Annotated in this window: 50 protein-coding genes, 2 tRNA genes and 1 pseudogene (1 of these 53 cut by a window edge); 25 read left to right on the top strand and 28 right to left on the bottom strand. The window is 70.1% G+C overall.

Annotation, left to right across the window (positions count from 1 at the left end):
- The first annotated feature begins 180 nt into the window (after positions 1-180).
- The 11 genes from ABZT49_RS26735 to ABZT49_RS26785 all read left to right on the top strand — a co-directional run bounded on the left by ABZT49_RS26735 (position 181) and on the right by ABZT49_RS26785 (position 13627).
- Positions 181-1506, top strand: a complete 1326-nt coding sequence (locus ABZT49_RS26735; RefSeq protein ID WP_355290613.1) for an MFS transporter — start codon at positions 181-183, stop codon at positions 1504-1506.
- A 10-nt stretch (positions 1507-1516) separates the two neighbouring features.
- On the top strand, positions 1517-2605 hold the full coding sequence (locus ABZT49_RS26740; RefSeq protein WP_355290615.1) for a metallophosphoesterase: 1089 nt from the start codon (positions 1517-1519) through the stop codon (positions 2603-2605).
- Between the two features lie 297 nt (positions 2606-2902).
- Positions 2903-4174, top strand: a complete 1272-nt coding sequence (locus tag ABZT49_RS26745; RefSeq protein ID WP_355290617.1) for an arsenic transporter — start codon at positions 2903-2905, stop codon at positions 4172-4174.
- Between the two features lie 42 nt (positions 4175-4216).
- Positions 4217-5143 (top strand): DMT family transporter, encoded by a 927-nt coding sequence (locus ABZT49_RS26750; protein WP_355290619.1) that lies wholly within the window; start codon positions 4217-4219, stop codon positions 5141-5143.
- 20 nt (positions 5144-5163) lie between these two features.
- Positions 5164-6549 (top strand): TAXI family TRAP transporter solute-binding subunit, encoded by a 1386-nt coding sequence (locus ABZT49_RS26755; protein WP_355290621.1) that lies wholly within the window; start codon positions 5164-5166, stop codon positions 6547-6549.
- A gap of 348 nt (positions 6550-6897) precedes the next feature.
- Positions 6898-7905: a hypothetical protein gene (locus ABZT49_RS26760; protein ID WP_355290622.1), complete on the top strand. Its 1008-nt coding sequence runs from the start codon at positions 6898-6900 to the stop codon at positions 7903-7905.
- Between the two features lie 403 nt (positions 7906-8308).
- Positions 8309-9523: an ABC transporter substrate-binding protein gene (locus ABZT49_RS26765; protein WP_355290624.1), complete on the top strand. Its 1215-nt coding sequence runs from the start codon at positions 8309-8311 to the stop codon at positions 9521-9523.
- A gap of 63 nt (positions 9524-9586) precedes the next feature.
- The gene (locus tag ABZT49_RS26770) at positions 9587-10459 is read left to right on the top strand and encodes a branched-chain amino acid ABC transporter permease (protein ID WP_355290626.1); all 873 of its coding nucleotides are present in this window, start codon (positions 9587-9589) and stop codon (positions 10457-10459) included.
- A gap of 76 nt (positions 10460-10535) precedes the next feature.
- Complete coding sequence (locus ABZT49_RS26775; protein ID WP_355290628.1) at positions 10536-12590, top strand: branched-chain amino acid ABC transporter ATP-binding protein/permease; 2055 nt, start codon at positions 10536-10538, stop codon at positions 12588-12590.
- A gap of 4 nt (positions 12591-12594) precedes the next feature.
- Positions 12595-13317 (top strand): ABC transporter ATP-binding protein, encoded by a 723-nt coding sequence (locus ABZT49_RS26780; protein WP_093569400.1) that lies wholly within the window; start codon positions 12595-12597, stop codon positions 13315-13317.
- 91 nt (positions 13318-13408) lie between these two features.
- Positions 13409-13627, top strand: a complete 219-nt coding sequence (locus ABZT49_RS26785) for a DUF333 domain-containing protein (protein ID WP_355290630.1) — start codon at positions 13409-13411, stop codon at positions 13625-13627.
- A gap of 286 nt (positions 13628-13913) precedes the next feature.
- Here the strand turns inward: ABZT49_RS26785 and ABZT49_RS26790 are convergent, their stop codons facing one another.
- Complete coding sequence (locus ABZT49_RS26790) at positions 13914-15275, bottom strand: esterase-like activity of phytase family protein (RefSeq protein WP_355290632.1); 1362 nt, start codon at positions 15273-15275, stop codon at positions 13914-13916.
- A 101-nt stretch (positions 15276-15376) separates the two neighbouring features.
- Positions 15377-17050 carry a histidine kinase famiy protein gene (locus ABZT49_RS26795; RefSeq protein WP_355290634.1) on the bottom strand — a complete coding sequence of 558 codons (1674 nt, stop codon included), beginning with the start codon at positions 17048-17050 and terminating at the stop codon, positions 15377-15379.
- Between the two features lie 235 nt (positions 17051-17285).
- On the opposite strand from ABZT49_RS26795, the gene ABZT49_RS26800 reads away from it, so the two are divergent.
- Positions 17286-17362, top strand: a tRNA-Pro gene (locus ABZT49_RS26800).
- 88 nt (positions 17363-17450) lie between these two features.
- Positions 17451-17527 (top strand) — tRNA-Pro (locus ABZT49_RS26805).
- A 90-nt stretch (positions 17528-17617) separates the two neighbouring features.
- On the opposite strand, the gene ABZT49_RS26810 is transcribed toward ABZT49_RS26805, so the two are convergent.
- The 7 genes from ABZT49_RS26810 to ABZT49_RS26840 all read right to left on the bottom strand — a co-directional run bounded on the left by ABZT49_RS26810 (position 17618) and on the right by ABZT49_RS26840 (position 22487).
- Positions 17618-19081, bottom strand: coding sequence for a hypothetical protein (locus tag ABZT49_RS26810; RefSeq protein ID WP_331297018.1), 1464 nt, complete (start codon positions 19079-19081; stop codon positions 17618-17620).
- A 360-nt stretch (positions 19082-19441) separates the two neighbouring features.
- Positions 19442-20290, bottom strand: a complete 849-nt coding sequence (locus ABZT49_RS26815) for an HIRAN domain-containing protein (protein ID WP_355290636.1) — start codon at positions 20288-20290, stop codon at positions 19442-19444.
- A 4-nt stretch (positions 20291-20294) separates the two neighbouring features.
- The gene (locus tag ABZT49_RS26820; protein WP_331297020.1) at positions 20295-20567 is read right to left on the bottom strand and encodes a hypothetical protein; all 273 of its coding nucleotides are present in this window, start codon (positions 20565-20567) and stop codon (positions 20295-20297) included.
- Complete coding sequence (locus ABZT49_RS26825; protein ID WP_331297021.1) at positions 20564-20839, bottom strand: hypothetical protein; 276 nt, start codon at positions 20837-20839, stop codon at positions 20564-20566. Before ABZT49_RS26825 ends, ABZT49_RS26820 begins: the two co-directional genes overlap by 4 nt.
- Positions 20832-22001 carry a hypothetical protein gene (locus tag ABZT49_RS26830; protein ID WP_355290638.1) on the bottom strand — a complete coding sequence of 390 codons (1170 nt, stop codon included), beginning with the start codon at positions 21999-22001 and terminating at the stop codon, positions 20832-20834. The genes ABZT49_RS26825 and ABZT49_RS26830 overlap by 8 nt, the downstream gene beginning before the upstream one ends.
- Positions 21998-22273 (bottom strand): hypothetical protein, encoded by a 276-nt coding sequence (locus tag ABZT49_RS26835; RefSeq protein WP_331297023.1) that lies wholly within the window; start codon positions 22271-22273, stop codon positions 21998-22000. Before ABZT49_RS26835 ends, ABZT49_RS26830 begins: the two co-directional genes overlap by 4 nt.
- Entirely contained in the window at positions 22266-22487 is a 222-nt protein-coding gene (locus ABZT49_RS26840; RefSeq protein WP_331297024.1) for a hypothetical protein, read from the bottom strand. The genes ABZT49_RS26835 and ABZT49_RS26840 overlap by 8 nt, the downstream gene beginning before the upstream one ends.
- A 245-nt stretch (positions 22488-22732) precedes the next feature.
- Here ABZT49_RS26840 and ABZT49_RS26845 point away from each other — a divergent pair, with 245 nt between their 5' ends.
- Together ABZT49_RS26845 and ABZT49_RS26850 are read left to right on the top strand one after the other, a co-directional pair.
- Positions 22733-23701 carry a hypothetical protein gene (locus ABZT49_RS26845; protein ID WP_355290641.1) on the top strand — a complete coding sequence of 323 codons (969 nt, stop codon included), beginning with the start codon at positions 22733-22735 and terminating at the stop codon, positions 23699-23701.
- On the top strand, positions 23701-24789 hold the full coding sequence (locus ABZT49_RS26850; RefSeq protein ID WP_331297026.1) for a hypothetical protein: 1089 nt from the start codon (positions 23701-23703) through the stop codon (positions 24787-24789). The genes ABZT49_RS26845 and ABZT49_RS26850 overlap by 1 nt, the downstream gene beginning before the upstream one ends.
- 607 nt (positions 24790-25396) lie before the next feature.
- On the opposite strand, the gene ABZT49_RS26855 is transcribed toward ABZT49_RS26850, so the two are convergent.
- The 4 genes from ABZT49_RS26855 to ABZT49_RS26870 form a co-directional block, all read right to left on the bottom strand.
- Positions 25397-26269 (bottom strand): hypothetical protein, encoded by an 873-nt coding sequence (locus ABZT49_RS26855; RefSeq protein WP_331297027.1) that lies wholly within the window; start codon positions 26267-26269, stop codon positions 25397-25399.
- Between the two features lie 4 nt (positions 26270-26273).
- A complete protein-coding gene (locus tag ABZT49_RS26860) occupies positions 26274-26786 on the bottom strand; it encodes a hypothetical protein (RefSeq protein WP_331297028.1) in 513 nt (170 codons plus the stop codon).
- A 240-nt stretch (positions 26787-27026) separates the two neighbouring features.
- Positions 27027-27776: a DUF4396 domain-containing protein gene (locus ABZT49_RS26865; RefSeq protein ID WP_331297129.1), complete on the bottom strand. Its 750-nt coding sequence runs from the start codon at positions 27774-27776 to the stop codon at positions 27027-27029.
- Positions 27773-28483, bottom strand: a complete 711-nt coding sequence (locus ABZT49_RS26870; protein ID WP_407943578.1) for a MauE/DoxX family redox-associated membrane protein — start codon at positions 28481-28483, stop codon at positions 27773-27775. The genes ABZT49_RS26865 and ABZT49_RS26870 overlap by 4 nt, the downstream gene beginning before the upstream one ends.
- A gap of 101 nt (positions 28484-28584) precedes the next feature.
- On the opposite strand from ABZT49_RS26870, the gene ABZT49_RS26875 reads away from it, so the two are divergent.
- Complete coding sequence (locus ABZT49_RS26875; protein WP_331297030.1) at positions 28585-29004, top strand: MerR family transcriptional regulator; 420 nt, start codon at positions 28585-28587, stop codon at positions 29002-29004.
- A 21-nt stretch (positions 29005-29025) separates the two neighbouring features.
- Here the strand turns inward: ABZT49_RS26875 and ABZT49_RS26880 are convergent, their stop codons facing one another.
- The 7 genes from ABZT49_RS26880 to ABZT49_RS26910 all read right to left on the bottom strand — a co-directional run bounded on the left by ABZT49_RS26880 (position 29026) and on the right by ABZT49_RS26910 (position 36061).
- On the bottom strand, positions 29026-29427 hold the full coding sequence (locus ABZT49_RS26880; protein WP_331297031.1) for a DUF305 domain-containing protein: 402 nt from the start codon (positions 29425-29427) through the stop codon (positions 29026-29028).
- An 88-nt stretch (positions 29428-29515) separates the two neighbouring features.
- Positions 29516-29764 (bottom strand): hypothetical protein, encoded by a 249-nt coding sequence (locus tag ABZT49_RS26885; RefSeq protein WP_331297032.1) that lies wholly within the window; start codon positions 29762-29764, stop codon positions 29516-29518.
- 151 nt (positions 29765-29915) lie between these two features.
- Positions 29916-30281 (bottom strand): hypothetical protein, encoded by a 366-nt coding sequence (locus ABZT49_RS26890; RefSeq protein ID WP_331297033.1) that lies wholly within the window; start codon positions 30279-30281, stop codon positions 29916-29918.
- Positions 30282-30302: 21 nt separating this feature from the next.
- Complete coding sequence (locus ABZT49_RS26895) at positions 30303-33452, bottom strand: efflux RND transporter permease subunit (protein ID WP_331297034.1); 3150 nt, start codon at positions 33450-33452, stop codon at positions 30303-30305.
- A 13-nt stretch (positions 33453-33465) separates the two neighbouring features.
- The gene (locus ABZT49_RS26900; RefSeq protein WP_331297035.1) at positions 33466-35205 is read right to left on the bottom strand and encodes an efflux RND transporter periplasmic adaptor subunit; all 1740 of its coding nucleotides are present in this window, start codon (positions 35203-35205) and stop codon (positions 33466-33468) included.
- 89 nt (positions 35206-35294) lie between these two features.
- Positions 35295-35756: a hypothetical protein gene (locus ABZT49_RS26905; RefSeq protein ID WP_331297036.1), complete on the bottom strand. Its 462-nt coding sequence runs from the start codon at positions 35754-35756 to the stop codon at positions 35295-35297.
- 92 nt (positions 35757-35848) lie between these two features.
- Positions 35849-36061 (bottom strand): heavy-metal-associated domain-containing protein, encoded by a 213-nt coding sequence (locus ABZT49_RS26910; RefSeq protein WP_331297037.1) that lies wholly within the window; start codon positions 36059-36061, stop codon positions 35849-35851.
- Between the two features lie 256 nt (positions 36062-36317).
- Between ABZT49_RS26910 and ABZT49_RS26915 the strand changes: the two are divergent.
- Positions 36318-36965: pseudogene (locus ABZT49_RS26915) on the top strand (sulfite exporter TauE/SafE family protein); the annotation flags it as partial.
- A gap of 16 nt (positions 36966-36981) precedes the next feature.
- Here the strand turns inward: ABZT49_RS26915 and ABZT49_RS26920 are convergent.
- The 5 genes from ABZT49_RS26920 to ABZT49_RS26940 all read right to left on the bottom strand — a co-directional run bounded on the left by ABZT49_RS26920 (position 36982) and on the right by ABZT49_RS26940 (position 43038).
- On the bottom strand, positions 36982-37458 hold the full coding sequence (locus ABZT49_RS26920; protein ID WP_331297038.1) for a DUF411 domain-containing protein: 477 nt from the start codon (positions 37456-37458) through the stop codon (positions 36982-36984).
- A gap of 20 nt (positions 37459-37478) precedes the next feature.
- Positions 37479-40640: a CusA/CzcA family heavy metal efflux RND transporter gene (locus ABZT49_RS26925; protein WP_331297039.1), complete on the bottom strand. Its 3162-nt coding sequence runs from the start codon at positions 40638-40640 to the stop codon at positions 37479-37481.
- Positions 40637-42160, bottom strand: coding sequence for an efflux RND transporter periplasmic adaptor subunit (locus ABZT49_RS26930; protein ID WP_331297040.1), 1524 nt, complete (start codon positions 42158-42160; stop codon positions 40637-40639). Before ABZT49_RS26930 ends, ABZT49_RS26925 begins: the two co-directional genes overlap by 4 nt.
- Entirely contained in the window at positions 42157-42561 is a 405-nt protein-coding gene (locus ABZT49_RS26935) for a FixH family protein (protein ID WP_331297041.1), read from the bottom strand. The genes ABZT49_RS26930 and ABZT49_RS26935 overlap by 4 nt, the downstream gene beginning before the upstream one ends.
- 81 nt (positions 42562-42642) lie before the next feature.
- Positions 42643-43038, bottom strand: coding sequence for a hypothetical protein (locus ABZT49_RS26940; protein ID WP_331297042.1), 396 nt, complete (start codon positions 43036-43038; stop codon positions 42643-42645).
- A 566-nt stretch (positions 43039-43604) separates the two neighbouring features.
- On the opposite strand from ABZT49_RS26940, the gene ABZT49_RS26945 reads away from it, so the two are divergent.
- The gene (locus ABZT49_RS26945) at positions 43605-44378 is read left to right on the top strand and encodes a hypothetical protein (protein WP_331297043.1); all 774 of its coding nucleotides are present in this window, start codon (positions 43605-43607) and stop codon (positions 44376-44378) included.
- 180 nt (positions 44379-44558) lie between these two features.
- On the opposite strand, the gene ABZT49_RS26950 is transcribed toward ABZT49_RS26945, so the two are convergent.
- Positions 44559-46691, bottom strand: coding sequence for a heavy metal translocating P-type ATPase (locus ABZT49_RS26950; RefSeq protein ID WP_331297044.1), 2133 nt, complete (start codon positions 46689-46691; stop codon positions 44559-44561).
- Between the two features lie 64 nt (positions 46692-46755).
- Between ABZT49_RS26950 and ABZT49_RS26955 the strand changes: the two genes are divergently transcribed.
- The 4 genes from ABZT49_RS26955 to ABZT49_RS26970 all read left to right on the top strand — a co-directional run bounded on the left by ABZT49_RS26955 (position 46756) and on the right by ABZT49_RS26970 (position 49593).
- Positions 46756-47178 (top strand): helix-turn-helix domain-containing protein, encoded by a 423-nt coding sequence (locus ABZT49_RS26955; RefSeq protein WP_331297045.1) that lies wholly within the window; start codon positions 46756-46758, stop codon positions 47176-47178.
- Positions 47165-47917 carry a response regulator transcription factor gene (locus ABZT49_RS26960; RefSeq protein ID WP_331297046.1) on the top strand — a complete coding sequence of 251 codons (753 nt, stop codon included), beginning with the start codon at positions 47165-47167 and terminating at the stop codon, positions 47915-47917. The genes ABZT49_RS26955 and ABZT49_RS26960 overlap by 14 nt, the downstream gene beginning before the upstream one ends.
- On the top strand, positions 47914-49242 hold the full coding sequence (locus tag ABZT49_RS26965) for an ATP-binding protein (RefSeq protein ID WP_331297047.1): 1329 nt from the start codon (positions 47914-47916) through the stop codon (positions 49240-49242). The genes ABZT49_RS26960 and ABZT49_RS26965 overlap by 4 nt, the downstream gene beginning before the upstream one ends.
- Before the next feature lie 96 nt (positions 49243-49338).
- Positions 49339-49593: a hypothetical protein gene (locus ABZT49_RS26970; protein WP_331297048.1), complete on the top strand. Its 255-nt coding sequence runs from the start codon at positions 49339-49341 to the stop codon at positions 49591-49593.
- 203 nt (positions 49594-49796) lie between these two features.
- Here ABZT49_RS26970 and ABZT49_RS26975 read toward each other — a convergent pair whose 3' ends face one another.
- Positions 49797-50033 (bottom strand): hypothetical protein, encoded by a 237-nt coding sequence (locus ABZT49_RS26975; protein WP_331297049.1) that lies wholly within the window; start codon positions 50031-50033, stop codon positions 49797-49799.
- A gap of 162 nt (positions 50034-50195) precedes the next feature.
- Positions 50196-50435 carry a hypothetical protein gene (locus tag ABZT49_RS26980; RefSeq protein ID WP_355290648.1) on the bottom strand — a complete coding sequence of 80 codons (240 nt, stop codon included), beginning with the start codon at positions 50433-50435 and terminating at the stop codon, positions 50196-50198.
- A gap of 805 nt (positions 50436-51240) precedes the next feature.
- Here ABZT49_RS26980 and ABZT49_RS26985 point away from each other — a divergent pair.
- The 3 genes in view from ABZT49_RS26985 to ABZT49_RS26995 are tightly spaced (at most 11 nt apart) and all read left to right on the top strand, a layout consistent with a single transcriptional unit that may run on beyond the window.
- Positions 51241-52599, top strand: coding sequence for an efflux RND transporter periplasmic adaptor subunit (locus ABZT49_RS26985; protein ID WP_331297051.1), 1359 nt, complete (start codon positions 51241-51243; stop codon positions 52597-52599).
- 11 nt (positions 52600-52610) lie between these two features.
- A complete protein-coding gene (locus ABZT49_RS26990; protein WP_331297052.1) occupies positions 52611-55856 on the top strand; it encodes a CusA/CzcA family heavy metal efflux RND transporter in 3246 nt (1081 codons plus the stop codon).
- A gap of 5 nt (positions 55857-55861) precedes the next feature.
- Positions 55862-56200 carry the 5' portion of a hypothetical protein gene (locus tag ABZT49_RS26995; RefSeq protein ID WP_331297053.1) on the top strand. It continues 15 nt past the right edge of the window, so 339 of the gene's 354 nt are visible here — the first part of the coding sequence; it begins with the start codon at positions 55862-55864; its stop codon lies beyond the right edge, outside the window.

Genomic DNA, 56200 nt, shown 5'->3' on the forward strand with positions numbered 1-56200 from the left:
CGCCCCCGCCGCCTCCCGGTGGCGCGCCGCCCCGCCGGTCCTGAGCCCGGACGCTCGTCGAAGACCCGCGTGGCGCTACGGCGCCACGTGGCAGACTAATCCCTCTTGGGTAGCAACTTTTCGCGATCTCGCCGGTTCTCGGCTCCGGATCGGCCGGTCCTTCCTCAAGGAGACATCACGGTGAGCACCGCACCCTCCGCCCCTGTCTCTGCGTCCGGTGCCCCCGATCGGCAGCCCTCGAAGCGCGCCCTGCGCGGGCTCGACGCGCTCAACTTCACCCTGGCGGACGTGCGCGACGGCCTCGGCCCCTACCTCGCGATCTACCTCATCGCCGTGCGCGGCCCCGACCAGGGCTGGAACGAGGCGACGACCGGCATGATCATGACGATCGCCGGCATCGCCGGCCTGATCGCCCAGACCCCCGCCGGCGCCCTCATCGACCGCTCGCGGCACAAGCGCGTCATCGTGATCGCGGCGGCGCTCGCCGTCACCCTGAGCTGCCTGGCGCTCCCCTTCATCTCGAACTTCTACGCCGTCGCCGCGACGCAATCGCTCGCCGGCATCGCGGGCGCGATCTTCCCGCCGGCGCTCGCGGCGATCACGCTGGGGGTGGTCGGGCCAAAGCTGTTCTCGAAGCGCATCGGCCGCAACGAGGGTTTCAACCACGCCGGCAACGCCGTCTCGGCGGCTCTGGCCGGGGGGCTGGCCTACCTGTTCGGGCCGATCGTGGTGTTCTGGCTGATGGGCGTGCTCGCTGCCCTGTCGATCGGCGCGATGCTGATGGTGCCGGACGAGGCCATCGACAACGACCTCGCCCGCGGCCTCGACTGCGCCGAGGACGAATCTTGCGAGCAGCCCTCGGGCCTCACCGCTCTGTTGCAGAACAAGTACCTGATGCTGTTCGCGCTGCTCGCGGCGATCTTCCACCTCTCCAACGCCGCGATGCTGACCTCGGTCGGCCAGCTCCTCACCCACCTGTCGGGCAAGGACAACGCCACCTCGCTCATCGCGATCTGCATCGTGGCGGCGCAATGCGTGATGGTGCCGGTGGCGATGTTCGTCGGCCACAAGGCCGATGCGATCGGCCGGAAGCCGATCTTCCTCGCCGCCTTCGGCGTGCTGGCCCTGCGCGGCGTGCTCTACACCTTCTCCAACAACCCGTTCTACCTCGTGGCGGTGCAGCTCCTCGACGGCATCGGCGCCGGCGTCTACGGCGCGCTGTTCCCGATCGTGGTGGCGGACCTGACCCGGGGCACCGGCCGGTTCAACGTCAGCCAGGGCGCGGTGGCGACCGCGCAAGGGCTCGGCGCCTCGTTGAGCGCGACGCTCGCCGGCCTCATCATCGTCTCGGCCGGGTACTCGGCGGCGTTCCTGACGCTCGCCGGCATCGCGGGCCTCGGCTTCGCCCTCTACCTGACGATGATGCCCGAGACCCGAGGCTTCGAGCCCGCCCAGGCCGGCACGCCCTCGGACCCGACCGGCCGCCCGGCCCTGGCAACGGCCTGAGGACCGGACCATGACCGCCCCGCTCGCCTTCGCGCATATCGGCGATCTTCACCTGACCGGGGCGGAGGCGGAGAACGCCCACGACTTCCGGGCGATCGTCGCGCAGCTCGGCGAGGTCGACGGGCTCGACTTCGTCTTCGTCCCCGGGGACAACGCCGATAACGGTGCGCCTGAGCAATACGCCCTGGTGCGAGCGGGCCTCGACCGGCTGTCCCTGCCGGTCCACGTCATCACCGGCGACCACGACATGGAGGGCGGCAGCCTCGACGCCTTCTATGCCGGGCTGAACGTCCCCCGGCTGCCCTACGCGGTCGACGTGCGGGGCGTGCGCTGCCTGTTCCTCGACATGTGCGGGCCGGGCGGCGGCGGGCCGGATTTCCGCCTCGGGCCCGACCAGGTCGCCTGGCTCGCGGACGAGCTGGAGCGGGCGGACAGGGACTGCATCCTGTTCATGCACTCCTACCCCGCCGACCTGAAGGGCGAGGGCGAGGCGGCACGCGTCGCCGACCTTGTCCATCGCGGGCCGGTGCGCCTCGTCGAGATGGGCCACACCCATTACAACGAGCTCGCCAATGATGGCCGCACCGTCTACGCGGCGACCCGCTCGACCGGCCAGATCGAGGAGGGCCCGGTCGGCTACGCGATCGCGGTCCTCGATCGCGGCGTGGTGAGCTGGCGCTTCAAGGAACTGGCTCAGCCCTGGCCCTTCGTGCTGATCACCTCCCCCGCCGACCGGCGTCTCGCCTTCGACGCCGGCCACGCGGTCGGCGAGCGCTTCACCCTGCGCACCCTGGTGCTCGGACCGGCGGAGCGCGTCGAGTTCCGCATCGACGAGGGCCCCTGGCAGGCGATGGCGCGGGAGGACGGCGCGCGCTGCCACGCGGCCGAGGTGACCTGGCCGGCGGGCGCTCAGGTGATCACGGTGCGGGCGGCGGGCCGTGAGTCCGAGGATGCCGACGCGATCGAGCCGGCCACCGACCCGAACGGGCTGCCGACCTCCCGCGGCATCGGCAGCGACGCGGACGCGCTCGGGGCCTGGCCGGGGCGGGGTCTGCTCGGGACCCAGCTCGGGCCGAACCGCAACGGGCGGCAGTGGTGAGGATAAGGCCGACGATACGCGGAAGACCGGATAACGCTCAGGACGGCTTTACATCCTCCGGGTCATCCCGGGGCGAGCCTTGGCGAGAACCCGGGATCCATAACCGCTGACGATGCAGGATCAGGCGGCACGCAAACCGCTTCATCCTCGAGCGCCGGCGGTTATGGATCCCGGGTTCCGCTTCGCGGCCCCGGGATGACGTGGAGGGTTGGATGACCCGTGTGCCAAGGGCCCGCCGGACCGGCGGAACGACCAACCCACCTCTCCCTCGACAATGACGACAGGACTTCTCCCCCCATGGCCGCGCTGACGCTCAGCCCCAACCTCGCGACCTGGGCGATCGCCGCCCTCGCCACGCTCGGCGTGATCGTGCGCCCGTTCTCCTGGCCGGAGGCGATCTGGGCGGTGACGGGGGCGCTCGCCCTGGTGCTGCTCGGCCTGCTCCCGGCCGGCACCGCCTGGGAGGGCGTGCTCAAGGGCACCGACGTCTACCTCTTCCTCGTCGGCATGATGCTGATGTCCGAGGTCGCCCGGAAGGAGGGCCTGTTCGATTGGCTCGCCGGCATCGCGGTGCGCACCGCCAAGGGCTCGGCGACGCGGCTGTTCACCCTGGTCTACCTCGTCGGCACGGTGGTCACGGTCTTCCTCTCGAACGATGCCTGCGCGGTGGTGCTGACGCCGGCAGTCTACGCCGCGACCCGCGCCGCCAAGGTCGAGAACCCCCTGCCCTACCTGTTCATCTGCGCCTTCATCGCCAACGCCGCCTCGTTCGTGCTGCCGATCTCGAACCCGGCGAACCTGGTGGTGTTCGCGGAAGCCATGCCGCCGCTGACGCGTTGGCTCGGCCTGTTCGCCCTGCCGTCGGTGCTCGCGATCCTGGCGACCTACCTCGTCCTGCGCCTGACCCAGAACGGGACGCTGCGCCGGCAGCAGGTCGCCACCGAGGTCGAGACCGCGTCCCTGTCCCGCACCGGCATCGTGGCGGGCCTCGGCATCGTGGCGACCGGCGCGGTGCTGATCGGCGCCTCGGCGCTGGGGCGCGATCTCGGTCTGCCGACCTTCGTCGCGGGGCTGGCCACCACCCTGATCGTGCTCGCGCTGAAGCGCGGCAGCGGCGCGGTCGAGGTGGTCAAGGACGTCTCCTGGAGCGTGCTGCCGCTCGTCGCCGGCCTGTTCGTGCTGGTCGAGGCGCTGGAGAAGACCGGCGTGCTCGCGCTGATCGCCGCCGAGCTGCAACGCGCCGCTACCGCCGCGCCCTCCGAGACCGCCTGGGGCGCCGGGGCGCTGATCGCCTTCGTCTGCAACCTCGTCAACAACCTGCCAGCCGGCCTGATCGCCGGCGCCGCGGTGCAGGCCGCCCACGTGCCCGAGAAGGTCGCGGGCGCGGTGCTGATCGGCGTCGATCTCGGGCCGAACCTCTCGGTCACCGGCTCGCTCGCCACCATCCTGTGGCTCACCGCGATCCGCCGCGAAGGACAGGACGTGAGCTTCTGGAGCTTCCTCAAGCTCGGCGCCCTGGTGATGCCGCCGGCCCTCGCGCTGGCGCTCGCCGGCCTCCTCCTCGTCTGATCTCCCTCCTCGTCCGATCCCCGCAACAGGAAGGTTTTTTCGGTGTCGATCGCCGCGCTCCTCTATCCCTTCATCCTGGTCGCCGGTGCGTTGCAGGCGCTCGGCAACGCGATGAACGCGCAGCTGCGCGGCCGGATGGTCAATCCGTGGCTCGCCGCCACGGTGTCGTTCCTGCCGATCGTGTTCGTCTTCGTCACCCTGTTCCTGGTGATGCCGACGCCGCTGCCGAGCCTCGAGACCTTGGGGAAGATGCCCTGGTACGCCCCGCTGGGGGGCTTGGCCGGGGCGGTCGCGGTGTTCGGCGGCCTCGCCTTCATCGACAAGGTCGGGGCCGGACCGTTCAACGGCCTGACGTTGACGGCCAACATCATCACGTCGCTCGCCCTCGACGCGTTCGGGCTGTTCGGGCTCCAGGCCTCCGGCTTCAAGCCGCTGCCCTGGCTCGGCGGCCTCATGATGGCGGCCGGCGTGGTGTTCATCGCCCGCACTGCCGGCAAGAAGGACGACGGGGAGAGCCACGGCGTCGGCGGCAAGCTGCTCTACCCGTTCATCCTCGTCGCCGGCGCGCTGATGGCGATCGGCGTGGTGTGGAACGCGCAGCTGCGCGGGGCGCTGGTCAATCCGTGGCTCGCCGCCACCGTGTCGTTCGTGCCGGTCGTCTTCGCCTTCGCGCTGATGGTCCTGCTCAAGCCCACCCCGCTACCGACCCGGGAGGACCTCGCCGGCGTGCGCTGGTGGATGCCCCTCGCCGGCATCACCGGGGCGGTGGCGGTGTTCGCCGGCCTGCTCTTCGTCGATAAGGTCGGGGCCGGCGCCCTCAACGGGCTTCTCATCACGGCGAACCTCCTGACATCGGTAGCGCTCGACCATTTCGGCTGGCTCGGCATGCGCCAAGTGAAGGCCGGTCCGCCGCGCCTCATCGGCGCCGCCCTGATGGTCGCCGGGATCGTGATGATCTCGGTGTTCTGATCGCTCCCGGCGGAGATCCCATGCCCACCCTTCCGGCCTGGGTCCTGCGCCGCGAGACCTTCGCGGCCGTGATCGTCGTCGCACTCGCGGCGGCCATCGCGGCCGCCCTGTATCTCAGTCAGGCGACGACGCTCACTATCGCGGTCGCGCCGCGCGACGGGACCGAGCCGGCCCTAATCCGGGCCTATGCCGACGCGCTGAAGGCGGACAGCGCCAACATCCGGCTCAAGATCCTGTCCTTCGACGACGTGCGCGAGAGCGCGGCGGCGCTCCAGGACGGCCGGGCCGACCTCGCGGTGGTGCGGCCGGACGTGCTGCTGCCGAAGAACGGCCTGACGCTCGCGATCCTGCGCGACCAGGCGATGCTGATCGTCTCGCCGGAGGGATCCGGCATCACAAGCTTTCCGAAGCTCGCGGGGCGGCGCCTCGGCATCGCGGCCCATCGCAGCGCCGATTTCTGGCTGCTCAAGAACATCCTCGCCTACTACGCCCTGATACTGGAGGGGCCGGACGGTACGACCGCCGCCGCGCCGGTGCCGGGCAGCACGGTCCGCCTCGTCGCCATCGAGGGCGAGGCGGCGGCGGCCGCGATCCGCGACAAGCGGATCGACGCCTTCGTCAGCATCATTGCCGCCTCGGCCCCCAAGGCGCGCCAGCTCGTCGAATCGGTGCGGGGCATCGGCCGAACCGGCAAGGTCGACCTCGTCGACGTGCCCGACAGCGATGCGGTGATCGAGCGCTTCCCCCGTCTCCAGGCGGTCACGGTGCCGGCCGGCCTGTTCGGCGGCCGGCCGAAGCTGCCGGCGGAGGACGTGAAGACGGTAGGCGCCTCCTACCGGCTGATGGCGCGCACGTCCCTCAGCCGCGCCGTCGCCGCGGACGTGACCCAGCACCTGTTCGAGATGCGCACCGCCGCTGCCGAAGAGACCGACGCGGCGGAATACGTCCAGGCCCCGGCCTACGAGACCACGGTGGCAGCGACGAGCGCCCGCATCCCGATCCATCCCGGCGCGATCGACTATTTCGAGCGCGAGCAGCACGGCTTCGTCGAGCGCTACGGCGACACGCTCTACCTTCTCGCCGCGCTCGCCGGCGGCCTCGCCTCGGCGGTGGCCTGGCTGCGCCAGCGCCTGGCAAGCCTGCGCCGCGAGCGCATCGATGAGGTGACCGACCGGCTGCTCGAGATCACCGACCAGGCCCGCTCCTTACGGGATCCGGATGCCATCGCCGCCCTGTCGGTCGAGATCGACAAGCTCGCCATCGAGGTCGTGCGCGACATCCGCCGGCGGGAGCTCGATTCGCGCACGATGGCAGCGGTGTCGATCGCCATCGAGACAGCTCGGGCGACGGTGGCGGATTGCCGGGCGGCGGCGGGGGAGAAGGAGGCGGCTTCGGGGGTGTCGTGAGGGGCTGACGATCACGGCGGCAGGGCTGCCCGTCGCCGGACGAAGTGCGGGTCTCGCCCTCTCCCCGCGGGTGGCACGCCTGTCCGAGACATCGGGCGGAGCCGGGCGGCGTCGCGCGTGAAACGTGCAGGACGAGCCGCAGGTGCGACGCGCGATGTGCGCCTGGCATGGGGGTCCACCGGGATGGGCGATCACTCGCCGGTCGATCTCTACCCGAAAGGCGAGGCCTGCGACGGCCGCGCTCCCGCAATCCCGCCTCAATCCCGGGGTTAACAGAATCTTGTCCGAGCACGAGGGGAATGCGGGTGCACGCCCGGCATGACCCCGGAAACAAGGGAATGCGGGACGATGACTGCAAAGCCGTCGAAGACGGGACCGCGGTCCGTGACGGGCGCGGCCCTGCTGGCTGCGCTCGCCGCCACGCTGCTGGCGGGAGCCGTCGCCCCGGCGCGGGCGCAGGGCTACCGCGTCGTGATCGAGGACGAGGACGACGCGATCCTGCCGCCGCGGGCGGTGGTCTTCCGCCTTGGCCGGGCCGGCTTCACCGGCATGAGCCATCCGCGCTTCGACGGCGAGACCTACCGCGTCGAGGCCGACAGCCCCTGGGGCAACCGGGTCCAGCTCGTCGTCGATGCCCGCACCGGCCGCATCCTCGACCGCGAGCGCCTGGAGGCGCCGCTGATCCCACCCGGCACCATCCCGGGCGGCCGCCGCCCCGGCTACGGCTGGACCGAGACCGAGGCGCGTCCCTCCTGGCCGCGCGAGGAGGCGTTCCGTGACCGCGCGCCCCGCGACGGCGGCTGGCGCGACGGAGGGCACCGGGACGGTGGGGCCTATGCCCCCGTGCCGCTCTCCCGCGGCGAGCCGCTGCCGCCGGTGGGCGAGCGTCCGGAGGAGCGCCGCGTCGCCGCGCGCCCGCTGCCCCAACCCACGCCTCAGCCGGGCGCACCGTCCTACGAGGCGCCCGCCCGCGCCGCGCCGGCTCCCCGCGCCGCGGGACCGAACCCGCTCGGCATGAACCCCGACAGCCCGGCCGCCCGCACCGGCGGCGCCCCCCGCCGCGAGGCGGCGCCCGAGGGCGCGAAGCCCGAGGCGCCGCGGCGCACGGCGGCCCGGACCAAGCCGGCCGAGACAGAGACCCCCGCGGCCCTCGTCCCGCCCCTGGCGCCGAAGGCCGAATCCAAGGCTCCGCCCGCCAAGGTGGCCCCGCCCGCCAAGGCGGCAGAGGTGGCGCCGCCCAAGGCCCCGGAGGCCAAGGACGGCGGCTGGAAGACCCCGCCCGACGGCAACCGCCCGGTGCGGGTGATCGGCGGCATCACGCAGGTGCCGGGCAAGGACGAACCGGCGAAGGATTGAGGCGGCGAAGCGCTTCGGCATTCCCGCTCACGGGTCGACCGATAGATCTTATCCCCTCCGCGTCGTCCCGGTGCTCGCCGACAGGCGAGAACCCGGGATCCATCACCGCCGAGGATGCCAGATCAGGCGGATCGCGTTCCGCTTCGTCCTGAAAACTCAGCGGTTATGGATCCCGGGTTCCGCTTTCGCGGCCCCGGGATGACGCAGCGGGTTGTCGATGTCAGTGCGGATCGATTGTCCCTGCCTTGCAATCCAGTCCCTCAGCACTCCAACCCATCGCCCGCCCCGCTCTCTAGATCGAAAGACGCGCTCGACAAGCGCTGCCAATCTCGGTTCTATCCGGCACCCCGATCCACGGCCGCCAAGGTCGGGACGGCAAGAAACGGTCCCCGGAGGAATCCAGATGCGCTCATCTCTGACCGCGCTCGCGGCGGCCCTCGCCTGCGCGACCGCCTTCGCGGCCCCGGCCCTGGCGGCCGACCCGATTAAGATCGGGGTGACCGGTCCCTATACCGGCGGCTCCTCGTCGATGGGCGTGTCGATGCGCGACGGCGTGCGTCTGGCCGCCGACGAGATCAACAAGAGCGGCGGCGTGCTCGGGCGCCAGATCCAGCTCGTCGAGCGCGACGACGAGGCGAAGAACGAGGTCGGCGCCCAGGTCGCCCAGGAGCTGATCAACAAGGAGAAGGTGGTCGCCACCCTCGGCTTCATCAACACCGGCGTGGCGCTCGCCGCCCAGCGCTTCTACCAGGAAGCCGAGATCCCGGTGATCAACAACGTCGCCACCGGCACGATCATCACTAACCAGTTCAACCCGCCGGACTACGACAACAACTACGTCTTCCGCACCTCGGCCTACGACGTGCTGCAGGCCGGCATGATGGCCGACGAGGCGGTCGCGCAGGGCTTCAAGAAGATCGCGATCCTGGCCGATTCGACCAATTACGGTCAGCTCGGCCGCGAGGACCTGGAAAAGTACCTCAAGGCCAAGGGCGTCAAGCCGGTCGCGGTGGAAAAATTCAACATCAAGGACGTCGACATGACGCCCCAGCTGTTGAAGTCGCAGGCTGCGGGCGCGGACGTGATCCTCGCTTACGGCATCGGCCCGGAGCTGGCCCAGATCGCCAACGGCATGGCCAAGCTCGGCTGGAAGGTGCCGATGATCACCTCGTGGCCGGCCTCGATGCAGAGCTTCATCGACATCGCCGGCGCGAACGGCAACGGCGTGATCATGCCCCAGACCTTCATCGAGGATAAGACGCTGCCGAAGCGCAAGTCCTTCCTCGACGGCTACTACGCCACCTTCAAGGTCAACAAGATCCCGACCCCCGTGGCGGGTGCCCAGGGCTACGATTCGGTCTACCTGCTCGCCGCCGCGATCAAGCAGGCCGGCTCGACCGACGGCGCCAAGGTGCGCGCCGCCCTCGAGAACCTGAACAGCAAGGTCGAGGGCGTCGTCACCACCTACGACAAGCCGTTCACCCCGAAGGACCACAACGCGATCAGCCGCAACATGGTGGTGTTCGGCAAGGTGCAGGACGGCAAGATCGTCTACGCCAAGGACGAGGACGCCAAGAATGCGGGTGTCGTCCGCGTCAAGGAGAAGGCCTCGAACTGAGCGCCAGAGGACTGGGCCCCGCCGCGATGGCGGGGCCTTTTCAAGTCGAGACCGAGCCCCCTCATGCAGATCTTCCTTCAGCTCGTGGCGAGCGGCGTCGCCGTCGGCATGATCTACGCCGCGATCGCGTTCGGCTACCAGCTCACCTTCGCGACCTCGAAGACCCTGAATTTCGGCCAGGGCGAGGCGCTGATGCTGGGTGCCCTGTTCGGCCTGACGCTGGTGCCGTTCACCGGCTACTGGCTGATGCTGCCGCTGGTCCTGGTCTTCGGCTTCGCGCTCGGCGCGGTCGTCGAGCGGCTCGGCGTGCGCCCGGCGGTCAAGATCAAGTCCGAGTACGGGTGGATCATGGCCACCATCGCGCTCGGCATCATCTTCAAGAACGTCGCCGAGAACATCTGGGGCCGCGACGACCTCAAGTTCCCCTCGCCGCTGCCGGAAGAAGCCCTGACCTTCGGCGGCGTCCGGGTGCTGCCGATGGAGCTGATGATCGTCGCCGGCGCGCTGCTGATGATGCTCGCGGTCGAGCTGTTCAACCGCCGCTCGATCTGGGGCAAGGCGGTGGTGGCGACCTCGAACGACATCGACGCCGCCGGCCTGATGGGCATCAACACCCGCAAGGTCATCACCCTGTCCTACTCGATCAGCGCGATGACGGCGGCCTTCGCGGGCGTGCTCGTCGCCCCCGTGACCCTCACCGGTGCCACGATGGGCTCGGTGCTGGCGCTCAAGGCCTTCGCGGTCGCGATCATCGGCGGCCTCGAATCGGGGCTCGGCGTCATCGTCGGCGGGCTGATCCTCGGCGTCGCCGAGACGCTCACCGGCTTCTACATCTCGACCGGCTACAAGGACGTGCCCGGCCTGATCCTGCTGCTCGCCGTGCTGGCGGTGCGCCCGGTCGGCCTGTTCGGCAAGGCCGTGATCAAGAAGGTCTGACTTTTCCCGCCGCGCCGCTCCCGGATCGCGGGAGCGGCTTTCGTCGCTTCCATCTCGTCCAGGGTTCCTCACGATCATGGCGCAGTCCGCCCCCGCGCCGGCGCTGGCCCGGCAAACCGCCCCGCCGGTCCCTCAAGCCGGGCTCGGCCGCTTCGTCGGCCTCCTCGGGGCCGTGTGCCTCGTCGTCTTCCTGGCGGCCTTCCCGCACGTCGTCACCAGCCAGTACTACATCCACCTGCTGATCGTGATCGCCATCTACGCGATCCTGATCCTCGGCCTCGACATCGTCGTCGGCTATACCGGCCAGGTCTCGCTGGGCCATGCCGGATTGTTCGGCATCGGCGCCTACGCGGCGGCCGTGCTGTTCCTCAAGCTGAAGCTCGGACTCTGGTTCGGCCTGCTCGCCGGCATCGGCGTCACCGCGGGTTTCGGGCTGCTGCTGGCGATCCCGGCGCTCCGGGTCAGCGGGCCCTACCTCGCCATGGTGACGCTGGCCTTCGGCACCATCATCCAGATCTTCATCAACGAGATGACGGACCTGACCAACGGCCCGCTCGGCATCACCCTGCCGCCGGCCCGGGTCCTGGACTTCTCGCTGATCGGCCTGCAGGCTCCCTGGGGCGCGGCCGGGCGCAAGCTCGAATTCTACTACCTCGTCTGCGCCTGCCTGCTGCTCACGATCCTGGTGGTCAACCGGGTGGTGCGCTCGCCCTTCGGCCGCGCCTTCGAGGCGCTGCGCGATTCGCCGATCGCCTGCGACTGCATGGGCGTCAGCGTCTACCGCTACAAGGTCTACGCCTTCGTGATCTCGGCCGCGCTCGCGGGCCTCGCCGGGGCGCTGTTCGCCTGGTCCGAGCGCTACGTCGCGCCGAACTCCTACGGCTTCGAGCTGACGGTCCTGTTCCTGCTCGCCGTCACCATGGGCGGGCGCAAGTCGCGCGCCGGGCCGCTGATCGGCGCCGCCATCATCGTGATGATGCCGAACATCCTGGCCGATATCGGCCTGGTGCGGATCATGGCCGGGATCATCGCGGCCATCGCCGTCGTCGTGGTCGGCCTCGCCTTCCTGCGCAAGCGGGATGACCGCATGACCCTGCTGATCCCCGGCGTGCTCTGCCTTCTCTTCTTCCCGGCGACCCTGGCGATGGAATCGGTGACGGATTTCCGTCTCACCGTCTTCGGCCTGATGATCCTGTTCGTGGTCTACTACCTGCCCGAGGGCATCGTCGGCTTCTTGCGCGAAAAGCTGCCCTTCCTGCGCCCGGCCCATACGGGCGCGACGCAGGAGCTGTCGGCCTCCGGCGAGGCGCTCATCCGCCAGGGCGGTCGCTCCGGCGCCGATCCGCTGCTCAAGGTCGAGCGGGCGGTGATGCAGTTCGGCGGCCTCAAGGCCCTGAACGAGGTCGACCTCGCGGTGCGGCCGGGCACGATCCACGGGCTGATCGGCCCGAACGGCTCGGGCAAGAGCACGATGATGAACGTGCTCACCGGCATCTACAAGCCGACCGCCGGCGGGGTCTCGCTCGCCACCGGCGCGGATGCGGTCAAGCGCCTCGACGGGCGCACGCCCTCCGAGATCGCCCTGTCGGGCGTCGCCCGCACCTTCCAGAACGTCCAGCTCTTCCGCGAGATGACGGCTCTGGAGAACGTGCTGGTCGGCCTGCACCACAGCTTCCAGGGCACGCTGTTCGACGCGATCCTCGGCACGCCGCGGCGCCGGCGCGAGGAGCGCGAGGCGCGGGCCCGCGCCATGGCGATCCTCGATTTCGTGGGCCTCGGGCCGCTGGCCCAGGTCGAGGCGCGCAACCTTCCTTATGGCAAGCAGCGCCTCCTCGAGATCGGCCGGGCGCTGGCGCTCGACCCGGTGCTGCTGCTCCTCGACGAGCCGGCCGCCGGCCTCACCGCGCCCGACATCGCCGAACTCACGCTCATCATCCGCAAGATCCGCGACGCCGGCATCACGGTGATCCTGATCGAGCACCACATGGACGTGGTGATGGGCCTGTGCGACCGCGTCAGCGTGCTCGATTTCGGCCACAAGATCGCGGAGGGCGGCGCCCGCGAGGTCCAATCCGACCCCAAGGTCATCGAAGCCTATCTCGGCAGCCCGGTTGCCGACGCCGCGGAGTAGAGAGATGCTCGACGTCAGCGGCCTGTCGGCCGGCTACGGCCAGATCGAGGTTCTGCACGGCCTCACCTTCACGGTGCCGAAGGGCCAGGTCGTCACCCTGATCGGCTCCAACGGCGCCGGCAAGACCACCACCATGCGGGCGCTCTCCGGGATGATCCGGCCGCGCGCCGGCTCGATCAAGCTCAACGGGCGTGAGATCGGCGGCCTCGACAGCCACGACGTCGCCCGCACCGGCCTCGCCCACTCGCCCGAGGGGAGGCGCGTCTTCCCGACCCTCTCGGTCGAGGACAACCTGACCCTCGGCGCCTTCCCGCGCCTCACCGGCTCGCGGCCGAAGGGCGACGTCAATGCCGACCGCGAGCGGGCCTACACCCTCTTCCCGCGGCTGAAGGAGCGCCGGACGCAGCTCGCCGGCACACTGTCGGGCGGCGAGCAGCAGATGCTCGCCATGGGTCGCGCCCTGATGCTGCGACCGGAGATCCTGCTCCTCGACGAGCCGTCGATGGGCCTCGCCCCGAAGCTGGTGGAGGAGGTCTTCCGCATCATCCGCCGGCTGAAGGAGGAGCAGGTGACGATGCTGCTCGTCGAGCAATTCGCCATGGCGGCGCTCGGCGTCGCCGACCACGCCTACGTCTTGGAGAACGGCCGCATCCGCTTCCAGGGCCCGGCGGCGCAGCTGCGCAACGACCCGCAGGTGCGGGCGGCGTATCTGGGTGGCGGTCACTGACGCCTCCGAGCCGGCGGGGCGACGTGGCGTCACCGCCGGTTCATCGCTCAGTGCCTAATCTCCCGCCGGATACGGAATCGGGAGAAGAGCCGTGAAGTCGTTGCTTGCCGCCGCTGTGTTGCTCAGTATCGCAGGCGCGTCGCAGGCCTGGGCCCTGGGCAACCCCGCCTCGGCCTACTGCATCTCCGTCGGCGGGCGCCTGGAGATCCGGAAGGGTCCGCAGGGTGAGGCCGGCTACTGCCACCTGCCCGACGGGCAGGTCGTCGAGGAGTGGCAGCTGTTTCGTGAGGCGAACAAGGCGAAGCCTTGAGAGCCTATGCGTCCTGCCGAAAAGGGTTGGTTTTCCCTCCGCGTCATTCCGGGGCCGCGCAGCGGAGCCCGGAATCCAGAAACTCAGGTCGTCCAAGATAAGGCGGCACGCGCTTCGCTTCGTCCTGCATCTCCGGCGGTTCTGGATTCCGGGCTCCGCTGCGCGGCCCCGGAATGACCCTGTGGATATCGATTCTGCAGCGGTTAATTCGTCAAAGCAGTACGGCAAAGCAAAGTAATGCTCGCCGAGCACCCCGCACCCCTCCCGGGATGCGGGGTACGGCCAGTCACTTCGCCTTCAAAAACTCCCCCACCTCCAGCAGCACGAACTCGTTGTCGTCCACCTTGTGCGGGTCGCGGCTCGCCGAGAACGGCAGGTTGTTGTCGTTGCCGACGATGATGTGGGTGTCGTCGACCTTGTCGACGTTCTCGATCGTGAAGAACGGGAAGGCGAGCGCGCCGTCGGTCAGCGGCTTGCGCGCCGTCTTGCCCGGGTCGGCGATGCGCATCAGGTCGATGGAACCGATCTTGCGCACCGGGCCGCCCTGGTTGGCATCGGTCATCTCGATCTTGAAGACGCGCTTGAACTTGGCCGGCACCGAGAAGCAATCCGGCCCCTTCTGGCTGGCCGGGCAGGCCCGGTCGGCGGTCCCCTCGCCGTCGTCGCGCTCGATGATGAGACCCGTGGTGGCGTCGATCAGGTTGAAGTCGCCGATGGCGTGGCCGGCCTGCTCCAGCGGGTAGAGCCACGAGCGGCCGGTCCAGGTCTCCGCCTTGGTGTCGAATTCGAGGATGCGCAGGACCTCGCGTCCGTCGCGGGTCTCGAACGCCTTCGCCTCGGCGTCCCAGAGCGGGCCTTCGAGCAGGGCGTAGAGCCGGCTGCCGTCGGGCGAGGCGGCCATGCCCTCGAAGCCCTTGGAGCGGCGGGCGTTGAACGCCACCGCGCCGCCGGGTATCGCTGGGGTCGTCACCGCCGGGTTGTCAGGGGAGCGGACGGGCTTGCCCGAGGCCAGTGTCTCGACCACTGCCTCGACCTTGCCGGTGCGGTCGGCCTTGATCAGGAATGGGCCGAACTCGTCGCCGATCCAGATCCGGTCGCCGACGAACTGGAAGCTCTCGGGGTCGAAGTCGCTGCCGGTGAGGTAGCGGCTCTCGGTCGCCTCGTTGGCGATGCGGAACGGTACCTTCCTGTCCGGATCGCGCAGGAAGACCGTCTCCAGCCGCGCGACGCCGCCCGTCGCGAAGTCGATCCGGTAATGGTTGAGATAAAGCATCGCGTCGGGCGAATTCGCCTTGGTGCCGAAGCCGTTGTCGGTCAGCACCCAGTAGGTGCCGTCCGGCATGTGCTTGATGCCGGAATGGCCCTGGAGCGGCTGGCCCTTGAGCGGCAGCTTGAGGCTGGTAGCGCGGCCCATCGACTGCACCTCGACGGTGCCCACCGCCTCGACCCGCCGGCCGGTGGTGAACTTGCCCGGCGTGGCGAGGTCCTTCGGTGCGTCCTCAGGGAGCGGCAGGGTGCTCTCCGCCGGCAGGACGGCGTGGCCGGCGAGCGTTGCCTGGAAGGTCTGGGACGCTTGAGGCGCCTGGGCAAGGGCGGCGGGCGCGGCCGACAGCAGGAGCGTGAGGGCGAGCAGGGAACGGCGCGGCATAGAATCCTCGCGGAGATGAGCGCGGCTGTTCTGGCGCATCACCCATGTCAGCGAAGTGACGACATCGTCGTTTCCGCGGGATCCGTGCCCCGGTGGAGGCCTCAGCCGTGATGCGGCTCGCCCGGGGCCGGCATCTGTCTGGCGCCGCGATCGAGGGCGGTGCGGATCCGGTCGGCGAGCTCCGCCTTGCGGTAGGGCTTGCCGAGCACGTCCATGGTCGGGGTCGCGGGGCCGTCCGCCACCAGGTCCTCGTTGTAGCCGGTGGTCAGCAGCACCGGCAGGTCCGGCCGCATCGTCTTGGCCCGGTCGGCCAGGATCAGGCCGTTGACGCCGCCCGGCATCACGATGTCGGAGAACAGGAGGTCGATCCGCGTCTCCCGCTCCAGGATCTCCAGCGCCTCCTCGCCGTCGCGGGCGGCGAGCACCTGGTAGCCGAGGCTCTCGAGGTATTCGCGGGCGAGCGCCCGCACGTCGTCGCTGTCCTCGACCACCAGCACGGTCTCGTCGCCGCGCCGCAGCACCGCCTTGCGCTCGGTAGGCTCCTCCGTAGCCACCGCGCCCGGGCCGGCCGGAAACAGCATCGTGATGGTGGTGCCCCCCGCCGTCGCCCCGCTCTTCGGCCGGCTGTCGATCTCCAGCCGCCCGCGCGACTGCTGCACGAAGCCATGCGCCATCGCGAGGCCGAGGCCGGTGCCCTTGCCGGGGCCCTTGGTCGAGAAGAACGGCTCGGTCGCCCGCTCGGCGACGTGGGGCGGCATCCCCTCTCCCTCGTCGCGCACCCGGAGCGCCACGTAGTCGCCCGGCGGCAGGGCGCGAGCCTTCCCGTTTCCGTTGAAGTGGACCGAGGCGGTCGAGATCGTCACCGTGCCGCCCGCCGGCATCGCGTCGCGGGCGTTGATGAGCACGTTGAGCAGCGCCATCTCGAGGTTGGTGCGGTCGATCGTGACCGCCGGCAGCCGCGGCGTCAGGTCGAGGCGCACGGAGACGGTGCTGCCGAGCGTGCTCTCCGCCACCTCCGCGAAGGCGAGAACCAGGGCGTTGAGGTTGAGCGAGCGCGGCTCCAGCCGCGCCTTGCGGGCAAAGGACAGGAGCTGCTTCGTCAGCTTCGCCCCCCGCTCCGCCGCGCCGGCGGCGTTGGCGAGCTGGCGCTGGGCCCGCTCGCTCGTCACGGAGTTGCGCGCCAGTTCGAGGTTGCCGGAGACGACCTGGAGCAGGTTGTTAAAGTCGTGGGCGAGGCCGGCGGTGAGCTGGCCGATCGCTTCCATCTTCTGGGCCTGGCGGAAGGCCTGCTCGGACACGCGCCGCCGGGTCACATCGAGCTGCGAGGCGAAGAAGTAGACGATCTCTCCGGCCGCGTCGAAGACCGGGCCGATGAAGATGCCATTCCAGAACGGCGAACCGTCGCGCTTGTAGTTGAGGATCTCGGTCGCGATCGCCCGGCGCTCCTCCACGGCCTGACGCAGTTCGGCCACGGTCTCGCGGCTGGTCTCGGGCCCCTGCAGGAAGCGGCAGTTGCGGCCGATCAGCTCGGCTTGCGTGTAGCCGGTGAGGTCTTGGAACGCCCGGTTGGCGAACACGATCGGGTTGTCGGGCTGCCGCGGATCGGTCAGGATCATCGGCATCCGAGTCATCTCGATCGCCGCGAAGAACACGCTGCCGCGGTCGTCGAGACCGGGCTCGCGGATCGTCGCAGATTTCAGATGCGCCAAGGACGGCGCTTCCGCGGAGTGGCTGGCTTCCGGCTCCGGCACCCCGACCTGATCGTCCTCGCTCACACCGCCACCCGGCTCGCCATACGCCACCCCGCCGGTGTCGATTTTTCTGACGGTGGGACAATGGGGGGCGGGAGCAGATCGCGCAAGGCCCATCCCCCCTCGCCCGCTCCCTCACGCGCGCGGTGCCGCAGCCCGGATCAGGCCGGCTGAAGAAACTCGGCCATCGCGCATGAACGGCCTTGCGGCCCCCGGATGCCCTCGCTATAAGCCCGTTCGTCGGCCACGGCCGGCCGTTCGGAGTGTAGCGCAGTCTGGTAGCGCACCACGTTCGGGACGTGGGGGTCGCAGGTTCAAATCCTGCCACTCCGACCAGCCCTCTCACGAGGCTGAGTCTTCCCGAGATCAACCTGCATCTCTAGGAGATGTCCGGTTTCTACGATACCCGTGCCTTCGGGCGCGTCGGAGTGTAGCGCAGTCTGGTAGCGCACCACGTTCGGGACGTGGGGGTCGCAGGTTCAAATCCTGCCACTCCGACCAGTTTTCCCTTTGCAAAGTGCCTTCCCGGGGCGCAGAGGTTTCGCCCGACCAAACATTCGACCAAACATCGGTCGAAAACCTGGTCGCGGTTCAGGCTGCCTTCCGCTTCCCGCCACGCCGGCCCAACGCCTCGCGCGCGCCTTCCATGTGCTTCGCCGAGTGGTGCCCGTAGCGGCGTTCGATCATCTCAACCGACATGCCGACGTAGCCGGCGAGCTCCCAGATGGGCACGCCGGCCTGCATGCCCCACGTCACCGCCGTGTGCCGGAGGCTGTGCCGCACGACGTCGTCGCCCAGGCCCTCCTCGTAGACGAGGTTCGCGAAACTCTTCTTCGTCGACCCGACCGGCTTGCCCTCGAACTCGACGACGAACCGCTGCCCGAGGGCGTGGTGCCAGCGCCACAAGTGGTTGACGAGCGAATCGGGCATCCGGACCGTCGGGGCACGCTTGTTGTCCCGCTCCTGCGTCCCAAGCGCCTTCCGGTGGAAGATGGCGACGCGCTTGATCGTGGGCACCTGCACCCGGCGCTCGAACACCTCACCGTCGATGACGCGGGTCTCGACCCGTTCCTCGACTGTGGTCTCGGTCGTCAACTCCATCCAAGGCTTGCCGACCTCCTTCACGAAGCTGGCACCGCAGATCGAGCCGCTGCGGGTCCCCGTCCGGAGCGCGACAACGATGAAGCGCGCCAGGTGCCACGCCGGGCGCCGGGGCATCACGTACGTCTCGCCCTTTCGGGGGCCCGACGAGATCGTCTGGACCTCGCGCTTCTTCCAGGCGCGCCAAAGGAGGCGGGCCGCCTCGCCGCGGGTCAGCCATCGGTCCCTTTCCTGCCCCTTCGGCGGCAGCGTTACCGAGACCGTGTCGCGCGTCAGGCTGTCCTTGATGGCCAGGTTCACGGCGGCGCGGAGGTCCTCCAGCTCGCGGCGCGGGCCGCCGGTCGAGACGACGCGCTGCTTCGTAGGCTTGGAGTAGCCCCGGCGCGCGGGCACGCCGTCCTTCCCTGTCCCGAGCCGCGCGTGGGTCCTCCACGGCGTCCCGACGCGCGAGGCCACGTACTGCCCGCACGTCACGCTGTCGACGTCGGCGAGCGTCCGCTCACCCCACCATTCGAGCAGCGCGAACACGCGCTGGGCGAGCTCCTCGTGGCGCGCGACGCCGCCCCGGTACTCGCCCGTCGCCGGATCGAGGGTTCCGCGCTTCGCGTCGAGGTACCGCGACAGCGCCTCGGCCACGGTGACCTCGCGCGCCGGCCGGCCCTTCCTGACTTCGACGTTCGCCGTCGCCGCGATGGCGACGGAATCCTTGTAGTCCCGGAGGCGGTCTAGGACGCGGGCTTCGTTCGCTTTGCGCTCCGCGCCTTCGCCAAGGCTGATGCCAAGGCTAAGGACCTGCCGGCGGTTGTGCATGATGACCCAGACGCCGCCGCGCTCGATGCCGTCGGTTCCGACGCGGCCCTCGCGGTACCAGGCGTAGGGCTCGCCCCTGCCTCCGACGCCGAGCTTGCGCGGGGTCTTGCGCTTCCTTCCTGTTGCGCCTGGTCGTCGTGCCATCCCTCTCCCTTCCTCCAGGCGCCAAGTTGCCGGCGCGTGACTAGAACGAGACGACCGCGCCTCACGCATCCGAGCTCGCCCCGGCCGACGGCGCCCCGGAGCATCGGCACCGTGTAGCCGGGCGCGCCGTAGAGGCCCCGGCACTCCGGCGCCCACAGGGCATCCGCCAGCGCCAGCGGCATGTCCATGTCGGCGCCTTCAAGCGCCCAACTCAGGCCGCCGGAGACGTCGCGCCAGACATCCGTGGAGACGGTAATCTCGTAAGTCGTGGTCATCAAAGGGAGTCTCCCTCAATGTTTGGTCGCAAACAATCGGGTTCGAGTGCCGTGGTTAAGGTCGTGGCCGTGCCGGTCCCGGGCGTCAGACCAGCTCGGCGACGGTCACCCTGCGGCGCGGCCGGGAGGCCCACTCGGCCATGACGGCCCGGAGCTCCTCCGTGACGACGACGTGGGAGCCGGTGGCGTACCAGCCGCGCATCGAGACCGCGACGCGGGCGCCGGCCTGGGCGGCCAGGCGCTTCGCCGTCGACCGCGAGCACCCGATGGCGCGCTCGATTTCGAAGAGCTCGACGCCGGCGCCGACCGGCGGGAGGAGCGCATCGTCGATGGGCTCTGGCGGAAGCCGCGCGGAGAAGGTGTTGACGGCGTGCGCGAGCCTCGCCGCCCGGGCGAGCTTCAGCCGCTTCTCGAACCTCTCGGCGCGGACTCGGCTATCGCCCTCGCGGCGCATCTCGGCGAGACGCTCGCCCCAGCGCCACGCGTCCAGCGCCTGGGCGGTGGCGTGCGCAATGTTCTTCCCGTGGAGCTCCGCGGCCGCGGGGCCGACGAGAAGCGCCCGGGCGGTCCACGCTTCCCCGGTGCCGGGGTCGCTGACGTAAGCCCGGAGAGAGAGACCCGCGTCCATGGCCGGTGCGACCTCGCGCGCCACGCCCCGGGGCAGATGCCCGATGCGCACGTCGTTGCGCCACCACACCTCGACGGCGTTCCCATCGTGCTCGTTGTCCGGCGCCCGGACAACGACGAGGCGGTCCCCGGCGCGGGGGCGGACGGGCTCGCCGTCCAGGCCGATCTGGTCGTAGTCGTAGAACTGAAGGCCGGCGATTTCGCACCCGGCCCAGGGCTCGCCGGCGCGGATGCGGCCGGCCTCGATGGCGGCATCGACGCCCTCCAAGAGGACGGCGCCCGGGAGGTCAAAGGGGGAATCGCTCATCGGCTTATTTCTCGGCGGCGCGTAGGATGCGGGCAGCGTGGAGGCGCGCCGCCTCGCGAGCCCATGCGAGCGTCCGGGGTGAAGGCTCCCCATTGCCGGCGCGCCAGCGACGCAGCTCGCGTTCGTCCTCGCCGATGTCCCCAGCCAGTTTCCCATGCCACCGGGGGCCGTGCATGGCGCGCCCGATCCGCTCCAAGATCTCGTAGGGGCGCTCGTCCAGGGGCGGGGCGCCGTTCCCGCCGATGCCGGGCGGGGGCGTGTCGAGGCCGCTCGTCATGGCGTCTCATCCCCGGCTGCGCGCAGCAGGTTGGCGGCGACCTGCCGGGCCATCCACTGCAGCCACGCGACTTCCTCGGCCGAGGGCGAGCCGTTACCGGCCAGCCATCTCCTTATTCGCTGGTGCGACACGGCCAAATCGAGGGCCGTTTTCCCGATCCACAGTTCGCCATACATGATGCGGCCGATGCGCTCGACGGTGTCGATGGGGCGCTCCGCGAGAGCCGTGATGTCGGGGGCCGGCATGAGCCGGGAGATGCTGGTTTCAGACATGGAAGTCGTCCATTTCGAGTTCGGGCAGGTCGCGACCGTCGGCCAGCGCTTGGAACCAGTCGGCCAGCGCAGGCGACATGCGCGGCGCCGGAAATCCGGCAAGTTTTGGCTCGGGCGCCGCGGGTCGGGTCCGGGCCTGGTCGACGTCGGCGCGGACGAACTCGACGGCCGCCGCCGGCGTGATCCCCTCGCGCCGCGCCAGGTCGACCGCGATGGCGAGGTCCCCGGCGGACAGGCGCCCAGGCGGCGGGACGAGCGCGGCGGAACGGAAGATCGTCTCCGGGCGCGGCGTCGGCGGCGGTTCTGGCGGCGTCGCCTTGAACTGGGCAGCTAGGGCGGTGGCGTCGAGACGGCGCAGCGCGGCGCGGATGGCGGAGGGCTTTACCTCCCAATCGGACGCCATCTGCGCCACGCTGCGGCCCTGGGCACGTTCGGCGAGGAGGACGTCGGAAGTCGGCATGCGGCTACGGCGGCGCATTGGGCGGTTCTCCAGGATGGTGGGCGGTTCGATGACGATGGCGGGGGGCTCGGGCTCGGCCGGGTCCGGCTCCATCATGACAAGGTCGGGGAAGACGGCGACGATGGCGGCCGGGTCCTCGTCCCGGAGCGCCTCGGCCAGCGCGGCGTCGACCGGCGGGAGGGCGTAGCGTCCGGTAGCGGGCTGCGCGGGAACCAGGGCGAGGGCCTTCCGGACGACAGACGCGACGGCGGTCTCGAACGCGAGCCGGGCCTGCCAGGCGACGGACGCCTCGGCGTCGCCGCGCCTTGCGCGAGCCCCGAGCGAGGTCGCGACGCCCCTCTCCGCCGACGAGATCGTCGGCGCCGTCAGGCCGCGGCGCGAATACAGGCCCTGCGCGCCGACGCTGATGCCGGCCGCCCGGGTGCCCCTCTTGGCGCTCCCGAGGACGTAGCCCGTCTCGATGGCGATGGCCGCCTCGACTTCCGTGCACGACATCGAGCGACCCCCGGTGCGGGGCGGGGCGACGCGGCCTGCCTGGGCTCGCCCCTTCTGCGCGAGGGAGGACAGCGTGCGCTCGCCCAGCCAGTGCCAGCGCTCGCACGCCATATCCAGGCCGTGCGAATCGACGATGCGGGCGACGAGCGACGCCGCCGGCGTCTCATGGACCGCAGCGTCGATAGAGGAGAGAGCGCCGCCCTTCATAGTAGCGCCCCCTGCGAGGAGGAGCGGCGGGGATCGGCGTCGGGCATGCGCACGGTTCGCCGCGCCGGGAGCTTGGGCGCCGTCGGCGGGATGACGCGGACCTGCGCGACGGGGCGTGCCGAAGGCGGGGCCGCCGGGGGCATCTCCGACGGGAGGTCGACGACCGGCGCGCGGGGGGCCTTCCAGCTAAGGGCCGGGTTCGACTTCTCGCGCTCCCAGTCCTCGAACATCTGCAAAAAGGGCGGCAGGTCCTCGTAGGGGATCTCAGCCATGGGCCGCGCCCTCCACGGGGACGACGACGGTCTCCAGCCCGAGGCCAGCGAGGATGCGCCGGCCCGGCGGGCGCCGCTTGGCGCGCACGTCAATGAGGTAGGCCGGGGAGACGCCCAGCGAACGTGCGGCCGCGCTGGCCGACCCGGCGGCCTCCACGCGGGCCCGGAGGAGGTCGAGCACCTCCTCGCGGGATACTTTGGCAATCGGTCCCATCGAAGTTATCATTTCCTCAGTAGTTGCCCGCAAGGCGCTATTGCGACTCCCGTTGGCAACGATGGTATGAAAGTCGCGGCCTAGTGCAAGAGGAAATCGACACATGGAGGTTTGTTGCATTTCGCAACAAACCTCTGATGCCAATCCTTCGACTTTCGAAGCAATTTGGCCGTCGACAAAAGCTTGCGAATCCTTGTCAAGCGGTCCACCTTACCCTCATTGCCAACGCGTGAAGGGTCTCCGCCGTGCTCTCCCTCCTCCTCCTCCTTGCTCTCGCCTTCGCCGGGATCGTGCTCCCGGTTCTGGCCGCCGCCGTCGCCGCCTCCCGAGGCGCTTCCGACACCGTCCCGGCGGCTCCCGCGCCCCTCGGGGCCGCCATCCCGCTCGCCGGCCTCGGCCTCTCGTGGTGGCGCCTTCGCACCGTCCGGACAGGCCGGGGCGAGCGCGGCTTTTGGGTCGGCGACGGCGACCCGACGCGGTATTCCCGCGCCTGGAGGCTAGCGAAAACGCCCCTCCATGAGGCCGGCTATTCCTGGGGGACAGCCGAAAGGTCCGGCGGGCAGGTGCAGCCCGTCTGCTGGGAAGACCCCGCGCAGGGCGACGCAGTCTCGCTCGACGCCATCGCCGCGGCCGAGGCCGCCTTGGCCGCCGACGACGTCCGCGTCGCCGAAGCCGAGGCCCGCCGAGCCAGGGAAGCCGAGCTCGAAGCCGAGCTAAACGGTGACGCCCGGCGCGCCGATATGGAGTCCCTCCGCGCTTCGTTGCGCACGAAGGCGTGGGCGTGGAGCAGTCGGAAGCGCGGCGTTGCCCACGCCCTGCTGGCGGAGAAGCCCGGCCCCGGCGGGGCGCCCCGGGCGGCCGCTGCGAAGATCGCCCGCGAGCTCGTCGCCGAGGTCGAGGCCTCCATCGAGGCCGTCCGTGCCAGGGTCGCCAAGGACCCGAACCACGATTGGCTGGCGCGGGCGCAGGACGATGATGTCCGCCGGGCGGTCCACTACGCCGTCCAGGTCCTGACCGACCTCGACCGGGATATGGCCTCCCTCGACAATGGCGTCGGCTGGGGGCGCAGCCACACGCACTCCGGGCACGTCCTGGCCGGGTTGCCGGAGCTTTCGGTTGTCGAAGCGACGAACGCGCTTGCCGCAGTCTGGCGGCACCGGCGGCAGCTTCGGCCGGAAGTCCGGGCGCGGGTGTTCGGTTCGGAGGTGGCGTGATGGCCAAGCGCAGGGACTTCCGCCAGGGCGACCTCTTCACCGCCGTCGCCTTGGAGTACATGGCCCCCCACGACGCCCTCGTCGGCGAAGTGATGGAGGCGATCCAGGAGGTGCTGCCGCCCGGCGTGCCGACGTACGTCCAGGAGGTCCGCTCGGTCGTGCGCGACCCGCGTGGCACCCTCTCCGCGACACTCATCGTGTTCGACGGGCAGATCCAGAATGTTCGCATCGGCGGCCATCTGGGCGCCCGTAGCTACTCCTGGCCCGAGCTTGCGGTGCCCTTCGGCTGGGACGAGGAGCTCAAAGCCTGGCGGCGGTACCCGGAGGGCGAAGCGGCCGCGGTCGAAGGCGCCGATCAGCCCGCGCCCGCGCCCGACGTCGCCCTGACGCCCGGGGAGCGCCTCGTCGCGGCTGGGATCGGCGACGCGACGTGGCTCCGGCTAGGCGGCGACCTGCAGGACCCCGACGCGCCCGCCCTGCCGCGGTCCCTGGCCACGCCCCTGTGCGCCAAGGTCCTCGGGTCGGGCGAGATGCGCCTCTTCCTGAATTTCCCGTCGGCCGGCGGCTTAGCGTTCGTGCAGAGGGTCGAGGCCATAAGTGGCTTGAAGGCGGCTTGGGACACCGAGGAGATTGACAACCCCTTCCGGTACCGCGGGCACCACGCCGAGGATCTAACGACCGACGCGGGCTGGGAGTCCCTCGCGGCAACCTTGGAACACACCACCGTAGACTACGTCGCCATGTACGCCGCCCGTGCGGCCATCGAAGGAAGGCTCGCCATCGCGAACGCGCGATCCCTCATGGAAGCCGTGGGGGTCCCGGAACCCGAGTCTCCCGGCCGGGAAACTGCGATAGCGAAGCTCCATGTGCATGCGTCCGGGCAGGTCATGCCGGTCGTCGAGGATGCCTGGGCAGTCATCCACGCGGCGGAGGATGGCTTGATCAAGCCGGGCGGCTGGGCGAACGGGTACCGAATCCCGCCCACGCTGACGGAGGCGGGTCGGGTGCGGTTCGGCCTTGCGCCGAAGCGGCAACCGAAGGCGTTGCAAATCGGCAGCGCGTCACATGTGCGGCCGAATGCACGTTAATCATGGAGCTAGTGCTTGATTGCCGTTCGTCCGTTCAAGCGGTAGATTTTATACAACGTTTGCCGCACCTGTTGACAAGCAAGCTGAGCCTAGCTGCGTTGTAGCCCGTTTTGGAAACTTGGGACAAAGATTGAGGTAGATGTGAGCGTCAAACTAAAGTTTTTCGTAAATATCAACGGGGCCGGCCGCGTCGAGACAGTTCTTGCGGACAGTCATGAGCATGCGGCACAGCGCTTCCTTCTCAGAATCGCTCGACGCGACTTAGGGTCGAGAGCATATAAACCTCACGCTGTTCGCGAGGGGGTTACAGATAGTGGCGCGATTTGGTGGAGAGGAGAGTTGTGGCGTCGAGCGCGCGACGGCAACGGGTGGGTAACCGATGATTACCGCGCCATATTCACAACGCGAGAAATCCCCCTTCAATCGTGAGGCGATAGGCAACCAGCGGTCTCGTCATGGCGCCGAGATCGGGGCGAGTTCCTCGGAAGGCGCGCACAGCCCGAGATCTCGCTAAGCCTGCTCTCTCTCTCTCTGAACTCCGCCCTATCGACATCTGCCCAGGCTTCGGCCCGCGCGAGAGCACAGCCGTTCCGGCATTTAAGACACCTTAGACCGGACGCTTCGAGTTCGTGACGTAGTTCCGGCCCTGGAGCGGCGAGCGGTAGTAGTCCTCGTCGAGGAACTTCAGGAGCGCCTTCAGCTCGGCCTTCGCGCCGGGCAGCGCCACGGCGTCCCGGCCGTTCGCCCGGACCGTCCGGACCTCGATCCCGAATTCTCCCGCCGCCCTCTGGATCTCGGCCGAACTGACGGCCGCGAGGATTCCGTTCCGGCCGATCAGCGTCACCTTCTTTCGGACCCAGGTATCCGCCATCGCGACGAAGGCTTCCTCGTCGGCGACGTGGATGCCGTCGGTGCGCGCGAAGGCACGCAACTCGGGTACGGTCGCCTCGGCGAAGTAAGCGCTCAAGTCGAGCACCTGTCGGATGGCGTGGAAGCTGAGGAACCTCAGGCTGGTCCCGACAAGCATCGCGGCGAGACGGTCGTCGAGGGTCAGGCCGACCTCGTCGACCCTCCGGTAGGTGTCGGCGGAATGCAGCAGGGTGAAGCCGGTCGGGGAGATGATCCGGCGCCGGTTAAAGCTCTGGATTAGCACGACCCGCTCGCCGTGGTCGGTCCGGTAGCCCGCGAACAGCGCCCTGACAGCGTCGAACGCCGCCGGGTCCGGCGGGATCTCCGGGATGCCGAGGGGGTTCTCGACGGCCTCGTGGAGGTTGTCGACGTCGGCGTAACCCGCAATTACGAGGCACTCCCCATCGTCGGGGGTGTAGGCGCCGTCGAACGCATGCTCCTCTCCCGTCGCGGCGACGAAATCGGCCTCCTGCCGCCGAAAGAGCGTCCCGACCTCGTCTTGGATATGCCGGGAGAGGGGGATGCGCAGGATGCGCCGGTTCGGCCCCTGGGTGAGCGCAAAGAGGTTCATTGCCTCAGACAATCTCCAGCAGCATCGAGCCGGAGATCCGCTTGACGGTCCTCACGTGCCTCGGGTCCAGCAGATCCCGCTGCGTGATGAGAGTGTACACCACGCCGTTGGCGGTCTCGGCCTTGTAGAAACGGTATCCCAGCACACGCAGCACCGGGTTGGGAAGGATGGAACTCGACATCCACAAGGCCGCGCCGACGAGCGCTAGGATGGCCAGCACGACCCCGACCGTGATGTCTGCCGCCTTGCCGATGAAGGGGATAAAGTAGGTCACGATGACGCCGAGCATCAACGCGTCGTTCGCCTCGACCTTCTTGAGGCTGATCGGGAAGGTCTCGCCGTTCCACCTGAGCGCGTCGACGATGTACCGGATGAGGAGGATGCCGGCGCAACCCGCCAGCGCGTACCACAAGGCGTCCCATGTTGGCCCGCGGTCCCATAGCCGCGCGAGCGCCACGCTGATCAGCGAGGGCGACAGCGCGGACACGAACATCACCGTCTTGAGGGCATTTCTCATCCCGCGCGCTTCGCCTGCAACCCCGTCGGGACCAACGTCGCGCATCCCGATGCGCGAGAACAAACCGTGAATATATAACGGTGGGCGTTGGGGGGCAACACCGAGTGCGGAGCTCCGGCTTGGGATGGTCCCTTGCCGATGGCTGTCGCATCCTAGCACGGAACAGGGGAACCACGGGGATGGAAGGACACCGGGACGAGAGCGTGACGCCCGTATCGCGCCGGACCGGTCGGCCGTCCCTTACATCCGCTCCTTAACGTCGGCGCTCACGAGCCACCAGTTGACCGGGTAGCTTGTCAGGAACCCCGCCATCATGGCGACCTGCATGGCGAACCAGAACTCGAGCGAGTTCACCGGGGCCGCCTGTCCCGCGAGGGCCGGGTAGATCCTGAACTGCACGAGCGCCATGAGGCCGTACATGCCGACCTGCCAGGCAACGAGCGACAGGGTGTCCGCCTTCACCGCAGCGACCAATCCCTTGCCCGGCGGGAGCCCCCGCATCGGCACGATGGCGTAATACTGGAACACGATGCCGAGCGCGTAGGCGAGGACGAAGTCCAGCACCCAGACCGCGTACATCTTCTCCTCGAACAGAGAGTGCCAGCCGAACCAGACGGCCACCCCCGGCACGATGAAGGCAAGCCACTCGGCGACGACGTCGCCCAGCATGCAGCCGCTGCCGCAGTGGAGCGCGCCCTTGCCGACCATCACGGGGAACGGCGTTCCGGTCATGTTCGGAGGCTTCTCGCCCAGCGCCTTCGCATGGTGATGCGCCTCCATCGTCGCGAGCCGGCCGTAGCGGTGGTAGGCCCAGACCACGGCGACCGTCCCGAACAGGGCGCTGACCGGCCAGACCGCGTTCATCACCGTCATGTGCTGCGGGCGTCGCACCACCTGCACCGACAGCAGCAGCGAGCAGGCCGCCCCCAGGAGCAGGGACAGCGCTGCGAGGGCGTGGAGCCAGCCCGGGGCGGCGAAGGCGGCGCTCAGTGGTGCACCGCCAGCATCCAGACGGCCATGGCGACCATCATCACGTTCTCGGTGAGCGACACGAAGCCGAGCGGCACCTTGCTCGACCCGCCGACGCAGGCGCACTTGATGTCGCGCTTGTCGACGTAGACCGCCTTGAACACCGAGACCGCCCCGACCGTGCCGATGAATAGGGCCACTGGGATCGAGATCCAGTTCAGGGCCCCCGCCACCATCAGGACGCCGGCGATGCCCTCCAGGAACGGGTAGGCGTAGGCGTAGCGCACCCAGCGCTGCCCGAGCAGGTCGTAGCCCAGGAACATCGACGAGAAAGTCTCGACATCCTGCAATTTCAGGAGCGCGAGTACGCACATGCTGAAGGCGATGAACCACTCCGCCGCCCGCATGGTCAGCGGGGTGCCGAACACGGCGTAGCTCGCCGCCAGGGCCATCAGGGCCGTCATCGAGAATACCGCGACGACGGGCCTGTAGGTTGTGGCGTTCGGGTCGTTGGCGGCCTTGCCGAAGTGGCGACGGAGGTCGTCGAATCCCCCGACCCGCTCGCCGTTGATGAAGGTCTGGGGCGTGGTCTTGACCCCGTGCTCGGCCTTGAACCGGTCGGTCTCCTCCCGCGTGGTCAGCAGGTGGTCCTCGACCTGGAAGCCCTCGCGTTCAAGGAGGTCCTTGGCCTTGAGCCCGTAAGGGCAGGTGTGCTCGGGGGTGGCCATCCGATAAAGGGAGGCCCGCTTGGATTGGACGGTGGAAGCCATTGGTGCAGCTTTCTTTCCCGGTGTGGTCTTCAGGCTGCCCGTGATATAGGGTCCGTACCATGGTACGGAGTCAAGGCATGCCCGGCATGACCATCGCGGCCCTGGCCCGGGAGGGCGGCGTCGGGGTCGAGACGGTGCGCTACTACCAGCGCCGCGGCCTGCTGGAGACGCCGGAACGGGGCGGCCCCGGGCTCGGCGGCATTCGGCGCTATGGCAACGACGACGTACGACGCCTCCGCTTCATCCGCTCCGCCCAGGCCGCCGGGTTCACGCTGGAGCAGATCGCCGAGCTCATCGAGCTCGACGCCACGGACGACCGCTCCCGGGCCCGGGAGCTCGCCCGGGAGCGCTTGGCGGCGCTGGACGCCCGCATCGCGGAACTGCAGGCCGCCCGGAGCGCGCTCGCGCGACTGGAGCGCGCGTGCGGCACCGGCGCGGCCGGCCCTTGCCCGATCATCGAGGCGTTCGAGCACCCCTAGCCCGCGGGCGGGCGCCAGGCGTCACTTGCCGTTGTTCTTGAGCCAGGCCTCCATCTCGGAGATCTCCTTCTCCTGGTCGTCGACGATCTTCTGCGCCATCGCCTTGGTGGCCGGGTCCTTGGCGTGCTTGAGCGCCACCTTGGCCATCGCCACCGCGCCCTTGTGATGCGGGATCATGTGCGTGCGGAAGTCGACGTCGGGGTTCCCGGTGTAGGCGACGTCCATGTCCTTCATCATGGCCATGTCCGCGGCCTTGAAGTCCTTGGTCGACGCGTTGTCCTTTGGGTCCGGCTTCATCGAGCTCATCGAGCCCATGTCCATGCCCGGCTTGGAGCCGTGGTCGTGCGTGGCCTGGGCCGAGGCCGACCCGGCCATGCCGAGGCCGAGGACGGTGGCGAGTGCGATCTTACCGATGATGTTCATGACCGTTTCCATTGTTCGTGACATCGTTTCGTCGAGGCGCCCGGCGGCGGGGTGCCGGCGGGCGCCCAAGCGGATCGCCCGCGGCGGGTCAGCGGCTGCCTGCGCCCGTCGACGAACCGTCCTTGCGATGCCCGGCGTCATGGCCGGCATGGCCGTCGGAGCGTGCCGAAGCGGCATCGCCCGGGCGGATGTCGTGGGCCGGACCGCCCGAGGTGTTGCCGCGGCTCGGCGTCGGCTGCGTCTGCTGCTCGGCGTTCGCGTTGCCCTGGTCGTCCGCGAAGGCCGGCGCCGCCGTCCCGAGGGCGATCAGCATGGCGGCGAGGGTCATGGTCTTCATGGGTCTGGCTCCTTGGTATCTTGGGTTTGGTCGGTCCGGCGAAGCGTCGCGCTTCGTCGCCGATGGCTTCGGCAGGGGGCGTTCCCCTGCATCCCTGGTCGGGATTGCGTCATCCGCTCGCGACCGTGACGGCGGCGGGCGGGGAAGGGTCTCAGTTGAACTTGCCGCTGGCGGTGGCGCCGTCCGGGCCGGTGAGCTGCACGGCGCCCTTCGGGCTCGCACCAAGGGCGGTCGCGGCCTTGCCGGTGAGGCGGTTGCCGTCGGCCGGCTCCAGCGGCACGCGGGCCGGCTTGCCGTCGACGACGAGGATGGCGGCGCCCTTGAAACCCGCGGCGGGGACCGGCTTCTGGCCCGCGTCGGACAGGAACACGTCCACGGTCTCGCCCTTGGCGACGAGTTCGACGTGGAACTTGCCGGCGTCGGTCACCCGCCCGCCGTGCTGGCCGGAGGTCTCGTGGGCGCACACGGTCGTCGTGGCCAGCAGGCCGGCGACCAGGGTCATTCTGGGTAGGATCACGCTCTCGTCTCCTCTGGGGGGTCAGTAGGCCTCGGCCGGGCGCGGGCGCGCGCCGTCCGGGGATGGGTGGGCCGGCGCCTCGGCGTGGAGGGCGCGCAGCCGCTCAAGCGGCTTGCGACCGAAGCGCAGGAACAGGACGGGGGTCAGGAAGGTGTCGAGCAGCGTCGCGCTGACCAAGCCGCCGAAGATCGTCACCGCGACCGGGTGCAGGATCTCCTTGCCCGGGCTCGCGGCGTCGTAGAGCAGCGGCACCAGCGCCACGCCGGCCGAGAGCGCGGTCATCAGCACCGGGGTCAGCCGCTCCAGGCTGCCGCGAACCACGAGGTCGGGCCCGAACGGCACCCCCTCGTGCAGCGAAAGGTTTAGGTAGTGGCTGATCTTCAGGATGCCGTTGCGCGCGGCGATGCCGGTCAAGGTGATGAAGCCGATCATCGACGCCACCGAGAGCGGCTGGCCCACGAGCCACAGCGCGGCCACCGAGCCGATCAGCGCCAGTGGCACGTTGCCCATGATGATGAGGGCGAGCGCGGCCGAACGGTAGCGGCTGTAGAGGATGGCGAAGACGAGTGCCAAGGACAGCGCGGAGAGCGCCCCAATGGTCCGGCTCGCCTCCTCCTGCGCCTGGAAGGTGCCCTCCAGGCTGGTGAAGAAGCCCGGAGGCATCGGCTCCTTCGCCACGGCCTCGCGGATGGCCGCCACGACGGTGGCCATGTCGCTCTCGCCGTTGGTGTTGGCCTGGACGACGATGCGGCGCCGCGCGTTCTCGCGCAGGATCTGGTTCGGCCCGTCGGTCTCGCGGATGTCGGCGACCTGCTTCGCCGGCACCCAGCCCGAGGGCGTCTCCAGCAGCAGGTCGCCGAGGCCCGCCGTCGTCCGGCGGTTCTCGGAGAGGCGCAGCACCACGTCGAAGCGGCGCACACCGTCGACGACGGTGGAGACGACCCGCCCGTTCGAGAGGCGGCTGATCTGCTCGACGATTGCGGCCGGCTGGACGCCGTAGAGGGCCGCCCGGGTGTAGTCGACCCGCACCTCAAGCTGCGGGATACGCACCTGCCGCTCGACCTGAAGGTCGACGAGGCCCGAAATCGAGGCCATCCGGTCGCGCAGGGAGTTGGCCACCCGGCGCAGGGCGTCGAGGTCCTCGCCGAACACCTTGAGCGCGATCTCGGCTCGCACGCCCGAGAGCATGTGGTCGAGCCGGTGCGAAATGGGCTGGCCGACGTTGACCGCCACCGGCAGCGCCGCGAGGCGCCCGCGGATGTCGGCGACGAGCGCCTCCTTCGGTCGCTTCACGCCTTCGTCGAGCGCCACCTCAATCTCGGAGGAGTGGACGCCCTCGGCGTGCTCGTCGAGCTCGGCCCGGCCGGTGCGGCGGCCGACCGCCTTCACGCCCGGGATGTCTAGCAGCAGTTTTTCCGCGATCAGCCCGACCCGGTTGCTCTCGGCGAGCGAGATGCCCGGGTTGAAGGTCACGTTGACCGTGAACGAGCCCTCGTTGAAGGGCGGCAGGAAGGCCCGGGGCAGGTTCCACGCGGCGACGCCGGCCGCGACCACCGCGACTGCGACCGTCCCGACGAGCAGGCCCTTGCGCCGGAAGGCGACCCGCAGCAGGGCGGCGTTGCCCCGCTTGAGCAGCTTGAGGAAGCGGCTGTCGTGCTCCTCCAGGTTCCTGAGGCCCGGCAGCAGCAGCGAGGCCAGCACCGGGGTCAGGGTGATGGAGGTGAGCAGGCTCGCCAGGATCGAGATGATGTAGGCCTGCCCCAGCGGGGCGAAGAGCCGGCCCTCGATGCCGGATAGGGCGAACAGCGGCACGAACACCAGGATGATGATCAGCGTCGCGTAGACAATGCCGGAGCGCACCTCGTTCGAGGCCTCCACCACCACCTGGAACACGCTCTTCGGGTTGCCGGCCCGCCGGTTCTCGCCGAGCCGCCGGTAGATGTTCTCGACGTCCACCACCGCGTCGTCGACGAGCTCGCCGATGGCGATGGCGAGGCCGCCCAGCGTCATGGTGTTGATGGACAGCCCGAACAGGTGGAACACCACCGCGGTGGTCAGCACCGAGACCGGGATGGCCAGGAGCGAGATGGCCGTGGTGCGCACGTTCAGCAGGAAGGCGAACAGCACCACCGCCACCACCAGCACGGCCTCGACGAGGACGCGCTCGACGTTGCGGATCGAGGTCTCGATGAAGTCGGCCTGCCGGAACAGGACCTGGTCGGCCTTGATGCCGCCGGGCAGGTTCGGGTTGAGCTCCTTCAGCGCCGCCTCGATGCCGCGGGTGAGCCGCACCGTGTCGACGTCGGGCTGCTTCTCGACAGAGACGATGACCGCGGGCTTGGCCATGTATCCAGCGTCGCCGCGCTTCACCCGAGCCGCGAAGGACACCTCGGCGACCTGGCGCAGGTGGACAGGCGTATCGCTGACCGTCGCGACCACGAGGTTGCGCAGGTCGTCGAGGCTCATGGTCCGGCCGATGTTCCGGATCAGGTACTCGCGGGAGTGCTGGTCGGTGAAGCCGCCGCCAGCGTTCGTGCCGAACTGCGCGAGCGCCGTCTCAAGCTGCGCATTCGTCACCCCAAGTGAGCGCATGGCAGCCGGATTGGGGCTGACCCGGAACTGGCGCACCTCGCCCCCGATGGGGATGACCTGCGCCACCCCCGGGATGGTCAGCAGCCGCGGACGGATGGTGAAGTCCGCGACCTCGCGCACCTGCATCGGGCTCGCGGTCTCGCTAGTGACCGCCACCAGCAGGATCTGGCCCATGATGGAGGAGATCGGCCCCATCACCGGGGTCACGCCGCGGGGGAGCTGGTCCTGCACCAGGGCGAGGCGCTCCGCGACCTGCTGCCGATTCCGATAGATGTCGGTGCCCCAGTCGAAGTCGACGTAGGTGATGGACAGGCCCACGCCCGAGACCGAGCGCACGCGGGTCACCCCCGGAAGCCCGTTCATCCGGGTCTCGATGGGGTAGGTGACGAGTTGCTCGACTTCCTGGGGCGCGTAGCCCTCCGCCTCCGTCATGATGGTGACGGTCGGCTTGTTGAGGTCCGGGAAGACGTCGACCGGCAGCTTGGTCGCGGTGAAGGCGCCGTAGAGCACCAGCACCGTGGCCATGGCCAGGACGAGCAGGCGGTTGCGGACCGACTGGCTGACGAGGAACGTGAACATCGGGGCGGCCTCCTCAGCGGACCTGGTCGAGGAGTTCGGCGCCCTGGGTCACGACCCGCTTGCCGGGCCCGATCCCCTCGGCGACCAGCACGCGGCCGCCGTCGAGTGGCTCGACCCGCACCGGCCGCGCCTCGAAGCGCTCGGCGGTGGTGTGCTCGTAGACGACGTCCTGCCCGTTGCCGGTGCGCACGACGGCGGCGCGTGGCAGCGCGAGGCCAGCCTGCTCGGTGTCGGTACCCGCGAGCACGGTGACGAACTGGCCGACCCGCAGGCCGGCGGCGTCGCCCTGGATCGCGAACTGGACCGGGATGGCCTGGTTGCGGTCGGCGAGCCCCGTGCCCTGGTAGGCGAGCCTCAGGGTGCGCCCGTCCGCGAGCCGCGCCGTGGCGTCCTGCGCCGCCGTCAGGGCATCAAAGCTCAGCGCCTCGACCCAGAAGCGGTTCGGGTCGACGATCTGGAAGACCATGGCGCCTGGCGCCGCCATCTGGCCGGCGACCGCGGTCGCCTGCGCCACGACCCCGTCCACCGGCGAGACGAGGGTCTCGGGCTGCTGCCGGGCCTTGTCGAGGGCCGCGCGGCGGTCGTGCAGGCCGTTGAGCTCCGCGACCGCGTCGTCGAGCTGCGTCGCGGCGACGGCGCCGGAGGTGGCGAGCTTGCGGTAGCGGTCGACCCGGCGCTCGACGATGGCGATCTGCTGGTCGAGCTCGCCCTGCCGCTGGCGCATGTCGGAGACGTCGACGGCCTGGACCGGCGGCGTGACGGTGGCCAGCACGTCACCCTTGCGCACCTTGGTGCCGAGGCGCGGGAACAGCCCGGAGGGTGGCGGCGAGAGGCGGCCGCCGACCGAGGACTGCACGACGCCGCTGGCGTTCGGGTCCGGGATGATGCGCCCCGGGAGTTCGACCGAGCGGTGGAAGCTGCCCTGCTCCGTCATGGTGGTCCGCAGGACCAGCAGGCGCTGCGTCGGCTTAGGCACGAACACGGAGCCGTCGGGCAGGCGTTGGGCAAGGTCCGACGATGACGGGGCGGCGGGGCGCGGCTCGATCAGGGCGGCCCCCTGCACGGGCGCGCCATGATCCTCGTCGCCGTGGGCGAAGGCGGCGGTCCCGAGGACAAGGGTGATGCCGATGGCAACGAGTGCCACGGCCGGCGCGCCTCGCCGACCGCGCGCCAGCGCCGTCACGAGCACGCCGAGCAGGAAGGCTACGGCGACCGCGGCCACCAGGGTCGGGTCCTTGGCCGTCAGCCGCTCCCTGACGACCTGGGCGACCTCTGACACGCGCGCCAGGGCGGCCTGCGCCGGTGCCGGCTTGGCAGGCGTGGCAGCGGCGTTGCCGGCTGGATCGGGCACGGTGACCGCAACCGTGAGCACGTCGACCGCGTCGCCGGCGGTGACGGTCGCGACGAGCTCGTGACGGCCGGGTTTCGACAACCACGGCGCCGATAGGGCGTAGCCGCCTTCGGACGCGGCCGTGGCGGTCCGGGGGCCCTCGGGCGTCTCGACCTCGATGGTGGCGCCCGGGACGGGCTCGTTCGTCCGGAAGCGGTCCAGGTAGAGCGTCAGGGTGGCGTCGCGCGGGATGGCGACGAGCTCGAAGGCGTCCGACAGGGCCTCGCCGCGGGGGGCGATGGTCTTCGAGACGGGGGGCGGGGCCGCGCCGTGGTCGTGCCCGCCATGGGCATGCGCGGGCCCCGCCAGCACGGCGGCAAGCAACGCCACCGCGCCGAGGGCGGCGGCAAATCGGGTGGACATGAACAGGAATCCTCGCGTCGGGGATGCCGGACGCGCGCCGCCGTTCGCGGACGCAATCCGGGTGTCGCGCGCCTCAGGCGCGCCTCATCTCACGCGAGGGTTCGTGGGGGCTCGGGCAGGGCCTCGGGGCCGGTGCCGACGCGGCTGGAAACGTCGCGCGGGATCAGCGCGACGGTCCGGAACAGGGCCGGCGACAGGGCATACGGGCCGGACAGGATGCCGGTGGCGCAGCAGGCCATCGGTCCGCAGCAGCGGGTCTTGCAGGGCCCGGGGCAGCAGCCGCCTTCCCTGTCCGCCTCGATGCGTGCCGGCTCGACGGCCGCGAGCGCGATCTTGAGCGAGGCGGACGCCTCGGACCGGACCGCCGGCTTGGCGGGCGTGGTCGCGACGGCCGAAGCCGGCGCAGGGGCCGCCTCCGGCTGCGCCGCGGCCACGTAATGACCGTGGTGGGCGTGCCCCTCGTGGGCCTGGACGGCGGACGGCGCGACGTAGGCGATGATCGCGAGGATCACCGCCGCCATCAGGCGCACGATTTGCCGGTCGGGGCTCATGGGGCCTGGCTTACACCGTTTCGGGTGGCGGGACTATGTCCGCAGTCGGGACGTGGATGCCTCTGCGCGGTTTTGGTTGCCGAAACGGCGCTTCAAGCCGCTGCGAGCATCGGTTCCGCGGGGAAGCCCGCGGCGGCGATGGCCTGGGCGATGCGTTCGGCCGGGCCGGCGGCGCCGGACACGGTCACCAGCTTGGCCCCCAGGTCCACCTCGACCCGGGCGTTCGGCTCAATGCCGAGGACGGCGCGGTTCACGGACTTGGCGCAGCCGCCGCAGCCCACCTTGTCGACCTTGTAGCGGAACATGACGCTCTTCCTCTGGTGGCGTCCTCTTCAGATGGGGCTTCCCATGATGGGAAGGTCAAGGGCTCGAACGCGCCGGGCAGTTATTGGCACCTGCGCCCTACCTGACTTAGGACCTGATCGTATGCGCTAGTCGCGGTCCTGCCGGGCGCACCGCCTGTCCGGGAGGAGCGCCGTGGTCGAAGGTGGAGCAACGGCCCTGTCGGTCGGGCTGGTCTCAGCCGTCTATGCCATGGCCGGCTAGGCCGGCGGCACCGCGTTCCTCGCCGTCATGGCCTTCGCCGCCTTCCCGCCCGCGGAGATCCGCCCTACCGCCCTGGCACTCAACGTCGTTGCGGCCGGCTACGCCACCTGGCGCCTGCATGCCGCAAAGGCCATCGACTGGCCGCTCCTGCGCCGGCTCGCAGTGCCCTCTCTCCCGGCCGCACTCCTCGAAAGCTCCGTGGTGCTCGGCGGCCGAACCTACCTGATGCTGACGGGGTCCCTGCTCCTGCTGGCTGCGGTCCTTCTGCTGGCGCGGTCGAGGCTGGATGCCGCGCAAGGGCCAGAGGTCGATCGCGGGCATGCGGCAGCCATAGGGGCGGTCACCGGCTTCCTTTCCGGCCTGACGGGCGTGGGCGGGGGTGTGTTCCTGGCCCCGCTGCTGATCGGCCTTGGCTGGACGTCTCCGCGGCGTGCGGCTGGCCTGTCCGCGCCCTTCATCCTCGTTAATTCGGCGGTGGCCTTGGCAGGCGTAACCATGGCCGGCCAGAGCATGGCGCACGGGACGGCCCTCTATGCCCTGTTCGCCCTTGCCGGTGCGGTCGCCGGCACGGCGGTCGGCCTGCGCTGGATTTCCCAGGCCGCCACCCGCTACCTTATTGCCGGCATACTCGCCCTGGCGGGAACGCGCCTGATCCTGGCATGAGCGGCACGTTCGCGCTTCACGCCGGAACGCCGCCGCGGTAGCGCGCGAAGGCGCTCCGGCCTCCCGGTCCGAACAGGGTGACCTCGTAGGTGTCGGGCTCCATGCCCTCGACCTCCATGCCGGGCGAGCCGGCCGGCATGCCGGGAACCGCCAGACCCGTTCCCCGGGGCTTCTCCGCGAGCAGGCGCTTGATCGCACCGGCCGGGACGTGACCTTCGACGACGTAGCCGCCGACCTGGGCTGTGTGGCATGAGGCGAGGTCTCGCGGCACCCCGAGGCGCGCCTTGACCGGGTTCACGTGACCCTCGGTTGCCGTCACCGTGAAGCCGGCCTCGCGCAAGTGGGTCACCCACTTCTCGCAGCAGCCGCAGCTCGGGTCCTTTGTCACCGCGACCTCGGGAAGCTCCGTGGCGAGAGCCCGCGACCCCACGGCCATTCCCGCCGCCAGACCCATGAGCATGGTCCGGCGAGATGGTATCCTGTCAGCCTTCATCGTTCGCTCCTGTCAATTTCTCATTCGGCCGCCAGAGGCGTCCGCGCGGTCGCGTCGGCCACCGTGGCCGTCGGCGGCAGCCCGCGACCCTTCACCAGGGCGTAGACCGCCGGGATCACGACCAGCGTCAACACCGTCGAGGAGACCATGCCGCCGATCATGGGCACCGCGATCCGCTGCATGACCTCGGAGCCGGCACCCGTGCTCCAGAGGATCGGGACGAGCCCGGCCATGATGGCGACGACCGTCATCATCTTCGGGCGGACCCGCTCGACCGCGCCGACCATGATTGCCCGCCGCAGGTCCTCGCGTGCGAAGTGTCGGCCCTCCCGGTCGCACCCGGCCCGCACCTCGTCGAGGGCGTGGTCGAGGTAGACCAGCATGATCACGCCGGTCTCCGCGGCGACGCCGGCGAGCGCGATGAAGCCCACCGCCACCGCGACCGACAGGTTGAACCCGAGCCACCAGAGCAGCCAGACCCCGCCGACCAGGGCGAAGGGCAGCGACAGCATCACGATGAGCGTCTCGGTCAGGCGCCGGAAGTTGAGGTAGAGCAGCAGGAACACGATCAGCAGCGTCAGCGGCACCACGACCGCCAAGCGCGCCTCGGCCCGCTCCAGGTACTCGTACTGCCCGCTCCACTGCAGGGTCGTGCCCTGCGGCAGCCGCACCGCGTCGGCCACGGCCCGGCGCGCCTCGGCCACGTAGCCGCCGAGGTCCCGCCCGGCGATGTCGACGAAGAGGTAGACCGCGAGCTGCCCGTTCTCCGTGCGGATCGAGGTCGGCCCCCGGGTCAGCTCGACCTTGGCCACCTCGCGCAGGGGGACCGTACCGCCGGCCGGCAGCGGCACCTGCACCTCGTCGGCGATGGCCCTGGGGTCCGAGCGGAAGGCGCGCGGGTAGCGCACGTTCACGGTGTAGCGCTCGCGGCCCTCGACCGTGTTCGTCACGGACTGCCCACCCAAGGCCGTCGCGACCACGTCCTGCACGTCCCCGACCATCAGGCCGTAGCGCCCGAGCGCCTCGCGGTCCGGAGCGATGTCGAGGAAGTAGCCGCCGATCACCCGCTCGGCGTAGGCGCTCGACGTGCCGGGCACAGCCCGGACCACCGCCTCCACCTGGCGGGCGACCTCCTCCATCTGCTTCAGGTCGGTGCCCAGCACCTTCACCCCGACCGGCGTGCGGATGCCGGTCGAGAGCATGTCGATGCGGGCGCGGATCGGCTGCGTCCAGGCATTCGAGACGCCGGGGAACTGCAGGGCCGCATCCATCTCGGCCTTGAGGCTGGCGAGGGTCACGCCCGGGCGCCACTCCGCCTTCGGCTTCAGCGCGATGACCGTCTCGAACATCTCCATCGGCGCCGGATCGGTCGCGGTATTGGCTCGCCCCGCCTTGCCGTAGACCGAGGCCACCTCCGGGAAGCCCTTTATGATGCGGTCCTGGGTGGCGAGGAGTTCGCCCGCCTTCGTCACCGAGATCCCCGGCAGGGTCGTCGGCATGTAGAGGAGTGTCCCCTCGTCGAGCTCCGGCATGAATTCGGAGCCGAGTTGCCGGGCCGGCCACGCGGTTGCGGCCAGCACGCCGACGGCGAACAGGATGGTGAGCACCCGGGCCCGCAGCACGCCGGCGATGAGCGGCCGGTACATCCAGATGAGGAGCCGGTTCAGGGGGTTGCGGTGCTCGGGCACGATGCGCCCGCGCACGAACAGCACCATCAGGGCCGGCACCAGGGTGACCGACAGGAGCGCCGCCGCCGCCATGGCGAAGGTCTTGGTGAAGGCGAGCGGCCCGAACAGCCGCCCCTCCTGGCTCTCCAGGGTGAAGATCGGCAGAAACGAGACCGTGATGACGAGGAGCGAGAAGAACAGCGACGGGCCGACCTCGCTTGCCGCCTCGACCAGCACCTCGACACGCGGCTTGTCCGGCGGCGCCCGCTCCAGGTGCTTGTGGGCGTTCTCGATCATGACGATGGCGGCGTCGACCATGGCGCCGACCGCGATGGCGATGCCGCCCAGGCTCATGATGTTGGCCCCGATTCCGAGCGCCCTCATGCCCGCCAAGGCCATCAGGATGCCGACCGGCAGCATCAGGATGGCCACCAGGGCGCTCCGCACGTGGAGCAGGAAGACGATGCAGACGAGCGAGACGACGAGGCTCTCCTCGACGAGCGTGCCCTTGAGCGTCTCGATGGCCGCCTCGATGAGCTGCGAGCGGTCGTAGACCGGAAGGATGTCGGTGCCCGCCGGCAGGCTCTTGGCGACCTCCACGAGCTTTGCCTTCACCCCCTCGATCACGTTGAGGGCGTTCGCCCCGAACCGCTGGAGCACGATGCCCCCGGCGACCTCGCCCTCGCCATTCATTTCGGTGATGCCGCGCCGCTCGTCCGGCCCAAGCTCGACCCGGGCCACGTCCCGGACCCGGAGCGGCGTGCCGCCCGCGGTCTTCAGCACGATGTTCTCGATGTCGGCGACGCTCCTCAGGTAGCCGCGCCCTCGCACCATGAACTCGAACTCGGAGAGCTCGACCGTGCGGCCGCCGACGTCGGCGTTGCTCGCCCGGATGGCGTCCCGGAGCTTGTTCAGGCTTATGCCCTGGGCTCGCAGGCGGTTCGGGTCGACGACGACGTTGTACTGCTTGACGAAGCCGCCGACGCCGGCGACCTCGGCCACCCCCTCGGCGCGCGAGGCCCCGAACCGGACCACCCAGTCCTGCAGCGAGCGGAGTTCGGCGAGCGTCCGCTCACGTGCGACCACCACGTACTGGTAGACCCAGCCCACCCCCGTGGCGTCGGGGCCTAGCGTCGGCGTCACGCCGGCCGGCAGCCGGCTCGCGGCGCCGTTGAGGTACTCCAGCACCCGCGAGCGGCCCCAGTAGGGGTCGGTGCCGTCCTCGAAGATCACGTAGACGAACGAGACGCCGAAGAAAGAGAAGCCGCGCACCACCTTCGCCTTCGGCACCGTCAGCATGGCGGTGGTCAGCGGGTAGGTGACCTGGTCCTCGACGACCTGCGGCGCCTGGCCCGGGTACTCGGTGTAGACGATGGCCTGCACGTCCGAGAGGTCGGGGATGGCGTCGAGCGGCAGGGTCCTGAGCGCCAGGACGCCTGAGCCGACCGCGAACACGGTCCCGACGAGCACCAGGACGAGGTTGCGGGCCGACCAGCCGATGAGGCGCGCGATCACGGCGTGCCTCCGGTGCTCGAAGCCTGCCGGTCGTCTTTCGGGGCGGTCATGGACTGGAGCGCCGCCTTCAGGTTGCTCTCGGCGTCGATCAGGAAGTTCGCCGCCGTGACCACCCGGTCGCCGGCCGTGACGCCCTCGCGCACCTCGACGTAGCCGCCGCCGCGCACGCCGACCTTCACCTCCTTCGGCTCGAAGCGGCCCTCGCCGCGGTCGAGCAAGACCACCTGGCGCTCGCCCGTGTCGATGACCGCGTCATCCGGCACCGCCACCACCGGCGCCGGGGCACCCGTCGCGATCTCGACGTCGGCGTACATGTCAGGGAGCAGCGTGCCGTCCGTGTTCGGCAGTTCGACGCGCACCCGCGTCGCCCGGGTCTCGGGGTTCACCTGCGGGTAGACGACCGCCACCTTGCCGGAGAAGGTCCGCCCCGGCGCCGAGCGCAGGCGTACGGTCACGGGTTGGCCCACGCGGACCCCTACGAGATCGCGCTCCGGCACGTCGGCCAGTACCCACATCACGGAAATGTCGCCGATCCGGAACAGGGTGTCGCCGGCCGCGGCCTTCATGCCCTCGACGGCAGTCCGCTGCAGGACGAGGCCGTCGCGGGGCGAGGACCACGTGATGGCCATCGGCACCTTCCGGGTGCGCTCCATCTCGTCGATGACGGCTTCCGAGACGTTCAGGTTCTGCAGGCGTCGCCTGGCCCCGTCGAAGCCCGGGTTGGCGATGAGCTGGGCCGCGGCCGCGTTGATCTCGGGCGAGTAGACGTGGACCAGGGGCTGGCCCTTGCGGAGCCGGTCGCCGGTGGTGACGTTCTCGACGTGGTCGACGTAGGCGTCCGAGCGCGTCGCCACGACGGTCACGCGACGCTCGTCGAGCGCGACCGTGCCGGGCACCCGCACCGGCTGGGAGACGACCCGCCGCTCGGCCGCCGCCGTGCGCACGCCGGTGCGCTGGACCTTGGCGGGCGAGACGGCCACGACGCCGCCCTCGTCCTCGCCTTCGTAGACGGGGATGTAATCCATCCCCATCGAGTCCTTCTTGGGCACCGGCGATGTGTCCGGCAACCCCATCGGGTTGCGGTAGTAGAGGACCCGTCGGGCGCCGCCGGCCGCTTTGTCGTGCTCCATGCCGTTCCCGGCCATGTCGACGGACATGGCCTCAGGGTCATCGGCGTCGAAGCGAACGTCCTCGCTCGCGTGGACCGCCCGGAACTCGCGCCCGTCCCCGGTCACCATCGGCGAGGCCGAGTAGACCGGCTTCCCGTCCGGATCCCGGTAGTAGACCACCGGCCCGATTGGGACCGGAACCTGGGGTGCTGGCCCCTGCCTGCCTGGACGGGCGTCCGGCATCCAGTGCGCGAAGCCGGACCGCGCCCGCTCGACAACCGCAGGCACGAGCTCGAACCCGACCCGTTCGACGAGCGCCGGCACAGGAATGCCCCCGTGTCCCGCCCAATAGCCGAGGCCCCCCGCCGCGAGCGCGGCGAGGGTCCCGGCGAGCCATGCCGGGCGGGTCATTTCGCGGCCTGAAGGATCAGCTTGTCCTCGACCGTGCCGGTCTCGCCCTGGACCTTCGCCGCCAGCGACAGGCGCCAACGGCCGTGCATCGAGAGCTTGGCCTTGAAACGGTAGACGCCCGGCTCGGTCGAGGGGACCTGCTCGACCTTGGTGGCCATCTCCTCCATGGCGTCGGGGGCCATGTCGAGGCGCTTGGCGAAGACCACGGCGTCGGGCACCGGCTTGCCGCTGCGCTTGTCGACGAGCCGGACGGCGATGACGGTCTCGCCGACCTTCGCCTCCTGCTGCACGAGCTCGAAGCGGTAGTCCTTGACGTCGGCGAGCGCAGGCAGGGCCGGTGCCGACACGGCGGCGCCGAGCAGCACGGCCGCGAGGGCGCGCGCGAATGAATTCTTGGTCACGGGTGATGTCTCCTGAACGCGATTGCGGGCCGCACGCGGGCGCGCGGCATCGTGCCGGCGCTCACGCCGGCGGCATCGGGTTCAGGCCCGGGGAGGCTCGGAAGGGGGTGCCTGCGCCAGGCTCGCGAACGAGGCGTCGCCGCCCCAGCCAACCTCGGCCGCGTTCGAGACGGGCACCGGCAGGCCGGCGCCCGTCGGCAGGCCGGGTACGACCTTGGCCAGGCAGAGCGCCATCAGCGGGCAGGCCTTGGAGCAGTCGGGCATGGCCGGCTTCTCGTCGGGGCAGCAGGGCATGTCGTCCATGGCCATCCCGGCCATGTCGTCCGCACCCATTCCGCTCATGACGTGATGGCCGGCGGTCACGGACATCGAGGCACGCATCCCCACGGCGGCCGCGGAAGCAGTCACCGGCGCGAGGGCAAGGCTGAGGACCGCCAGGAGCGGGAGCAGCCGCCGGAGGGCGAGCCAGAACGTCATGGGTCGACGATGCCAAATTCCGGGCCGGCACGGAAGGCCGTCCCAACCCTTTCCGGACTGCCCGGGTGCCAGGCCATGCTCGTATGGGGCCTCCGATGGTGAGAAGGTCAAGGGCCGAAACGCGGTGCCGGGGGAGCGTCAGCTAACCGCAGGGCGGCCATGAACCGCGGCGTCCGCTCTCCCTACGATGCACCGTTTCGAAGATGAACCCTGGGCCGAAACCTCCAAACCGAGCCCTATCCGATTCTTGCGGCGGGCGTGTTCCCGATAGGTTTGAAAGCGACGTGATGCCACCATAGAAACTATAAAAGAGCACCGCAGACCTTCACGGGCAGGTCTTCCCCTATGCCGGGAAGATCCATGTGCTGTGGCCGGCACAGCTTGAACGATCTTGAAACGTTAACAACATGTTCAGAAAAGAGTGAAGGCGGCGCCCCCTTACGGAGACCCGCCTTCTGATCTTGTCCACGGGAGGGGTCCAAGGTAGATCAACTGGGATCTCCAGGGACAACCTGTCCGCAGCTCACGGTCCAACAACTACCGGGGCGCGCCGAAAGTTGCAAGCCGTGAACGCCCCCGACGACGCCTCCCTCGTAAAAATTCTCGCCGCCGTTCAGGTCCATCGGATCGAGCGGTACATGCCGGCCGCCGGCGGCGACCACGGCGCCGCCTTCGGCTTCTATCTCTGGAACAACGCCCTTTCGGAAGCCTTCCACCCGTCGCTGCACTACGCCGAGGTGATCTGCCGGAACGCCGTCCACAGGGCGTTGCTCTTTCGGGCGAAGGAGCGGTGGTACGAGGATGGCCTCTTCCTAAAAATCCTCGACCCACGCTTCGCACGCGAGTTGCGGGATGCCGTGGACGACGAGCGCTCGCAGCACGGCGACGCTCTTACCTGTCATCACGTGGTTTCCGCGCTGACCTTCGGGTTCTGGGAGCACCTGACCACGAAGCGGTTCGAGCGGTACCTCTGGCCCAGAGGCATCCGCTTCAGCTTCCCCGGCACCCCGAACGGCAAGACCCGCGAAGACCTGCACGGCCTGATCGAGAGCGTCCGGAGGTGGCGCAACCGCATCGCGCATCACCGGGCCATCTTCGACAAGGGACCGACCAAGCACCACGCCGACGCGCTGGACCTGATCCGCTGGTGCTGCCCGACGACGGCGCAGTGGGTGACCTCCGTGTCCCGGGTGGCCGCCATTATCAACGAGCGGCCGGACGCGGGCGCCGGTCCCGCCGGTGCAGACGCCGGCAACCCGGCACAGGCCGGGCCGGATGCTGGCACATTGCCGAACGCCGAGGCGGGGGCGCGGCCTGCCTCGGCGTCGCCCGGTCGCTGATCCTCGCCTAACGGCGGCTCGGCAACGCCGTCTGGCGCCAGGGCGGACCGTGGTCGCTTGCTGCGCGGTGCCGCCACGAACGAGTGCCCCTGCCTAGAACGTGGCGCAGCTACACCCCGGCCGACCGCGGCGTGCTCGCCGTCCCTCCGAACGGCGCTCCCGACCGTAGGAAGCTCAAGCCTAGCCGAGCCTCAAGCCCAGCAGCCGCAGCGCGTTCGCCGTCACCAGCACGGTGGCGCCGGTATCGGCGAGGATGGCCGGCCAGAGCCCCGTCACGCCCAGGACCGTCGTGACCAGGAATACAGCCTTCAAACCGAGGGCGATGGCGATGTTGGTTCTGATGTTGGCGAGCGTCCGGCGCGAGAGTTCGACCATGCGTCCCACGTCGGCGACGCGCCCGTGCAGGACCGCGGCGTCGGCCGTCTCCAACGCGACGTCCGTACCTCCGCCCATCGCGATCCCGACGTCGGCGGCCGCGAGCGCCGGGGCGTCGTTGATGCCGTCGCCCACCTTCGCGACCACCGCGCCACCGGCCTGGAGCTCGCGCACGATCCGCTGCTTGTCCTCCGGCAGGAGCTCGGCCCGGGCCTTGATGCCGAGCGCGCCGGCCACCGCCTGGGCGGTGCGCGCGTTGTCGCCGGTGAGCATGACGGCGCCGACTCCCGCAGCGGCCAGACGGTCGACTCCGGCCCTCGCGTCGGCCCGCGCCTCGTCCCGCATGGCGAGCAGTCCGGCCAGGGCGCCGTTCACCACAAGGGCGGCCACGGTCTTGCCCTCGGCGTTCAGGGCGGAGACTCGCGCCTCCTGCTCCGGGGAGAACGCGGAGCGGACCGCGGCTTCCCGCGGCGAGCCGAGGAACAGGTCGAGTCCACCCACCTTGCCGGCGACGCCCTTGCCGCCCAGCGCCGTCGCCCCGAACGCCGGAGGCACGGGCGCCCCGGCCTCGGCGGCCTTGGCAAGCACGGCCCGGGCGAGCGGGTGCGAGGAGCCGCTCTCCAGCGCGCCGGCCAGCGAGAGCACGTCCCGCTCGGGCCGGCCGAACGTGACAACGTCCGTCACGACCGGCTTGCCCTCGGTCAGGGTGCCGGTCTTATCGAAGGCCACCGTCGTCACCGTGGCCAGCCGCTCCAGGACGGCACCGCCCTTGATGAGCAGGCCCCGGCGCGCGCCCGCCGAGAGACCGGCCGCGATGGCCGCAGGCGTCGAGATGACCAGTGCGCAGGGGCAGCCGATCAGGAGGATGGCGAGCCCTTTGTAGACCCACTCGCCCCAGGAAGCGCCGGCGACGAGCGGCGGAGCCACAGCGACGAGGGCGGCCACTGCCACCACGGCCGGGGTGTAGATCTTCGAGAATCGGTCGATCAGGCGCTCGGTCGGGGCCTTGGCCTCCTGCGCCTCCTCGACCAGCCGCACGACGCGGGCGATGGTGTTGTCCCGCGCGGCCGCGGTCACCCGCAGCCGCAGGGCGCCGTCCCCGTTGATGGTCCCGGCGAAGACCGCGTCACCCACCGCCTTGCGCCTCGGCAGGCTCTCGCCGGTGACGGGCGCCTCGTCGACCGCGCTCTCGCCATCGACCACGGTGCCGTCGGCCGGGAGTCGGTCGCCGGGCCTGACCAGCACGGTCGAACCAACTCGCAGGCTTGCGGCCGGGACCTGCTCCGTCGTCCCCTCGCCCTCCAGCAGGGCCGTGTCCGGCACCAGCCCGGTAAGCCCGCGGATGCTCGCCCGGGCCCGTCCCGCGGCGACCCCCTCCAGCACCTCGCCGACCAGGAACAGGAAGACGACGGTCGCGGCCTCCTCGGTCGCCCCGATGAGGGTCGCGCCCACCGCGGCAATCGTCATCAGCATTTCAATGGAGAACGGCGTGCCGTGCCGGGTCGCGGACAGGGCGCGCCGAGCAATCGGCATCAGGCCGACCGCCATGGCGGCGAGAAAGGCCCAGCGTTCGGTCTCCGGAGCGGCGTGCCCGACGGCATAGGCCAGCACCAGGGCCGCGCCGCAGGCGAACGCCAGCAGGGCCTTCGGCGTCCGCCACCAGGGTACGTCGACGATCTTTTCCGGCGCCGCGGCGTCCGGGTCCTCCGCGCCGTAGCCGAGCCCGCGCACCGTCGCGGCGATGACCCCGGCGTCCGACCCGGGGCCGTGCAGGACAGTAAGCATCCCCGTCGACACCGACACCTCGACCCGCTCAATGCTTGGCAGCCGGCGCACTGCGGTCTCGACCTTGGCGGCGCACGAGGCGCAATCCATGCCCGACACACGCAGGCGCGTAGGATCCCTCTCCGTCCGTTCCAGGGTCGCAGCGTTGCTCATCGTCGGGCCTTCCGCATCTCTCCGAAGGACCCTACTTCCTCTAGCGACTAGAGGAGCAAGCGCCATGAAGGCACTCAGCATCGGGGAAGTCTCGCGACGGACCGCCGTCAAAGTGCCGACCGTGCGGTTCTACGAGGAGCGGGGCCTGCTTCCGAAGCCAGGGCGCACAGATGGCAACCGGCGTACATACGGCGAGGCCGACGTTCGACGCCTCCGCTTCATCCGGCACGCGCGCGAGCTCGGCTTCGAGATCGAGGATATCCGGGCGCTGCTCGATCTGGCAGGGCAGCCGGAACGCCCCTGCGCCGAGGCCGACGCCATCGCGCGCAAGCACCTCGCCGACATCGACGACCGGATCGCACGCCTGACCGGCCTGCGGGAAGAGGTACGGGCGATGGTCGAGCAGTGCTCCGGCGGCCACGTCCGGGAGTGCCGCATCATCGAGGTCCTGGCCGACCACGGCGAGTGCCTGCATGACCGGCACTGACAGGGACGGGCCGATGGTGGACGCCGATACCGCCCACGTGCTCCTCGTCGAGGACGACGACGGCATGCGCATGCTCGTCACGCGCGTTCTGCGCGAGAGCGGCTACCGGGTGACGGGTTGCCGGAGCGGCGCAGAGATGTGGCCGATCCTGATCGCAGGCGCGGTCGACCTCGTGTTGCTCGACGTGATGCTGCCCGGCGCCTCGGGGCTCGACCTGCTCAAGGCGCTCCGGGCCAAGGGTAGCGTCCCCGTCATCATGCTCAGCGCCCGAAACGAGGAAGCGGACCGGGTTCTCGGGCTGGAACTCGGCGCCGACGACTACGTCGCCAAGCCGTTCGGCCGCCCGGAGCTCCTGGCCCGCGTCAGGGCGGTGCTACGGCGCTCGGCCATCGCGCCGGCAGCGGTCGCAGCGGCACGTCCCGAGGCCCTCGCCTTCGGCGGCTGGCGGCTCGACCTGCGCAGCCGGGCCCTGACCGACCCGGAGGGCGCCGTCGTCGACCTGTCCGGCGCCGAGCACGACCTGCTCATCGTCTTCCTGGAGCATCCCGGGCGCGTCCTCGGTCGCGAGCAGATCCTGGAGATGAGCCGCGGGCGGCTCGCCGCGCCCTCCGACCGCAGCGTCGATACCCTAGTCAGCCGCCTGCGCCGCAAGCTCGAACCGCCCGAGGGCACGGCGCCCGTCATCAAGACGGTGCGCGGATCCGGCTATATGCTGGCGGCGAAGGTCGAACGGGCATGAAGGGGGTCGTCGGCCTCGCCCGGAGCCTGGAGGGACGCACGGTCGCGGTCCTGCTGCTCGCCGTCCTCGCCGTCCATGGCGGTGCGCTCGCGCTCTACCGCCGGTCGGCCGCGGCGGCGGCGGACACGGCCTTCGCCAGCGAGGTCGCCCGGCAACTCGTCCTGGCACGCGAGGCGGTCCTGCGCAGGCCGACGGAGGCGCGGGACCCGGAGGCGAAGGCCTTGTCGTCGAACCATTTCGAGATCGGCTGGGCCTTGGATGCGCCGACCGGCAAGGGCACGGACCCGGCCTTGAGGGCCTTCCGCGACCAAGTGCTCGACCTCGAACCGGTTCTCGGCCAAGGCCTCGCCCTCAATCTGGACGCTCCCGACCAGCCGTTCCATCGGCAGGACCTGCGCGGGGCACTGACGCTCCCAGACGGGAGCTTCCTGACCTTCCGGTCGGCCCATTCGCCGGAATCGACCCACCGCGCTCCCTGGGCGCTCATGGCGACGGGCATGGCCATCCTAGTCGGGGCGGCCGCCGTCCTCCTCATGCACCGGATCGCGGGGCCGCTGCGCGAACTGACGCGAGCCACGAAACGGATCGGCCACGGCACCGTCGTGCGGGTCCCCGAGATCGGGCCCGACGAGACGCGCGGGATCGGCGAGGCGCTCAACGCCATGCAGGAGCGCATCCACGCCCTCGTCGCCGAGCGCACCCAGGCGCTGGCGGCCGTCTCCCACGACCTGCGCACGCCCATCGCCCGCCTTCGCCTGCGCCTCGACAGAGTCGAGGCCGGGGCGGAGCGACAAGGCATGGCCGCCGATCTCGACGAGATGCAGGCGATGGTCGACGCGACGCTCGCCTACCTGCGCGGCGACGCCGACCCGGAGCCGCGACAAGTGACGAACGTGGCCAGCCTGTCGATGGGCATCGCCGACGCCTCGACGGACGCGGGCCGCGACGTCGAATACGCGGGGCCCAGGCGTGCCGTTGCGACCGTTCGACCCGTAGCCTTCCGGCGCGCCTTGGAGAATCTCGTCGACAACGGGGTGCGTTACGGCGCGCGGGCGCGCATCGGCATGGAGTTCGAGGGGGCCACGCTGGCGTTGCGGGTCGACGACGATGGCCCCGGCATCCCGCCGGAGGACGTCGCCCGCGCCTTCGAGCCTTTCACCCGGCTCGAAGGCTCCCGCAACCGCAACACGGGCGGGACCGGCCTCGGGCTGACCATCGCCAAGCGCGCCATCGAGGCCGAGGGTGGCACGCTCACCCTCGCCAATCGTCCCGATGGCGGTCTGAGGGTCGAGATCCGACTGCCGCGGACCGACGTCGGCGGCTGACACACTTCGTCACGAGCGCGGCAATCGGAGGACAAACGACTCGGCTATCTCACCCTTCGACGCGGCAGCCGCCGCAGGAAAACGGGAGATAGACCGATGAAGCGTACGATGGCCGCCATCCTTGCCGCGGGCATGCTGGTCGGGGCCGCCGCGCCCGCCATGGCCATCGACGGCCACGGCAACGCCTCGAACCCCGAGCGCGCGGTTCCGAACACCGGCAACGTCTCGGGCGGCCCCGCCCATCGCGACGACCCGCGGGTCCACGAGGCTCAGGAAGTGCGGCCCGACGGCAAGCCGGTCCACCATGACAACGACGGCCATGCGCACGGACACAGCCACGGCAGGAAGTGACGCCTCGGCGTGGGGCGACGGGAACCGGGATGCGAACGCTGCCTTTGCTCCTCGCCTTCGCAATCCTCGCGGCCGGCATCGGCTACGTGCTGGCCGCACCCGCGCCGCACACGGTTCGCGATGCGCCTTCGCCCCCTTGCGCATCGTGAAAGGCCCGCCCCGACGCGCGTCGGGGCGGGCCACCCGGACCGGGCTCGACGGCGTCAGTCGTCGAGGTCGTGGTGGTGATGGTGGTGTGGTCGGTCCTCGTAGAACCGCCGCTCCTCGTAGCGCCGTGGGTGGTGGTGCCGGACGACGTCGTCGTCGTGGTCACCATGCCGGTAGACATCGACGTGGTCGTGCGGCCGGCGATGGCCGTAGCCACCCTCGTAGTATTGGGCGGACGCGGCCGCCGGCGCGAGCGCCAGGACCACCGCCAAGCCCGCGAAGACCGTCCTCATGTGTCGCTCTGATACTGGACCCGAATGCCGGCACCCTGGGCGGTGCAGGTTGAACGCACCCTGAAATCGGCGTTCAGGAAACCGGCGGGCCGCCGCCTTCCGAAACGCCGAGGAGCCGCGAACCGGGTTTCCCGGCGCCCGCGGCCCCTCCCGGCTTCAGCCTCAGCGGCGGTGTTCCTCGACCACGGTGTGCTCATGGTGGTCGTCGTGGTGGTCGCGAACGACCGGGCGGTCGTGGTGATGCTCCTCGACGGTCGTGTGGGTGTGCTCGACGTCGCGATGGCCGCGGTCGCCGTGGACGGACACCCCGCCGGGACCGACGTCGACGTGCTGGGCGAAAGCGCCCGCGGACGTGAGGACCAGGGCGGCGGAAGCGGCGAGGGCGGCAAGCGTGATCTTCATCCGATGTCTCCTGGTTTTAAGGTCGGCCTGGAAATGCACGCCCCTGGAAAACCGTTCCGGATTTTCACCGGCCGGTATCCGTGCCACCTGCTTCGGCGAGGCTGGGATGCCACCATGGAATTGCACGTGGGTTTTATTTGCCGCCGGGTCGAACTTGGCCCGGGATGAACTTCCGACCGGCTCGGAAGCACGGCGGTTCGGCGCGCAACTTCGCGCCACCCGCGAAGTCCGGAGTTCACCCGGTGTTCAAGGCAGGGTGGCCATGACTTGTGCGCCCCGGGGGGAATCGCACATAAGGCCGGTGATGGGTTCACGGCATGGGCATAGCCGCCGAGGGGCGGCACGGGGATGGTGGGCGGTTGCCGCCCGCATGCTCGCGCTCGTCCTGGCCCTGACGCTGGTCGCACCCGTCGCCGGCTACGGGGACGACCTCGCCTACCACGCCGGCGGCCAAGGGCACGTCACCGAGCTGACGGGCGTTGACGCCGCTCCGGGGGCGGATGCTTCCGATCCGGGCTTGGCCTGCCATCTCCATTGCGGCTGCCACCAAGCCATGCTGCCCATGGGGGCCCTTGCAGAGCCCCTCCTCACGGCGGCGTGCCCGACCTATGCCCGGTTGAGCGAGGTGGCCAGTTCCGTCGCTCCCGACCGCCTACCTAGGCCTCCTCGCGCATGAGGTGACGCCGCCCCTGCGGCGCGTGTCCTCGCCCGGCCCGTTCCCGGCGCCGGGTCCTTCAACGTGACCTTACGGGACCGCCCGTGACCGCCCCGCGAGGCCGTCCGGCATCCCGGTCGAGCAGGCCCCATGCGCATCCTCCTGTACGCGGTCCTCCTGGCCGCCGGCGTCGCCATCGGCGCCACCGTCCCCGCCGTATCCGGCTTCGTCCGCGCCACCCTCACGACCGCCGGCGTTTCGCCCGCCCTGTTCGCCTTCCCCGCCGCGCCCGAGGCGCCGAAGCCGGCGGCACCGGGCGCGGCCCATGCGGACGGTGACGGCCACGACCACGGCAAAACCGTTTCCAAGCCAACAGGGGGCCGTACCGACGGCGAGCACGAGCACTCGGAGGCCGAAGGCGAGGAGGGGCACGTCAAGATGACCGCTGAGCAGGTCGCGAGCCAGGACATCAAGGTCGCGAAGGCCGAGGGCGGAACGCTCTCACGCCACATCCTGGTGCCCGGCACCATCACGCCCGACACCGACCGGATCGCCCGGGTGCCGGCCCGGGTGGTCGGTACCGTGGCCGAAATGCGCAAGCGTCTCGGCGACGCGGTGAGGAAGGACGAGGTGGTGGCCGTCCTCGACAGCCGCGAGGTCGCCGACGCCAAGAGCGAGTACCTCACCGCCGCCGTGCGGGCCGACCTGGAGAAGACGAACTTCGACCGACAGCAGGCGCTCTGGGACAAGCGCATCTCGGCCGAGTCGGCCTATCTCAACGCGAAGGCCGTCTACTCCGAGGCGACCCTGCGCCAGGATCTCGCCCGCCAGAAGCTGTCCGCCCTCGGACTCGACGCAGCCGAGGTGGCCAAACTCGCGAAGCAGGACGAGACCACGCCGAACGCCTCGACCCTGCGCCGATACGAGCTGCGTTCGCCGCTATCGGGACGTATCGTCGAGCGCAAGGTCGATGTCGGCACGACGGTCGGCGGCCAGGGCGACCCCGCCGAAGTCTACACCGTCGCCGACCTTTCGACAGTCTGGATCGAGCTCGCGGTCTCGACAGCCGACCTCGCCAAGATCAGAGAAGGCGCGCACGTCACGGTCACTCCCAGCCAGGAGGGATCCGAGCGCCACGAGCAGGGCAAGGTGATCTTCGTCAGTCCGCTCCTCAACGCCGACACCCGCTCGGCCCGGGTCGTCGTATCCCTGCCGAACAGGGAGATGGCTTGGCGTCCCGGCACCTATGTCACCGCGGAGATCGAGATCTCGCAGGACGCCGTTCCGATCCGCATCGCCAAGACGGCATTGCAGACGGTCGAGGGCAAGCGCGTCGTCTTCGTGCGGACCGAGGAGGGCTTCGAGAAACGGGAGGTCGAGCTCGGACGCTCGGACGACGACGGCTTCGAGGTCGTCTCGGGGCTGAAGCCCGGCGAGGACATCGCGGTCGGCAACACCTTCCTCCTCAAGGCCGAGCTCGGGAAGAGCGAAGCCGACCACGACCACTGAGGGGACCGGACATGATCGGCCGCATCCTCGACTTCTCGGTCCACCAGCGTTGGCTGGTGCTGCTTCTGTCGCTGCTCGCCGCCGGGTTCGGCGGCTACGCGGTGACGAGGCTGCCCATCGACGCGGTCCCGGACATCACCAACAACCAAGTGCAGATCAACACGACTGCGCCCTCGCTCTCGCCGGTCGACATCGAGAAGATGGTGACCTACCCGGTCGAGACCGCGCTCGCCGGCATCAAGGGGCTGGAGTACACCCGTTCGCTGTCGCGCAACGGCTTCTCCCAGGTCACCGCGGTGTTCGCGGAGAAGCTCGACATCTACTTCGCGCGCCAGCAGGTCGCCGAACGCCTCGCCCAGATGAAGCAGGACCTGCCGCCCGGCGCCGAGCCGGCCATGGGTCCGATCTCGACCGGCCTGGGCGAGATCTACATGTGGTCGATCCACTACGCGAAGCCAGGTGAGCGCAAGGTCTCGGAAGCCGGACAGCCGGGCTGGCAACCGGACGGCGGCTACCTGACGCCCGAGGGCCAGCGCCTTCGGACGGAGCTGGAGCAGACCGCCTACCTGCGCACCGTTCAAGACTGGATCATCCGGCCCCAGGTCAAGACCGTCCCGGGCGTGGCGGGCGTCGACGGCATCGGCGGTTTCGAGAAGCAGTACCACGTCCAGCCGGACCCGACGAAGCTCGCCTCCCTCGACCTCTCCTTCGGCGACGTCGCCCGCGCCCTGGAGGCCAACAACGCCAACCAGGGCGCCCGCTACCTGGAGGACAACGGCGAGGGCTACGTCGTGCGCGCCGCCGGCCGGCTGGAGGGCATGGAGGACATCGAGACCGTCGTCGTCGCGACCCGGGGCGGCGTACCGGTCCGCATCGGGGACATCGCCGAGGTGCGCATCGGGCGCGACCTGCGCACCGGCTCGGGGAGCGAGGACGGGCAGGAGGTCGTCGTCGGCACCGCCCTGATGCTGATCGGCGAGAACAGCCGCACGGTCGCCGCCGCGGTCGACGCGCGCATGGACCAGATCCGCAAGTCGCTGCCGCCCGGCGTCGAGGTGCAGACCGTCCTCGACCGCACCCGCCTCGTCGAGGCCACCGTCCGGACGGTGGTGAAGAACCTGTCGGAGGGCGCGGCCCTCGTCATCGTCGTCCTGTTCCTGCTGCTCGGCAACATCCGCGCCGCCGTCATCACGGCGCTGGTCATCCCGGTCGCCATGCTGATGACCATGACCGGCATGGTCGAGGCGCGGATCTCGGCGAACCTGATGAGCCTCGGCGCGCTCGACTTCGGCCTCATCGTGGACGGGGCGGTCATCATCACCGAGAACGCCCTGCGCCACCTCGCCGAGCGGCAGCACGAGCTCGGGCGGACCCTCGACACCGAGGAGCGGCTCCAGACCGTGCGCGCCTCGGCCGAGGAGATGATCAAGCCCTCCCTCTACGGGCAGGCCATCATCATCCTGGTCTACGTGCCGCTCCTGACCTTCACGGGGGTGGAGGGCAAGATGTTCGAGCCGATGGCGCTGACCGTCATCATCGCCCTCGCCGCGGCCTTCGTCCTGTCGCTGACCTTCGTGCCCGCGCTCATCGCCATCGTCGTCACCGGCAAGGTCACCGAGAAGGACAATATCATCATCCGGACGCTCAAGGGGGCCTACCGCCCGGCGCTCGGGGCCGCGGTGCGGGCGCCGCTCGCCTTCCTCGCCCTGGCGCTCCTTCTCCTCGTCGGGGCCGGCGCCCTGTTCACCCGGCTCGGGACGGAGTTCATCCCGCAACTCGACGAGAAGAGCATCGCCCTCAACGCGACCCGCATCCCCTCGACCTCGCTGACCCAGTCCCAGGCGATGCAGCTCAACGTCGAGAAGGTCGTCTCGAAGTTCCCGGAGGTGGCCTACGTCTTCTCGAAGACCGGCACCGCCGAAGTCGCCTCGGACCCGATGCCGCCGAACTCCTCGGATACCTTCGTCATCCTCAAGCCCCAGGAGGAGTGGCCGGACCCGAACCTCGCCAAGGCCGACCTCCAGGAGCGGATCGAGAAGGCGGTCGGAGCGCTCGCCGGCAACGTCTACGAGTTCTCGCAACCCATCCAGCTTCGCTTCAACGAACTGCTGGCCGGCACCCGCGGCGACCTTGCCGTGAAGGTGTTCGGCGAGGAGTTCGAGCCGATGCTCAAGGCGGCCAACCAAGTGGCGGCGGCACTGAAGGGCATCGAAGGGGCCGAGGACGTGAAGGTCGAGCAGTCGGCGGGTCTGCCGTTCCTGGAAATCAGGATCAACAAGGCAGAGGCGGCGCGCTACGGACTGAGCACCGGGGCCATCCAGGAGGTCGTCGGCACCGCCATCGGCGGCCGCGACGCCGGCGTCGTCTTCGAGGGCGACCGGCGCTTTCCCATCGTGGTTCGCCTGACCGACAAGGTGCGCGAGGACCGCGAGGCCCTGGAGAACGTCCCGGTGCCGCTGCCGCCGGGGCCGAACGGACGGGCGAGTTCGGTGCTCCTGAAGCAGGTGGCGAGCTTCTCCGTGACCGAGGGCCCGAACCAGATCTCCCGCGAGAACGGCAAGCGCCGCGTGGTGGTGACCGCCAACGTCCGCGGGCGCGACATCGGCTCGCTCGTGGCCGAAGCCCAGGCCAAGGTCGCGGACCAAGTCCGCCTGCCGCCCGGCTACTACGTGACCTGGGGCGGGCAGTTCGAGAACCTCGCCTCGGCCAAGCAGCGGCTGATGGTGGTGGTGCCGGTCTGCTTCTTCCTGATCTTCCTGCTGCTCTACTCGGCGCTCGGGTCGCCGCGGGATGCCCTGCTGGTGTTCAGCGCGGTCCCTTTGGCACTCACGGGGGGCATCGCCGCGCTCTGGCTGCGGGACATGCCCGTCTCGGTGCCGGCAGCGGTGGGCTTCATCGCACTTTCGGGCGTGGCGGTGCTGAACGGCCTCGTGATGCTGACCTTCATCAAGCAATTGGTGGCGGAAGGGCGGCCCAAGCGCGAGGCGATCCTGGAAGGCGCCATGACCCGGCTGCGGCCGGTGGCGATGACGGCGCTCGTGGCCTCGCTCGGCTTCGTGCCGATGGCCATCGCCACGGAGACCGGCGCCGAGATCCAGCGCCCGCTCGCCACCGTTGTCATCGGCGGCCTGATCAGCGCGACCCTGCTCACCCTCATCGTGCTGCCGGCCCTCTACGCGCGCTTCGGCAGGGTCGAGACCGCAGAGGCGGTCGGCGCGGTGCCGGCGCCCCCCCGGCAGCTCAAGGCAGCGGAGTAGCGTCGATGGGAAGGATCCTCTCGAACGTGCTCGTCTGGTTCGGCTTGATCCTGGCCGCTCAGGCCGGGCCGGCCAAGATCGTCGGCATCGGTGCCGCCTCCTGCGCCCGCTTCGGCACGGATGCCGCGGCGCATCCGGCCATGGAGCGCGACTACTTCGCGTGGGCGCAGGGGTTCATGAGCGGTGCCCTGATCCGGGCACCGGACGGGGTCGACGAAGGCTTGGATCTCGCGCCGCCGTCCATGCCCCTGGCCGCACAGGTGGACTTCCTGCGTGCGTACTGCGCGGCCAATCCGGCCACGGATTACTCGGACGCCGTTCGCGCCCTCTACCACCGACTGCGT

This window comes from Methylobacterium sp. EM32, assembly GCF_040593685.1.
Lineage (GTDB): Bacteria > Pseudomonadota > Alphaproteobacteria > Rhizobiales > Beijerinckiaceae > Methylobacterium.

What these genes read in the sequence shown, in the direction of transcription:
- ABZT49_RS26740 (WP_355290615.1), top strand. Translation starts at nt 1,517, where the DNA reads ATGACCGCCCCGCTCGCCTTCGCGCATATCGGCGATCTTCACCTGACC.
- ABZT49_RS26745 (WP_355290617.1), top strand. Translation starts at nt 2,903, where the DNA reads ATGGCCGCGCTGACGCTCAGCCCCAACCTCGCGACCTGGGCGATCGCC.
- ABZT49_RS26755 (WP_355290621.1), top strand. Translation starts at nt 5,164, where the DNA reads ATGCCCACCCTTCCGGCCTGGGTCCTGCGCCGCGAGACCTTCGCGGCC.
- ABZT49_RS26760 (WP_355290622.1), top strand. Translation starts at nt 6,898, where the DNA reads ATGACTGCAAAGCCGTCGAAGACGGGACCGCGGTCCGTGACGGGCGCG.
- ABZT49_RS26765 (WP_355290624.1), top strand. Translation starts at nt 8,309, where the DNA reads ATGCGCTCATCTCTGACCGCGCTCGCGGCGGCCCTCGCCTGCGCGACC.
- ABZT49_RS26770 (WP_355290626.1), top strand. Translation starts at nt 9,587, where the DNA reads ATGCAGATCTTCCTTCAGCTCGTGGCGAGCGGCGTCGCCGTCGGCATG.
- ABZT49_RS26775 (WP_355290628.1), top strand. Translation starts at nt 10,536, where the DNA reads ATGGCGCAGTCCGCCCCCGCGCCGGCGCTGGCCCGGCAAACCGCCCCG.
- ABZT49_RS26780 (WP_093569400.1), top strand. Translation starts at nt 12,595, where the DNA reads ATGCTCGACGTCAGCGGCCTGTCGGCCGGCTACGGCCAGATCGAGGTT.
- ABZT49_RS26790 (WP_355290632.1), bottom strand. Translation starts at nt 15,275, where the DNA reads ATGCCGCGCCGTTCCCTGCTCGCCCTCACGCTCCTGCTGTCGGCCGCG.
- ABZT49_RS26810 (WP_331297018.1), bottom strand. Translation starts at nt 19,081, where the DNA reads ATGGCACGACGACCAGGCGCAACAGGAAGGAAGCGCAAGACCCCGCGC.
- ABZT49_RS26815 (WP_355290636.1), bottom strand. Translation starts at nt 20,290, where the DNA reads ATGAGCGATTCCCCCTTTGACCTCCCGGGCGCCGTCCTCTTGGAGGGC.
- ABZT49_RS26820 (WP_331297020.1), bottom strand. Translation starts at nt 20,567, where the DNA reads ATGACGAGCGGCCTCGACACGCCCCCGCCCGGCATCGGCGGGAACGGC.
- ABZT49_RS26825 (WP_331297021.1), bottom strand. Translation starts at nt 20,839, where the DNA reads ATGTCTGAAACCAGCATCTCCCGGCTCATGCCGGCCCCCGACATCACG.
- ABZT49_RS26830 (WP_355290638.1), bottom strand. Translation starts at nt 22,001, where the DNA reads ATGAAGGGCGGCGCTCTCTCCTCTATCGACGCTGCGGTCCATGAGACG.
- ABZT49_RS26835 (WP_331297023.1), bottom strand. Translation starts at nt 22,273, where the DNA reads ATGGCTGAGATCCCCTACGAGGACCTGCCGCCCTTTTTGCAGATGTTC.
- ABZT49_RS26840 (WP_331297024.1), bottom strand. Translation starts at nt 22,487, where the DNA reads ATGGGACCGATTGCCAAAGTATCCCGCGAGGAGGTGCTCGACCTCCTC.
- ABZT49_RS26850 (WP_331297026.1), top strand. Translation starts at nt 23,701, where the DNA reads ATGGCCAAGCGCAGGGACTTCCGCCAGGGCGACCTCTTCACCGCCGTC.
- ABZT49_RS26855 (WP_331297027.1), bottom strand. Translation starts at nt 26,269, where the DNA reads ATGAACCTCTTTGCGCTCACCCAGGGGCCGAACCGGCGCATCCTGCGC.
- ABZT49_RS26860 (WP_331297028.1), bottom strand. Translation starts at nt 26,786, where the DNA reads ATGAGAAATGCCCTCAAGACGGTGATGTTCGTGTCCGCGCTGTCGCCC.
- ABZT49_RS26870 (WP_407943578.1), bottom strand. Translation starts at nt 28,483, where the DNA reads ATGGCCACCCCCGAGCACACCTGCCCTTACGGGCTCAAGGCCAAGGAC.
- ABZT49_RS26875 (WP_331297030.1), top strand. Translation starts at nt 28,585, where the DNA reads ATGGTACGGAGTCAAGGCATGCCCGGCATGACCATCGCGGCCCTGGCC.
- ABZT49_RS26880 (WP_331297031.1), bottom strand. Translation starts at nt 29,427, where the DNA reads ATGAACATCATCGGTAAGATCGCACTCGCCACCGTCCTCGGCCTCGGC.
- ABZT49_RS26885 (WP_331297032.1), bottom strand. Translation starts at nt 29,764, where the DNA reads ATGAAGACCATGACCCTCGCCGCCATGCTGATCGCCCTCGGGACGGCG.
- ABZT49_RS26895 (WP_331297034.1), bottom strand. Translation starts at nt 33,452, where the DNA reads ATGTTCACGTTCCTCGTCAGCCAGTCGGTCCGCAACCGCCTGCTCGTC.
- ABZT49_RS26900 (WP_331297035.1), bottom strand. Translation starts at nt 35,205, where the DNA reads ATGTCCACCCGATTTGCCGCCGCCCTCGGCGCGGTGGCGTTGCTTGCC.
- ABZT49_RS26905 (WP_331297036.1), bottom strand. Translation starts at nt 35,756, where the DNA reads ATGAGCCCCGACCGGCAAATCGTGCGCCTGATGGCGGCGGTGATCCTC.
- ABZT49_RS26910 (WP_331297037.1), bottom strand. Translation starts at nt 36,061, where the DNA reads ATGTTCCGCTACAAGGTCGACAAGGTGGGCTGCGGCGGCTGCGCCAAG.
- ABZT49_RS26920 (WP_331297038.1), bottom strand. Translation starts at nt 37,458, where the DNA reads ATGAAGGCTGACAGGATACCATCTCGCCGGACCATGCTCATGGGTCTG.
- ABZT49_RS26930 (WP_331297040.1), bottom strand. Translation starts at nt 42,160, where the DNA reads ATGACCCGCCCGGCATGGCTCGCCGGGACCCTCGCCGCGCTCGCGGCG.
- ABZT49_RS26940 (WP_331297042.1), bottom strand. Translation starts at nt 43,038, where the DNA reads ATGACGTTCTGGCTCGCCCTCCGGCGGCTGCTCCCGCTCCTGGCGGTC.
- ABZT49_RS26950 (WP_331297044.1), bottom strand. Translation starts at nt 46,691, where the DNA reads ATGAGCAACGCTGCGACCCTGGAACGGACGGAGAGGGATCCTACGCGC.
- ABZT49_RS26955 (WP_331297045.1), top strand. Translation starts at nt 46,756, where the DNA reads ATGAAGGCACTCAGCATCGGGGAAGTCTCGCGACGGACCGCCGTCAAA.
- ABZT49_RS26960 (WP_331297046.1), top strand. Translation starts at nt 47,165, where the DNA reads ATGACCGGCACTGACAGGGACGGGCCGATGGTGGACGCCGATACCGCC.
- ABZT49_RS26965 (WP_331297047.1), top strand. Translation starts at nt 47,914, where the DNA reads ATGAAGGGGGTCGTCGGCCTCGCCCGGAGCCTGGAGGGACGCACGGTC.
- ABZT49_RS26970 (WP_331297048.1), top strand. Translation starts at nt 49,339, where the DNA reads ATGAAGCGTACGATGGCCGCCATCCTTGCCGCGGGCATGCTGGTCGGG.
- ABZT49_RS26975 (WP_331297049.1), bottom strand. Translation starts at nt 50,033, where the DNA reads ATGAGGACGGTCTTCGCGGGCTTGGCGGTGGTCCTGGCGCTCGCGCCG.
- ABZT49_RS26980 (WP_355290648.1), bottom strand. Translation starts at nt 50,435, where the DNA reads ATGAAGATCACGCTTGCCGCCCTCGCCGCTTCCGCCGCCCTGGTCCTC.
- ABZT49_RS26985 (WP_331297051.1), top strand. Translation starts at nt 51,241, where the DNA reads ATGCGCATCCTCCTGTACGCGGTCCTCCTGGCCGCCGGCGTCGCCATC.
- ABZT49_RS26990 (WP_331297052.1), top strand. Translation starts at nt 52,611, where the DNA reads ATGATCGGCCGCATCCTCGACTTCTCGGTCCACCAGCGTTGGCTGGTG.